A 56,786-nucleotide genomic window follows, 5' to 3' on the forward strand; every position below is an offset into this window, starting at 1 on the left:
GTCAAGCACCACCTCTGGGTGCTGTGGACCGACTACTTCAAGCCCCCGCACTTCGAGGCCTACCCCCAGCTCCACACCCTCGTCAACGAGGCCACCAAGCTCGCCGGCGCCTCCGGCACCAAGGGCACCCTCGACCTCGAGGTCGCCGACAAGCTCCTCGCCAAGATCGACGAGATCGCCGAGATCTTCTGGGCGACCAAGAAGGCCTGACTCACCTAGAACCGACGTGAAGAAGCCAGGTTCCGGCGGCCAGCCGGAACCTGGCTTCTTCTCGGTTCACCGCCTCGAGGGCATAGACGTATGACAAGTACGTCACTAGTGTGACAAGTGTCACCGTCCCCCTCGCGGCGGCCCCGCGCCGCCGTCGGAGCTCTCGAGGAGCCTGCATGCGTCACATCCGGAAGCGCGCGACACCCCTCCTGCTCGCCCTCGGTCTGGTCGGCTCGCTGACCGCGACCACACCCGCCCTCGCCGATCGACAGCCGGACCAGGGCGTACGCGGCCCGGATGCTGCCGCGATCGCGAAGATCGTCGACCGCATCGAGGAGCCTTCGATCCCCGACCGCGACTACGAGATCACCGACTTCGGTGCCGTCAGAGACGGCACGACCGACGCTCTGCCGGCGATCAGGGCCGCGATCGAGAAGGCGTCGGCCGACGGCGGCGGCAGGGTCGTACTCCCGGAGGGCACCTGGCTCTCCGAGGGTCCGGTGCACCTGGCGAGCAACATCGATCTCCACGTCTCCGACGGGGCGACGCTGCTGTTCGGGACCGACACGGACGACTACCTGCCCGTGGTGCGTACGCGCTGGGAGGGCACCGAGCTGGACGGCTACTCGCCGCTGATCTACGCCAACGACGTGCACGACGTCGCCATCACCGGGAAGGGCACGATCGACGGCAACGAGGACTCCAAGTTCCACGCCTGGAAGGAGAAGGAGAAGCCGGACCAGCTGCGGCTGCGCCAGATGGGCTTCGACGGCGTACCGGTCGAGGAGCGCGTCTTCGGGAAGGGCACGTTCCTGCGGCCCAGCGCCATCCAGTTCTTCGACGCCGAGCGGGTGCTGCTGGAGGACTACCGGGTCACCAACTCGCCGTTCTGGATCAATCACCTCGTCTACACCGACCAGGCGACCGTACGGGGGCTCGACGTCGACAGCCACCGGGCCAACAACGACGGCATCGACGTCGACTCCAGCACCAACGTCCTGATCGAGGAGAACCGCTTCCGGACCGGCGACGACTCCGTGGTCGTGAAGTCCGGACGCGACCTCGACGGACGCACCATCGCCCGCCCCAGCGAGAACGTCGTGATCCGCCGCAACGACATGGGCGGCGAGGACGGCATCGCGCTGGGCAGCGAGATGTCCGGTGGCATCAAGGGCGTCTACTTCACCGACAACGTGCTGCGCGACGGCGCCTCGGCGATCCGGTTCAAGGGCAACCTCGATCGCGGCGGCACGGTCGAGCACATCCGGGTGAGCAACATGGAGATCGGCAACTTCGAGACCTTCATCTGGTTCCAGCTCGACTACCCCGGCGAGCTCGGCGGCAACTACCCACCGGTCTACCGCGACATCGTCTTCTCCGACATCACCGTCGCCTCCGCCAAGACCGGGCTCGACATCCACGGGCCGGCCGACGCGCCGCTGAGCGACGTCACGCTGCGTGATGTCACGGTGGAGGAGGTCGAGACGCCGATGGTCCTGGAGAACGTCGAGGACCTGCGCTTCGACAACGTCCGGTTCGGCGACCAGTACGCCGACGGAGAGCTCGACTGGCTCTCCTGAACCGGTCCCCCATCCCCCGCAGTCTCGGAAGGAACAGCATGAACACAGTCCGACAGGTCAGCGCCTTCGTGGGGCGTTGGTTCGCCCTGATCGTCCTGGTCGCCGGCGCCATCGCACTGGCCACCCCCAGCACCTTCGACGGGTGGGCGGCCCAGGTACCGCTGCTGCTCCAGATCATCATGCTCGGGATGGGGATGACGCTGCGGCCCGCCGACTTCGCGATCATCGGTCGGCGGCCGTGGGCGCTGCTGCTGGGTGTCGCCACCCAGTTCACCGTGATGCCGTTGCTCGGCTGGGGCATCGCGAACGCGCTCAGCCTCTCCGCCGTGCTCACCGCGGGCATGATCCTGGTCGGCTGCGCGCCCGGCGGCACCGCCTCCAACGTCATGGTGTTCCTGGCCCGTGGCGACACCGCGCTGTCGGTGGCGATGACCTCCATGTCGACGCTGCTCGCGCCCGTCCTGACGCCCCTGCTGGTCCTCTTCCTGATCGGGGAGGACCTACCCGTCTCCGCGAGCGACCTGTTCGTCTCGATCGTGGAGATCGTGCTCGTCCCGGTTCTCCTCGGCCTGGTGCTCCGGCTGCTGCTGCCGCGTCTCATCGAGAAGGTCATCGATGTGCTTCCGCTGATCTCGGTCGCCGGCATCACCGGAGTCGTGCTCGCCGTCGTCGCCGGAAGTGCCGACACGCTGCTCTCGGTGGGCCTCCTGGTCGTCGTCGCAGTCGTCCTGCACAACGTCGCCGGCCTGGCCCTCGGGTACGCGGTCGGGCGAGTCTGCGGCATGCCGATCTCGAGCCGGCGCGCCATCAGCATCGAGGTGGGCATGCAGAACTCGGGACTGGCCGCCGCGCTCGCCACGGTCCATTTCTCGCCGGCCGCAGCGCTGCCTGCCGCGATCTTCTCGGTCTGGCACAACGTCTCCGGCTCGATCCTTGCGAGCTACTGGTCGAGGAGGCCCATCGAGGCCGCAGGGGCCACCGGCGACGGCGTCGTAGATCTCGCCGACGAGCACTTCGATGGCACGCGCCGAAAGTGATTCTGAAGACGTACGCATAGAGGTTATCCACGTCCACCTTTGCGAGGGTGTCAGAGGCTCCTCCACGATCCAAGGCGCATGGGCAAGAATTGCTCCCTGAATGAATTGATCCCCCAACCCGTATGGGTATTTTCAGTTCACAACGCGCCCACATCAACGACTGAAAAGGCTGATCGACAGCCAGGCGTTACGGGGGTGTTGCTGCCACCCCGATTCCCTGAACGCCAGCGTTAAGGCCATTTCACTCAGCGCTTTTATTTGTTACTAGCGCCATGCGCGATACGTAACTGCGGCGCAACCCGTCTGAGTTCAACTTTAAGTGCCGACTTTCGAGGCTGGCCACGGGCACATCGTGGTGCGCGTTCGCGAACACAGGATGGGTATTCGCCATGCAGAAGATCATTTCTTGCAGCACCACCGTCATCCCCATTCCGTTCATCGTCGTCACCCGAACCACGGCGATCACAGCCACTCTCGCGTCGGCACAGGCACGGGCGGCGAGAAGAACCCCACGTCGATTCAGGGGCACTGAGCCCCAAGAAGGCACGCGACACGTGGCCCTGCGCTCTTCTGCGCAGGTCCCGGTGCCGGCTGAGCCATGGACCACCCCTCGTTCGATGACTCTCGAAACTCACTAGGTGGAAGCAATGTCGAATGCTTCAACACGCGGATCGCAGCGCCTCGCCACGGCGTTGGCAGCAACGATCTTCGCGCTTTCGTTCTTAACCCCCACACTATTCACAGCAGCTCCGGCGTCCGCGCACGCCCACTTGGTCAAGAGCTTTCCGGATGCCGGCGCCGTGCTCGCCGCCAGCCCGCCGGAGGTGGTGCTCACGTTCGACCAGCCGATCCAAGCGTTTCCCGGCGCGAACGGCATCGTGGTGACCGGACCACAGAGCAGCCACTGGGCGTGTGGTCGTGCTCGCATCGACGGGAACACCTTGACCGCCTCGATGAGTGAGTTGGGGGCTCCGGGCCGCTACCGGATCGACTACCGGGTGCTCGGAGCGGACGGCCACCCGATCATCGGGTCCGTGCCGATCAACATCCGGCGGTCGGCGTCGACCGCATCCACCGCGTCCACCACCTCCGCCACGTCCATTGCTTCCACCGCGTCCGCTGCCACCGCGATGACGGCGTTCGACGTGGATCGGCCGCGTGGCCTGGCAGCGCTGCCCACGTGGCTGTGGATCGCGCTGCTGGCCGCGATCGCGGCGTGCGTGGGGGCCATCGGTCGCCAGACCGTACGCCGAACGGACGCGACATGAACGACCGCGCCCGGCTCCTGCAGGCGTCGGCGCTTGTCGGCGTGAGCCTCATCGCGCTTGCCTTCGGGATCCTGGCCACGCTGCCCAAGCCGGTCGTCGGCATTCCCGAGCCGTCGGTGGTGGTACGCACCGGGATCCCGCTGCTCCGCTGGATCGCCAACGTGTGCGCGATCGGTGCCGTGGGCTCCGTGCTGGTGCTGGTGCTTCTGGGTGAGGCCGGCCGCGACCGTGCTCCTGCCCTGGCCCGACGTACGTCAACGGCGACGGTGTGGGCCGCGGCAGTCTGGGCGGTCGCGGCGCTGCTGGGTCTCTGGTTCAACGCGGCGGAGATCTCTCAACGCCAGCTACGGGTGCCGGTCGGCGGTGTGCTCGGCTACGGCGGAAACGTCAGCCTGGGTCTCGCACTGCTGATCAGCGCCGGGTCGGCGGGAGCGTTGACCGCCTATTCGGTTGCCCGCTTGCGGCGGCCGTCATTGCCGCCGGACGTGGGCTTTCTGATCGCGCTGGCGGGCCTGACGGCCGTGTCGATGAGCGGGCACGCTTCGCAGGGTGAGCCGCCGTTGCTGCTGATGATGGCCAGCGCCCTCCACGTGACCGGAGCGGCACTCTGGGTGGGCGGACTGGCCATCACCTTTCTGATCGTCAGCGCCGACCGGCAGGCGCTGGCCATCGTTCTTCCCCGGTTCTCGCGGGTCGCCGAGGCGAGCTTCGCGCTGGTGGCGGTCAGCGGCCTGTTGTTGGCCGCGACCCGGCTGACCGGCGACGTGACGCCGCCCTTCGGAGATGTGGTCGACGCATTGACACAGACCGGTGCCGGCTGGCTGGTCATGGGCAAGCTCGCCTGCATGGCCCTGCTGGGCTGCTCGGGGGCGTACATCCGTACTGCCGTCGTCGACCGGGTGGCGCGCCAGCAGCCCACGCCACTCACCGTGTGGGCCGGACTCGAGCTCGCTGTGATGGCGGTCGCGGTCTCGCTGGCCACGGCGCTGGGGCGTCCCCTCTAGCTCGCTGGTCTCGCCACGACCCACCGGATCCCGCCGGCCGGTCGTGGCGAGACGCCTCAGACGGCGCTCACGCGTGCGCGACGCCGTCTCAGTGCATTCACGATGCCGTCGAGGAGGACGAACGCGACGAGGGTGACGCCGAAGACCGGCATCGCCCAGCCCAGTGCACCCGCCGCGACAAGCAGCACGACCAGCATCGGCACCGACAGGTTGCGCCACACCGGCGGCGGGGAGGAACGCCCGGACCGAGTGGGCCGGCGCTGCCACCACATCCGATACCCCAGCCCCAGGAGCACGAGCGATCCCAGGGCCAGCAGGGCCAGCAGGAGCTGGTTGGCCAGCCCGAACAGGGTGCCGCTGTGGGCATCGACACCGATGCTGGTGAGCTTGGCCATCAGGGGGTAGTCCTCCCAGCCCTGGCGGGCAGTGACCTGCTCGGTGTAGGGATCGATGGCGACGGCGGTCTTGCGGACCGGCAGCCCTTCGGACGACTCCTCGACGGTGAACGGCTCCTCGGCGGTATGCGGCGGTGTGAGAGTGAGTTCACCTTGCAGGCCTTCCGACCTGGCCACCTCGACAGCACGGTCGAAGCTGATCGGCTCAGCCGTGCCCACGGCCGCCACCTCCGGCAGGGAAAGCGACGGAGTCTTGCCGTTCACGGCAGTGATCGCGGCGTCGACGCGGCCACCGGCATACGTCGACCACGTCAGGCCGGTGATGCTGATGCCGAGCAGCCCGACCGCCAGCCAGAGACCCAGCACCCCGTGCCAGGACCGGCTGCGTGCACGTCCCTTCGCGGTGAAGGACGGAATCAGCACGGCCCGCAGGGACCGGCCACGGGCTCGCTTGCTGAGCCACAGCACCAGGCCGCCGAGCACGATGAAGGGCAGCCAGCTGGCAACGAACTCGGAATAGATCCGACCGAAGTCGCCCAGGTGCAGGTTGCCGTGGAGCTCGCGCACCCACACCTGCGCGGGGGGCCGGCCGGCCACCGTGACCAGCTCGCCAGCGACGCCACCGGTATACGGATCGACGTACACGGTCAGCGACTCCGAGGAGAAGTGGCTCCCGGTCTGGTGCAGGCCGTCGATGCCCATGAGCACGACCCGGGTGGTTCGGTCAGGGTCGTCCGCGGGAATGACCGAGGTGACGTGTGCGTCGGGATGGACGGCGAGTGCGGCCGCGACCTGCTCCGAGAGCGGTCGCGGTTGCCCTGTCTGCGCCTCGACGTGCAGTTCGTCGCCGTACAGCACATCGTTGATCTGGGGAGTGAAGGCATAGGCCAGACCGGTCAATGCCAGCACCGCGAGGAACGGTGCGACCAGAAGGCCCGCCATGAAGTGCACGCGTCGAGCGAGCAACCACAACGGGGCGCTGGAACGCCTTCGATCGGCCGCACCGGCACCAGCCCGGGGCCGTGAGGGGTCAGCGGGGATCGTGGTCATGGCAGCTCCATCGCTACGACGGCCTTGTTCACATTGATATCGGCAAGCACCTGGACCGTTCTTCCGGAGCTGCCCCGGTGAACGCAGGTAAGACTGGGCATGGGTTTCTCCTTCTTTACCTATTTCCTCCTTATACCCAGTTACCTTGGATGTTTCAGAGGCATGTTTTGGATGTTTCAGGTGTTCCCAGATAGACAATCTGGGGTCGGATATCCAGTAGGCCGATCAGGTATGACCGATTCGTCGCCGCAACGTAACGCACCAGTTAAAAGCGCACCATGCCTTCGCATTACATGTCCGACTGCGGAGATTTCCTAAACTCCCAGGGGTATTAAACTCCGAGGGGTATTTAAACTCCTGGGGGTATATATTGAGCGCGAAACTCGACGTCAGCCGTCGAATCTCCTCCCCGAAATGAACGCCTCGTGAGGCCGTGAGGTCCCATTAACGATGAGATTTCACCCAGGGTCGAGGGCCCTTAATGAGGGCAGTATTGAGTGATTACCACTCCTCGGGATTCCCCGAATTTTCACCTTGGAGATCGAATCAAATGCGCTAGAACAGAGAGGCATTCTTCATGTCTGTATCAGCTCCCCAAGGCTTCTTGGGGCTCAGGAATCGACGACGACGACTCGGCGCGGTGGCCGTGGCGGCGGTCTCGGCGATCACAGCGGCGAGCCTGACCACGATGCCGGCCGTAGGCCAGCAGCCGGTCGGGGTGGGCCCGCTCCCCATCACCTTCGACCTGACCGACGAGAACGGAGGATGGTTCGACTCCGGTCTCAACCTCTTCGGCAGCAAGTCCCTCGCGGTAGGCGTGCTCCCCCGGGTCGCCGTGCCTGCTGGCGGAGTGCCCTCTATCGGCGGCCCGCTGCTGCCGACTGACGCGTCGTTGGTGGAGAACCTCCTCGGCGGGCTCGGCACCGCCGGCGGCGCGAGCGCCACCGACCCGCTCGCCCTCGACTCGACCCTGGCCACGGTGAAGGGCATCGCGAAGTCCTCGCCGGAGGCGGCTGACAAAGCCGCCGAGGCCGAGGATCTGATCGGCGAGCTCGAGGCGACCGTCGCCGACATGCCGGCGGGCCAGCCGGTCGACCTGACCTCGCTGCCGGTCGGCGTGGACCTGGCGGGTGTCCTGGACTCCCTCCAGGAGTTCGCGGTCGAGGGGCCTCCGGTCACCGTCACGTTCAACGTGGACCCGGCCAAGTCGCAGGGAATCCGCAACCCGATCGGGCTGATCGCTCCCGAGGGGGCGGACGAGTTCCCGTACATGGACTCCAAGGGCGCCTTCTTCGGCGAGAAGACGATCCAGCTCACCGAGCCGGGGCTGTACGCCTTCACCGACTCGGTCGCGCCGTACATGCTCGGCGCGGTCGTGGTCGACGACCCGCTCACGTTGGGTCTCGACTTCGGCGAGAAGCTGGTGGTCAACGGCAAGCCCGAGCCCGTTCCGTCGAACGCCGACATCATCCAGCGGCTGGTGAACGCCTTCTTCACCATCACCAACCCGAACAACTGGCAGCAGTTCAGCGACTCCAAGGAGGTGTCCTGGAACCCGGTCCAGCCGCCGGCCCCGATCCTGCAGTACGACGCAGAGGGCAAGCCCGTGCTGATCCCGAACCTGGACGCGTACTACGACCAGAAGTTCGAGTACCCGAGGAAGCTGCCGGCGCTGAAGAAGCCGACCACCCCTGGCGTCGGTGAGGTCTGGATGGCTACTCAGATGGAGGACTTCGCAGGGAAGAAGAAGCACGGCTCCATCACCAAGATCAACGCCGAGGACTGGACGATCGATCGGAAGATCGCAGCCCCCGAGATCAACATGAACAACATCCACAACATGTGGGCGGACAAGACCTACAAGTACCTGTACGGGAACGAGTGGTTCGACAACGAGACCGACGTGTTCGACCGGGCGACCGGCAAGTTCGTACGGAGCCTCGAGGTCGGGCCCAACCCGGCGCACGTGATGACTCGTCCAGGCAACGACAACCTCACGATCGGCGTCAACGCCGGGACGGACATCGTCGAGGCGGCACCGGGCGCCACGAAGATCATCAAGCGCATCCACGCGGATCCGGAGAGCGGCATGGCCCCGCACCCGCACGCGCACTGGACCAGCCATGACGGCAAGACGGTCGTCGCGCCGAACACGATGACCGAGGAGGCCGTCATCGCCGACATGGACACCGGGAAGGTCAGGCACGAGCCCGTCGGGGCGTTCCCGATCGCCACGTCGATGACGCCGGACTCGAAGAAGGCGTACCTGTCCAACTTCCTGGGCATGAGCGTCTCGTGCGTGTCGCTGGAGGAGGACGCGTGTGCGACCCCCGACGGCGGTGTGGCCAAGAACTCCACGATCGACCTGTGGCAGAACTACGACTCGCAGACCGGTCCTGAGAAGGGCAAGTCGTGGGGCGGACTGACCATCCAGCTCCCGGTGAGCCCGGACGGCAAGGCGCTGCTGGCGGTCAACACCCTGTCCCAGACGGTCAACGTGATCGACCCGGACACACACAAGTTGATCAAGGATCTGCCGTGCAACGCCGGTTGCCACGGCGCCAACTTCGGCGCCAAGGAGGGTGGCGGCTACTACGCCTACGTCTCCAACAAGTTCTCCAACGCCATGCAGGTCATCGACGTCGACCCGAACAACGATGGCGACATCTCGGATGCCGCCATCGCCGGCCAGCTGACGCTGGGGCCGACGGCGGACACCAAGATGGACGACGAGCTCGTCGCCCACCCGGGTGTGGGCGGACAGGGCGTCCTGGCCCTCCCGCTGGTCTACAACGGCTGGTCGCAGGAGATCCCGGCGGCCTGGCGAAAGGGTCTGACCTGCGAGCAGATCAACCCGATCGACGAGTCGGCCTGCTGATCAGCATCAGCATCTGACACCACCGACGGTCCGGGGCTGGGCTGCGCTGCACAGCCCCGGACCGTCTCTGCCAGACCCGAAATTTCCCACGAGTTCCCGATCACGCAGGAGGCCGGCCGATGACGGCGCAGGATATTCGCCCACGGGCTGTGACAACCCCACCCCGCCCCAGGATCCGTCGGCGCGTGATCGGGCTGGTCGTGTTGGTCGCGGCCTGCTGGGGAGTATTGCTCACGGTGCTGCCGTCGACATCGGGTGACCCGGTGCTGGTCTCCGTGAGCCCTCAGGACGGTGAGACGGTCAGGTCCCCCGACGAGGTCCGGATCACGTTCGACCGGCCTGTCCCCGCGGAGCTCACGACGATCCAGATGACTGATCCCGCGGGCGAACGCATCGTGTCGACCCGGCCGTACAACCCGCCGGGGGCCGACGACGCGATCGCCGTGCCCATGCCGGAAGCCCGCTACGAGGGGATCTACACGGTCGTCTGGTCGGTGCCGTCCAGCACCCTCGAGCCGATGATCGGGTCGTCGACCTTCTCGGTGTACTCCGCGCAGAGGTTCACCGCGGTCCCCGGCCTCGTCGTCGACCGCGACCCGGTCGTCGTCGCGGTGTACACGGTGGCGGAAACACTCGCGACGGCCGCCCTGGTGCTCGGCGTCGGGACCGTGTTCGTGCTCGGAGTCGCCTGGCCCGAGGGCACCCGCCGTCCAGGGTCGCGCCGTCTACTCAAGTACACCTGGGCGACCGTGATGCTGGCGACGTTCGTGTCCCTGCTCTCGTTCGGCGGTTACGCCGCCCGGACCTCGCTCGGTGACGCGTTCGACCCGGCGCTCCTCGCCGGGACGGTCGAGTCGGACATCGGGGCGGCGCTCATGGCCAGGCTGCTCATCATGCTGCCGCTCACACTCGGTTTCTGGCAGCTCCTGCGGAGCACGCCCGCCCGGGCTTCGGTCGAGCGCTGGATGGCCGCGGCGACGGTGCTCGGTGCCGCCTCGGCATTGGCAGCGACCTGGATCTTCGCCCGCCCGCATGCACCGGCGGGGCCGGGGCCGCTCAGCGTGGTCGCGAGCACCACGCTCCTACTGGCGGCTGCGGTCGGCGTCGGCGCCGCGGTGATGCGGTGGACGGTCCTACGTCGAGCCGGTGGACAGGCGGCGCCCGCCGCGCGGCTGCTTGCCCGGATCATGCTGGAGGGCGGTGCGGTCGTGCTGCTCGCGGCGACCACGACCGGCGGCTGGCAGCTGGCGGCGTACGGCGTGCTGGCGGTGGTGGTCGCCGGCACGGGGGCGGCGCTCCTGCTCCAAGAGCGGCGCCGCAGATCCGACCCCGAGCAGAGCGACGGCCGGCGGGACAAGCCCGCTCGCCGCCGGCTGCGAGAGGTCGCCGCGGTGTCAGCCTCGGCCACCGTCGTGGCGCTCGCAGCGCTACCCGGTTCGGACCTCCTCGGTTAGGACCTGAGGGATACCCATGCCTACGTACCGCCGCCTTCTCTGGCGATTCAGCGCCACCATCGGTGTGACCTTCACGCTCGTCCTCGCGCCCGCTGCGTGCGGAGGCACCGACGAAGACACTGTCCCATCGGCCGAGCCGGCCGGCGAGCCGTCCTCCGTGATCCCCTCGGCTGCCGCATCGTCAGCAGCTCCGGTCAGCCCCACCGCCGAGTCGACCGATCCCGGTCCGCTTCTCACGGTGACGATCGACGGAGAGGAAGTGTCGCCCAACGCGGAGGAGATCGAGCTCAGCACCGGCGAGAAGCTCCACGTGAGGATCGACTCCGACCGGGCCGGCGAGCTGCACGTCCACTCCGCCCCTGAGCAGTCCGTCGAGTACGCCGAGGGGACCTCGAACAGCGAGATCGTCGTGAACACGCCTGGCACCGTCGAGGTGGAGGACCACGACACCGGCGCCGTCGTCGCGCTCATCGAGGTGCGCTGACGTTGTTCGCCCTGATCCTGCCCATGCATGGCTTGGGCGGAGGCGCAGACCTGCCCGTCCCTGCCCCTGTCGCGATCGCGGGCGGCACGGCCGCCCTCGTGCTGTCCTTCGTCGTTCTGCTCCTGGCGTGGCGTACGCCTCGGTTCGCGACGACTGGCGGCGAACGAGCTGTCCACGTGGGCCTCGCAGCGTTCCTGGACGGTCGCGGCTGGACCATGAGTGTCCGCGCACTCGGAATGACGTTCTTCTGCTTCATGCTCTGGCCCGCGCTGTTCGGGCCGGACCTGCTGAGCAACCCCACCTTCGGTGTGGTCTACGTCTGGCTCTGGGTCGGCATCGTCCCGGCTTCGCTGCTGTTCGGCCGCTTCTACCGTGCAGTCAGCCCGGCCCGTACCCTCCACCTGATCCTCGCGAAGGTCGCGGGGCGACCACCTGACGAAGGCATCCGCCGCTATCCGGCCCGCCTGGGGTACTGGCCCGCAGCAATCGGTCTGTTCGCTTTCGTCTGGCTCGAGCTCGTCTCACCCCAGGCGACCTACCTCGGCTCGGTTCGCGCGTGGTTCGCGTGCTACCTGGCAGCGATGTTGCTCGGCGGCGCGATCTTCGGTGAACCATGGCTCGAGCGGGCCGACCCGTTCGAGGTCTACTCCACCCTTCTGACCCACCTCTCACCGTGGGCCCGAAACGACGAAGGCGACCTCGTCTGGGTCAGTCCGCTGCGCCACCTCGCCCGGGTGCCGGGCGAAGCGGGACTGGTGGCCACGGTCGCGGTCCTCCTCGGCAGCACCGCCTACGACAGCTGGCGCGAGAGCGTGACCTGGATCCGGTTCGTCCAGTCCAGTGGCATCGATTCGATCGTGTTGGGAACGGCCGGGCTCCTGACGACGGTCACCGTCGTCGGAGTCGTCTTCGTGGCGGCGTCGATGGCAACAGGGGCCGAAGAGAGCGTCGATCGCAGGCAGATCCCGCGTCGCCTCGCTCACTCCATCGTCCCGATCGTCGTCGGCTACATGGTGGCGCACTACCTGAACTTCTTCGTCCAGGTCGGCTCACAGACTCTGATCCAGATCAGCGACCCCGCCGGAACCGGGGCGAATCTGTTCGGGACCGGGGACTGGGAGGTCAGCTACTGGTTCTCCGAGCATGCGACCTTCCTGGCCACGACCCAGGTGGTCGCCATCGTGACCGGGCACGTCTTGGGAGTCATCGCAGCTCACGACCGTGCCCTGGAGATCCTCCCTCGGCGTCACCAGGTCGCCGGTCAGCTGCCGCTGCTCATCGCGATGGTGCTCTACACCTACATGGGCCTCTACCTGCTGTTCGGAGCCTGACCCGGTAGCCGACAGCTCGCGGGCGATGTCGGTGCGGTCAGGTCTTGGGGTTCCGGTCGACGGCGGGAAGGCGCCAGGGCCGAGTCGGGATTCGGCGACCACGCGCGGAGCGAGCTGACTCCCCGCCAGACATTCTCCCGACGTTGCGGCGACGTGTCGGCCGTCGATCGTCCCGGCTATCGGCGGCCATCTCGGAGAAGTAGACGATGCCGGCGAACTGCTCGGCGAGCGATGGCGCATCAGGGACGGTGTCACCGCCCTCCGGACGGCCATCGAGCGAAGGAGGCAGGACATTGCCACTGAACTCATCGGCAGCCCGATCAGCAGTGCCGCTCGGTGCAAACGTCTGATCGAGGGCGACCTCGGTGTCCATAGGGCTACTCCTTGCGCGTGGGCGGCTCATCAGGATGAAAGTGGGACGCGAGCACCTTGATGCGGCGCTCGAGCTCTGCGTAGGCGGCGTCGAAAGCGTCAGGGCCTTTGTCCACCGGGTCGGGGATCGACCAGTGCAGCTCACCGGCGACCTTCGGGGTCTCATACGCGCGGTCACAGACGGTGACCACCAGATCGTCCGGGTCGAGCACGTCGTCGAGATGACGAGGATCGATGACGGGGAGCTCCAGATCATGGCGGGATGCGACATCGACCGCACCCGGGTTGATCTGCTCGGCGGGATGGGTGCCGGCCGAGGCGGCCGGGATCGTGCTGACCTGGCGCCACAGCGCCGCGGCCAGATGCGATCTGGCCGAGTTGCCGGTGCACACGAACAGGACACGCCTGGGCACCGCCACGGGGGACGCGGTGCCCAGGCTCTCGAGCGCGTCCTGCTCGAGGTGCAGGTACGTACGTCTCCCGTCGCCCTCGGAATGATGACGGGACACGACACCTGCGCTCACCAGGGTCTGCACGTGGTGAGCAAACAAGTTCGACGAGACATTCAGCATCCCGGCGAGCTCTGTGGGGGAGGCATCACTCATCTGGAGGCTGTCGACGATCCGAAGTCGCACCGGATCACCGAGCGCTGCGTGCATCTTCGCCCGGCGTTCCAGTTCGACCTGTCGCTCAACGTCCATTGACTCAATGGTTACTGAGCAATGATCCGAGAGTCAAGAGATCAGCAGTGAATACCGGTCAAGTGACCGGAATCACACCGTCGGAGGCAAGGGGTCAGCTCGGGCTCGGGGTGCTCAGCGTGGATGCGTACGTCTTGGGGCAGGTGCTGCCCGAGCAGGCCCGGTACTTCGCATCGAGTGCCTTCAGCTGGGCGACGACCTTGGCGTACCTCCGGTCCCCAGCCAGGTTGCGCGTCTCGTACGGGTCGACGGCGCGGTCGTAGAGGACGGGCACACCGCTGGCGGTGAGGGTGATGTAGGTGTAGCGCCCGTAGCGGATGCCGCGATACTTGCTGGTCGTCCCGCCCAGAGTCGGCCAGGCGGCGATCGGGATCGGCCGGTAGAGCGTCTTGCCCGCCTTCACGCTCGACGCGAGCACGCGCGTGATGTCGACGCCATCCTGTGCCCGCCCCGGCGTCGCCCGCCCGAGGGCGGCGACCGTGGTGGCGATGTCCGGGTTGCCGACCGCGGAGCCGACCTTGATGTTCTTCGGGATCCCGGGCCCGACCATGATCAGCGGGATCCGCATGGACTGCGACGACTCCCACAGCTTGCCCAGACGGTTGTGGTGCCCGGTGGTGTAGCCGTTGTCTCCGGAGAAGATGATGACGGTACGCCGGTACTGCCCGCTGTCCTTCAGGTGGGCGATGGTGCGGGCGACCGCCCGGTCGACCGACTGCGCCGCCTCGATGCGCTGTTGGTAGACGTAGCGCATGACCCGCTTCTGGGCTGCCGTGTAGGGCTTCCCAGCCGTCACCTGGCCCGGTCCGGCGTAGAACATGTCCGGAGTCGTGGGCAGCCCGAGCCCGCTGAAGCGTCCCTTGTCCGCACCCATCGGTCGGGTGTTCTCCAGCCACAGTGACGGCTGGTTCGGGTAGCGCTTCTTCGGGTCGCTGGCCTCGACCGGGCCACCCGCGTGTGGCGCCACGTAGTTGACCCACAGGAACCATGGCTTCGTGCCGCCGGCGTTGGTCCCGGCGTTCTTGATCATCTTGATCGACCGGTTCTGCAACGCGACCGAGCTGTAGAGACCGGGGCTCTGGATCGTGCCGTTGGCGTTGAACTTCGGACTCAGCAGGTGGTAGGTCGACGGATCGATCGTCGCCTGCCAGTTGTCCCATCCGGGCTCGCCGCTGGAGTAGCGCTCGGATCCCTTGCCGTAGCCGTTGAGGTACTTCCCGAGGAACATCGTGCGATAGCCGGCCTTGTCCATCCACACCGGAAGCGTGTTCCGCCGCCCCGTGAAGCCCGAGTAGCCGCCGTTGGTCCCGGAGATCGACCAGTTCCGATGGTTGTGGGCGTACTTGCCGGTCAACAGGCTCGCCCGTGCCGGGACGCACAACGGCGTCGGCGCCACCCCATCGGTGAACGTCGTCCCCTGCTGCACCAGCAGCCTCTGCACGTTCGGCATGTACTTGATGTCCGTCGCCGCCAGGTCATCGACGTTGATCATCAACACGCTGGGCCGCCCCGACTCCAGCCGTCCTGGCAGCGCCGCCGCCTCCGCCGACGACGTCGGCCCGCACAGGACCGCGACGGTGCTCGCCACCGCCAGGGTGGCGATCGTGGTCCGTCCACGCCGAAGCGCCTGGCTCAGGCCCATCCCGGAACTCATTCTTCAACCTGTCTCTTCATGACCTCTGCTCCGCAGAGATGGAACCAACCCGGACACGACGGCCTCGTCGGGCCATCAGCGCCCAAGGCGCGTCAACAGCGCGGAGATCACTCCCGGCCGCTGGCCGTGCGAATCACTGCTTCTCGGCTTCCGTCGGCACCGGGTCTCGCGTCGAGTTCAACGAGACTCCTGGCAAGAATCGGACAGCTGGAAGCGCGTCTCCGATCCCGAGCCGGCGAGCAACCCGAAATCTATCCCGCGGCGGATTTTCGCCGCAGTCGTTCAGGGCTCTGTTAATCAGTTGTACACATCGCGCCGTCCTCAGAAGAGGCCGAGACCGGTGGCGTGGCGACGTACCGCCTCGCTGTCGGCGACGAGCACGAGCGGCACCTCGTCGCCCATGGAGTCCCACACGCGCTCGACGCGGCCGTCGTGAGGATCGAGCCGCACCTCGCGGATGTAGACCGCGAGGATCCGCCCAGGATGGCGGCGGACGGCATCGGCGTAGATCTCCGGATCGTGCTCACCGGAGTCGCCCAGGAGGACGAACGGAAGGCTGGGGTGGAGCGCGAGGACCTCGTCGATGCGCCCGCTCTTCGGCTCCCGGCCGCCGGCGCTGCCGAGCAGATCGCGCAGCAGCAGCGGCCCGCGCGGGAAGTCGCGGTGGCGCACGAAGGCGTCCAGGAACGCATGCAGGTTCCACGGGCTGGAGGAGATGTAGAACACCGGGTTCGCGTGGGCGGCGAGGTCGCGGTAGAGCTCGGGCGCACCAGGGAACGGCGTACGCGTCAGCGCCGACCCGGTGAGGGTCTGACGCACCATCCGCCCGACGCGCTGCACCCCGGTCTCGAGGATCGTGTCGTCGATGTCGGAGATCACGCCGAACCGCGCCTCACCGACGGGCACGCTGACCTCCACCGCCGCCCGGTGGCCCCCGGCCAGACCGCGGTACTCGCCGGCCAGCTCGACGGCACCGCGCGTGAACGGAGCCTCCAGCGTCTCCGGGTCGGGCTGCAGCCGTGCCACGAAGTAGCCCTCGTCATCGGTGACCGCATCCACCGCGGCATCACCCACGGTGACCCGCAGCGGCACACCCGGCAGCTCGTCGGTCACGAAGTGGCGGATCATGCGGCGTACGGCAGCCCCCGCGCCCTCGCCCTCCACGGCCTCCGAGGGCGGTGGATCGTCGACGACCCGACCGCGAACGACGACCCCTTCTGCGCTCCCGTGCCCGCCGTAGCACTCGATCCGGAAGTCCTCCGGCACCCGCGATCCTGCCCGACGGAACCTCGCTGCATCCCACGCTCGCTCCAACCCGAGCATCCACTGACGTGCCGACATGGGCCACAGCCTAGATTCCGCCCCGCCTGGACGCCCCGCGGAGTCCTGGAACCGTCGCTGACGAGTGCGGATTGTCCGCCTGCACCGTTCGGGGGAACCTTCGCCGGAACAGCAGCCTTAGACACAAAGAACCCCGCCTGGCCCTCTGCGTTTCCACAGGTCAGACGGGGTTCTTATCTAGTGGAGCGGAGGGGATTCGAACCCCTGGCCTTCTCATTGCGAAGGCTTGTCGACCCAGCAACATGCGCTGACCAACGGCATCAGACGTTGCATCTGTTGCACCACATTCCGCCCTCGGGGGGAATCCGGGGGGAACGCATCGAACACCGGAGCAGCCGCGAGATGCGCGTTGGACCTGTAGGCAGGTTCACCCATCGACTCCCGAGCGATCTGCCGATGATCGCGTGCTGAGTGGACGATCGGCGGCACGGCGCGATCACCGATTTCAGGTGAGGGCTCTCGGGGCTTGGACAGTGAGGCTCGGTGTGGCGCGACGACTGACCCCGGCTGTTGCGGAGGTTCTGAGGAGAAGGCATTGAGCAATCCGATCCAGCGGCAGGTTCTCCCGATCCCTGACCGGGCCGAGAACGCTCCGGCGACGTACGACGCAAAAGACCCGGATACCGAGTTCCCACCGATCGAGCCTCTGCGCCCACCGAAGGACGCTCCGAACGTGCTGATCGTGCTCATCGATGACTGCGGTTTCGGTGCATCGAGCGCGTTCGGCGGGCCGGTGCACACACCCACGTTCGAGCGGCTCGCGGGCGAGGGGCTGCGCTACACCCGGTTTCACACGACCGCCTTGTGCTCACCGACCCGTGCGGCGTTGCTGGCGGGTCGCAACCACCACACGGTCGGGATGGGCGGCATCACCGAGATCGCGACGTCGGCGCCCGGGTACAGCTCGGTGCGGCCCAACGACTGCGCGCCACTGGCGGAGACGCTGAAGCTCAACGGCTACTCCACGGCACAGTTCGGCAAGTGTCACGAGGTCCCGGTCTGGCAGACCAGCCCGATGGGACCGTTCGACGCGTGGCCGTCCGGCGGCGGGGGGTTCGAGCACTTCTACGGGTTCCTCGGCGGCGAGACGAACCAGTACGCCCCCGCCCTCTACGAGAACTTCACCCCGGTCGACCCCGACCGGACACCTGAGGAGGGCTATCACCTCACCGAGGACCTGACCGACCATGCGATCTCGTGGGTTCGTCAGCAGAAGGCGCTGATGCCCGACAAGCCGTTCTTCGCCTACTTCGCGCCCGGCGCGACTCATGCGCCTCACCACGTCCCGGTCGAGTGGTCGGAGAAGTACCGAGGACACTTCGACCAGGGCTGGGACGCGCTGCGCGAGGAGACGTTCGCCCGCCAGAAGGATCTGGGTGTGGTCGGGGACTCGGCGATGCTGACCGAAAGGCACGAGCAGATTCCCGCCTGGGATGAGATGCCCGAGGACCTGAAGCCGGTGCTGGCTCGGCAGATGGAGGTGTACGCCGGGTTCCTGGAGCACACCGACCACCACGTCGGCCGGCTGATCGACGCCTTGGCCGACCTGGAGGTGCTGGACGACACGCTGGTGTACGTCATCGTCGGTGACAACGGTGCCTCGGCCGAGGGCGACGTCGAGGGTTGCTTCAACGAGCTGATCAACCTCAACGGCGCGGGCGCGCTGCAGACCGCGGAGTACATGGTCTCCCGCATCGAGGACTTCGGCACCCCGGCCGCCTACAACCACTACGCGGTCGGGTGGGCGCACGCGATGAACACGCCCTACCAGTGGACCAAGCAGGTCGCCTCCCACTACGGGGGCACCCGCACCGGCACCATCGTCCGCTGGCCGCACGGCATCGACGCGGCTGGCGAGACCCGCCACCAGTTCCACCACGTCATCGACGTCGCCCCCACCATCCTCGAGGCGGCCGGCCTGCCGGAGCCGACGTTCGTGCACGGCGTCCAGCAGAGGCCGTACGAAGGCGTCAGCATGGGCTACACCTTCGACCACGCGGACGCGGCCGACCGTCGCCGGACGCAATACTTCGAGATGTTCGTCAACCGCGGCATCTACCACCAGGGCTGGAGCGCGGTCACCCGGCACTCGATCCCCTGGGACCAGGGCAAACCGCTCCCGCCCATCGAGGACGACGTCTGGGAGCTCTACGGACCCGACGACTGGACCCAGGCCCACGACCTCGCCGCAGAGAACCCCGAGCAGCTCACGCACCTGCAGCAGAAGTTCCTCCTCGAAGCCTCGAAGTACAAGGTCTTCCCCCTCGACGACCGACGCATCGAACGCTTCAACTCCGACCTCGCTGGACGCCCGACGCTGATTCGTGGCCACAGCCAGGTGCTGTTCGAGGGCATGGGCCGGCTGACCGAGAACGTCGTGCTCAACGTGAAGAACAAGTCGCACGCAGTCACCGCCGACATCTCGGTGCCCGCCGACGGTGCAACCGGAGTCCTCATCGCCCAGGGCGGTGCGTTCGGCGGCTGGAGTATCTACCTGCACGAGGGTCGGCCCACCTACTGCTACAACCTGTTCGGCCTCAATCGGACCCATGTCCGCGCCGACCAGCCAGTGCCGGCCGGTGAGCACCAGGTGCGCTTGGAGGTCGCCTACGACGGCGGCGGTCTCGGCAAAGGAATCACCGCCGACCTCTACGTCGACGGAACCCAGGTCGCCACCGGCCGCATCGACGCCACCGTGCCCCTCGCCTTCTCCGGGGACGAGACCATGGACGTCGGCTCCGACACCGGCACCCCGGTCAGCAACGACTACACCAGCCGCGGCAGCCACTTCACCGGCCGCGTCCACCGCGTCCAGATCGACCTGGGCGACGACGCGCACGACAACGATCACCACATCACGGTCGAGGAACGGATGCGGATCATCACTACCCGCCAATAATGGCCACGCCGTGCGGGTCCGGAACCGATCGGCGATCGAGAAGCACGCCGTTGACGTGGACGGGGGGGAATCTTCACCGGAACGGCAGCACTAAGCACAAAGAACCCCGCCTGACCCGTGCGTTTCCGCAGGTCAGGCGGGGTTCTTATTGGTGGAGCTGAGGGGATTCGAACCCCTGGCCTTCTCATTGCGAACGAGACGCGCTACCAACTGCGCCACAGCCCCAAGCGATGAGAAACGTTAGCACCTCGTCGCGGGTGTTACCCAATCAGTATGGCCTCAGGAGCCCGTGGCGCGACCACGAGCCTCCTCGGCGGCCTCGGCCGCGGCGCGCTCGGCCTCCTCGGCCTGGCGGACGAGCTCGGAGTCGGCGGCGTTGCGGCCCGAGCTCCATACGCCGGTGGCGTCGAGGTCGATGGTGCGGACGGTGCGGCGCGGCGCGGCCTCCTTGGAGACGTACGTCGGCAGCGGTGTCTCCACCGGCTTCCAGGAACCCGCGGGGAGGTGCTCGCCGGTGTCGTCGTGCTCGACGACGGCCACCAGGTCGCCGGTGTCCTGGTCGACGTCGAAGGTGACACGGGGCGGGGCGACCGGCTCGGGCTCGGGGATGTCCTCGGGGAACGGGATCCGTGCCCAGACCTCACGCTGGTGGCGCACGCTGAGCCGGCAGGTGACCAGCCAGGCGACGACCAGGCCGGCCGGGATGGCGATCCACACCGGGCCGAAGACCCCGAAACCAGCGAGCGCGCCCACCACGGCCAAGCCGAAGACGAGCACGCCCAGGACGATCGAACGGCGCTTGGCCGCGGCGCGTGCCGCTCGGCGTCGTACGGCCATCGGTACGGGCCGAGGAGCAGGCTCCTCGACCTCCGCCTCAGGCTTCTTCGGCGACTTCTCGGTCACCAGGTCGGTCGAGTCCTTGCCGGTGGCTTCTCGCCGTGCGAGGATCCGGCGGGACTTGGAGATGGCGGCGCTGGCCCGGCTCTTGGTCCCGTCCTCGGCCGTCGCTGTCTGTTCGAGCGCTTTGGGCACCAAGTACACCGCCCACGCCACGGCGAGGGCGACGAAGATGAGTGCGCTCGGGTCCACGTTAAGAAGCGTAGGAGCCATTACCAGCCCGTAGGCGGACGTGCAGTGGTGTGTCGCGTGTGACTTGTGTGATTTCAGCAGGACACGCCGAGTCAATGCCTCATTCAGGTGACAAACCGAGCCTGGCCAGCATTCCTTGGTGACATTCTTCAACCGTTATCGCGAAGATACGGTGATCTCTCCAGGCACCGTCGATATGCAGAAATCGGGGCGCATATCCGATCTCGTTGATGCCCAGTTTCTCCACGACGCGGAGCGAGTTCGAGTTCTCCGGGCGGATGCAGATCTCGATCCGGTGCAGCCGCGCGGCGGTGAAACAGTGGTCGATGACCAGCGCCACCGCCAGCGGCATCACGCCGCGTCCGGCGAAGCGCTGGTCGATCCAGTAGCCGATCGAGGCGAACTGCGCAGAGCCACGCACGATGTTGTTGACCGTGACCTGACCAGCGAAAACACCGTCGACATCGATCGCGAACGGGTAGGTCACTCCGCGCTTGGCCTGACGCCGAAGACGACGTACGAGGCTCGCGAACGTCGTGGGCCGCGCGCTCGATCCCGGGGGAACGGTGGCGTCCCACTGGTGCAGCCAGGCCGCCGAGCGGCGGCGCGCCTCGGTCCATGCCTTGGCGTCGGTGCGGTCGAGCGGGCGTAGGGTCACCGCGCCGTGAGAGAGGACGGCGGGCCAGCCGGGATCGGTCACTGATGGTCGCTTCCCACACTCTGCTCCACGGCGTGGGGCAGCACCGGACGAAGGACCTCGATCGCATCCTTCACGCCACCCCGGGACCCGGGAAGGTTCACCACCACGCACGCTCCGATCTGACCGGCCAGACCGCGGGACAGTAGCGCCGTCGGGATCCCCTTGGCCACTCCGGCCGCCCGGATGCCCTCGGCGATGCCGGGGATCTCACGATCGAGCAGCGGGCGGGTGACCTCGGGGGTGCGGTCGGTGGGGGTCAGCCCCGTGCCGCCGGTGGTCAGGACGACCCGCGCCCCCTCCTCGGCCGCGCGGGCGATCGCCTCGCCGACCGGGTCTCCGTCACGTACGACCTCGGGAGGGCCAACGACGAAACCGAGCTCTTCCAGAAAGGTGACCAGGAGGGGGCCGGTGGTGTCCTCGTAGACACCCGCCGAGGCGCGGTTGGAGGCGACGACGACCGTCGCTTTGAGGCTCATCGCAGGAACGTACCCGACTTTCCACCGGTCTTCGTCTCGACGCGGATATCGGTGATGACCGCCCGCTTGTCGACGGCCTTGATCATGTCGACCACGGTGAGGCCGGCGACGGCGACCGCGGTCAGCGCCTCCATCTCGACCCCGGTGCGGTCGGTGGTCTTCACGGTCGCGGTGATCTCGACGGCGTCGTCGGCGACGCTCAGCTCGACCTTGACGCCCGAGACCGCCAGCGGGTGGCACAGCGGGATCAGGTCGGGGGTCTTCTTGGCACCCATGATCCCCGCGATGCGGGCGACGGCGAGCGCGTCGCCCTTGGGTACGCCCTCGCCGCGGAGCAGCTCGATGACCGCCGGTGCGACCAGCACGCGCCCGGACGCGGTCGCCGTACGAGCGGTGACCGCCTTCTCGGAGACGTCGACCATCCGAGCCGCGCCGGTCTCGTCGACGTGGGTCAACCTGTCAGCCATCAGAACTCCACATCCAGCTCGATCACGTCCACCTCGGCGTCCTTGTCCAGCGAGGTCGTCTCCGGCGGGATGACGATCAGGCAGTTGGCGCCGGCGAGGTCCCCGATCAGGTGGGACCCCGGGCCGCCGATGGGCGAGACGCCGGCGCGGGAGCCGTCGTACCAACCACGGAGGTACTGCTCCTTGCCCTTCGGGGAGCGCACCCCGTGGGTCAGGGCGGCGCGGCGTACGGGCCGGGCCTCGGGGGTCATGCCCATCAGCCGGCGCAGCGCCGGGAGCACGAAGAGCTCGAAGGAGACGAAGGAGGAGACCGGGTTGCCGGGGAGGCACAGGACCGGCACCCGCTCCTCACCGATCCGGCCGAACCCCTGGGGCTTGCCCGGCTGCATGCTCACGGGGCCGAACCAGACGCCCTCCGGCGTCAGCGCCTCCTTGACCACGTCGTAGTCGCCCATCGAGACGCCGCCGGAGGTGACCACCAGGTCGGCGCGGACGAGCTGGTCGGAGAGCGCGGTCATGAACGCCCGCGGCTCGTCGGGCACGATCCCGACGCGGTACGCGATCGCGCCTGCCTTGCGCGCAGCGGCGGCCAGCAGAAAGGAGTTGCCGTCGTAGATCGAGTCGTGGCCCAGGCTCTCACCGGGCTCGCGCAGCTCGGTGCCGGTCGAGAGCACCACGACCCGGGGCCGCGGACGCACCGCGACCTGCGCGCGGCCGACGGAGGCGATCAGGCCCAGGTGGCGCGGGCCGAGGACCGTACCCGCGGGGATGAGCAGGTCGCCCTTGGCGACGTCCTCCCCCGCGTAGCGGACGTGCTGCGCCTCTTCGGGGCTCTGCCGGATCTCGACCTCGGCGACGCCGCGGTCGGTCCACTCGTACGGCACGACCGTGTCGGCACCCGTCGGCAGCGGAGCGCCCGTCATGATCTTCGCCGCCGCCCCCGGCGGGAGCGCCAGCAGCGAGGCCTGCCCGGCACCGATCTCACCGAGCACCGGCAATCGCACCGGCGCCTCGGCGGAGGCCGTCGCGACATCGGCGTAGCGGACCGCGTACCCATCCATCGAGGAGTTGTCGAAGCCCGGCAGGGCGACCTCGGCATGGATGTCCTCCGCCACCGCCAGCCCGAGACAGTCCATCAGGGGCTGCGGGTAGGCCGGCATCGGCTCGAGGTCAGCCAGGATTCGGTTGCGGTACTCGGCGGGGGTCACACGACGAGCCTAGTCGTCACTCCCGATGGTCGAGCTGCTGGAGCCGCAAGGCGAAACCGTGTCGACCAGCAGTGTCAGTCGGAGAGGACGGTGGCGGGCGCGACGCGTTCGGCGTTGGCGCCGTCGAGCGAGACCGCGCCGATGACCTGGACGCCCTTGCCGAAGGTCCAGTCGCCGTTGACGGTGAGCGAGGACGCCTTGCGCAGCGACGGAGCACCCTCGGGGAAGCGCTCGTCGAAGTTCGCGACGTACTTGTAGTAGTCGCCGTCCAGGTCGATGAACGGAACCACGTCGGCGACCTGGTCGAGCACGAAGTTGTCGCCGATGTCGTAGACGTCGGAGCGGAGGACGAGGAGGTCGTTGGTCGTCTTGACCGGGACGAACCGGTCGCGGCCGACCTCGATCAGCTGCGAGCCCTCGAAGACCTCGATCGCGGCGCCCATGGCGGTCTCGATCTGGACGACCTTGGGGGTCTTCGGGTCGGCCGGGTCGACGGTCTTCTCGTTGCGGATCAGCGGCAGGCCGAGGATGCCGTCGCGCTCGGAGAGGACCTTCTTGAGCGCCTTGAGGTCGAACCAGATGTTGTTGGTCGAGCAGTACTTGTGGCGGTTGAGGTCCTGCAGCGCCAGCTTGTCCTCGTCGAGCGTCTGCGCGGTCTCACGGAGGATCAGGCGGCCATCGGACTTGCGGCGCGCGAAGTGGCCGCCCTTGCGGTCGCTCGGGGTGCGGCGTACGGCCTCGATGGCGAAGGGGGCACCGGACTTGGCGAACCAGCCGGCGACCTTCTCGTCGGGGACGGCGCCGAGGTTGTCTGAGTTGGAGACGAAGACCCGCTCGTAGCCCTGCTCGATGAGCAGGTCGAGGAGCCCGGTGTCGAGCAGGGCGGTGTAGATGTCGCCGTGGCCCGGTGGGCACCACTCGAGCTCGGGGTCCTTGGGCCACTCGACCGGGGTCAGGTCGTCGACGAGCAGGCGGGGCTCGCGGTTCTGCAGGAACTCCAGCGGCAGACCCTCGACCGGCAGGTCCTGGTAGCGCTCGAGCGCGGCCAGGCTGTCCTCGGAGGTGCGGAAGGAGTTCATCAGCAGCAGCGGGAGGCGTACGTCGTACTTCTCGCGCATGTGCAGGATCTGGCGGGCGATCACGTCCAGGAAGCTCAGGCCCTTGCGCACGCACAGCAGCGACTTCGCGCGGTCCATGCCCATCGAGGTGCCGAGGCCACCGTTGAGCTTGATCACCGCGGTGGTCGAGATGGCGGCGTGCGCCTCCTCGTCCGTGACCACGGCGTCGCTGATCGACGGGATGTCGACCGGCTCGATGGTCTCCTCCGGGATCATCCCGGTCTCACCGTGCTCGAGCTGGCGGTAGTAATGTGCGAATGTCTGCACCGCGACGTCATCTACGCCGGCATCGCGCATCTTCGCCATTGCCTTGGCCAAACCTGGGCTACCCATAGAGGAAAGCCTAGGCTGTCGTTGTGTCGGGTTCACACACCCCTCCGGGTTCTGATAGTCCAGCCCCCGCTGACTTCGTGGGGCGCAAGACTGCCTTACGCGACCAGTTGTTGACTACCCGGGGGCGCATCGGGCTCCCTCGGTTGGGCTCGCTCGCGCGTGCCCTGTCGCAGGTGGTCACTGATATTCCAGACGTACGCAGCGCCGGAACGGTTGCGCTCTACGTCTCGATCGGCACCGAACCGGGCACCGGACCTCTTATCGACGAGCTGGACGCGGCCGGGAAACGCATCCTGCTGCCCTGTCTTCTGCCGGACAACGACCTGGACTGGGCCGCCTACGACGGCGAGCTGGTCCGGGCGCCTCGGGGGCTGCTGGAGCCCGGCGGGGAGCGGTTGGGCGTCTCCGCGATCGCCAGTGCCGACGTCGTGCTCGTCCCCGGCCTTGCCGTCGACTCCCGCGGGCATCGGATGGGGCGTGGCGGCGGATCCTATGACCGCGTTCTGTCCCGGGTGCCGGCCGGAACCTTTACCTGCGTACTTCTCTATCCGTGGGAGATCGGCGTCGCGGTGCCGGTCGAGGCGCACGACCGGGCGGTCGGAGCGGCCGCGAGCGCGGAGGGAATGCAGCGCTTCTCCTAGGCGTTCGCTAATATTGGCAGTCGCGCCCGTCGAGTGCCAGATTCTGTTCTAGGAGAAACGTGCCCACCTATCAGTACGCCTGCACCGAGTGCGGCCACGCCTTCGACCAGTTCCAGAGCTTCAGCGACGCCTCGCTGACCGAGTGCCCCGAGTGCGGCGGCAAGCTGCGCAAGGTCTTCAGCGCTGCCGGCGTCGTCTTCAAGGGCTCCGGCTTCTACCGCACCGACTCCCGGTCCGGGTCCTCCTCGTCGACGTCCTCCACGTCCTCGACGACGTCGTCCTCGAGCACCTCCTCCCCGGCGCCGGCCGCCTCCAGCTCGTCGGACTGAGACCCGCCCGCCGCGGCGGGTTATCCAAAGGGTCATCCACAACCTGACCTGGGCTGTGGATAGCGAGATGCGGGAATCGCGAGTGCGACTTAGCGTGCCCGCATGTTCACTCGAATCACGTCCCTGTCCCGCCGCGTACGCCGCGGGATCCTCGCCCACCGACGCCTGCTGGCGTTCCTGCTGACCGCCTCCGCGGTCGCGATCGGCCTGTCGGCCACCAGGCCTGACCCACCCGACACCTCGATGATGGCGGTCGCCTCCCGAGATCTGCCGGTCGGCACGGTCCTCACCGCCGCCGACCTCACCGACGTCTCGACCGACCCCGCCAACGTGCCCGCCGACCTCGCCGAGGCGCCGCTCGGCGAGCGCCTGGCCGCGCCCCTGCGACGCGGCGAGCCCGTCACCGACGTACGTCTGGTGGGGCCGGAGCTGACCGAGGGACACCCCGACCTGGTGGCCGTCCCGGTCCGGCTCCCCGACGCCGAGATGGCCGGCCTGCTCCACGTCGGCGACACCGTCGACCTCTACGCCACCGACCCCGCCACCGCCGAGACCGCCCGGGTCACCACCGACACGCTGATCCTCAGCCTCCCTCAAGCCGCGGAGACGAGCCGCGATGATTCCATGGCACAGGGAAAGACCGAGGGGTTTGGCGTCACGAACACTTCGGCGGGGCGTCTGGTCATCGTCGGAGTCGCCGAGAACAGCGTCGAGGACGTCACATCGGCAGGGGTGGGTGGATACCTCACCTTTGCGTACTGACGGCCAACGCACGCCATATCCGGGGTCTCCTTCACCTCACACAATGAGCAACAGGAGAAAGCAAGACATGGACGGTTTCAAGAAGTTCCTGCTCCAGGGCGACCTGATCAAACTCGCGGTCGCCTTCATCATGGGTGCCGCGTTCGCCTCGGTGGTGACAGCCACCGTCACAGTGATCATGGACCTGATCGGCAAGCTCGGCGGCACACCTGACTTCTCCGGTTGGACGCCCGGCGGCGTCCACCTCGGCGACTGGTTCACCGCGGTTGTCGCCTTCGTCATCATGGCCGCGGTCGTCTACTTCATGATCGTGAAGCCCTACACCGCCGCCAAGGAGCGCTACTTCCCGGACCCCGACCCGGGCGAGACCGAGATCGACATCCTCAAGCAGATCCGCGACAGCATCGCCGTTCGCTGACGCATCCGCTTCCAGGTGCCGTCTCACCCACCGTGGTGAGGCGGCACCTGCGATTTCAGCCACCGGTCCGACGCCGACTCCTCGGACTCCGCGGACGACTCCCGCTCGTCGCTGGTCGTCTCGGGGAGTACGTCACCGAAGATCCGCGCCAGCCTCTGCTTGCGCTTCCACTCCGGCTCCTCCGGTTCGTCGGGCCGTTCCGTCTCGGGTGAGGTGTCCTCAGCCATCAGCAGAGCCCCGCACGCTCGCGCTCAGCCTTCGCCTGTTCGGCGATCTCGGCGAGCTCCTCCTCGGTCGCTCCACTGCTGGCGTTGCCCGACGCGTCTCCCGAAGAGTCGCCCGAGGGTGCATCGTCGGAGGGCTCCGAACCAGCGGTCTCGCCGTCGGTTCCGGTGCCTTCACCGGAGTCTCCGGACTTCTTCTTGTCCTTGGCGCCCGCGGCCTGCCCGGCATCAAGCGAGCCCGCCGCGATCTTCTTCGTCAACGGCTTGTCGTTCGCGATGGCCCGCCAGACGTTCTTGGCCTTCTCGTCATCGAGGACAACTCGGTTTTCGTTCTGCGGGTCCGTCGCCACCGGGATGGTGAGGAACTTGATGTTCTCCATGCCGATGCTCTGGAAGCCGGCGCCGATCTTGGCCATCGTGTCGAGGTTGTCCTTGAGGCCCTCGTCCATCGTCAGACCCTTGGTGGCCGCATTCAGGAAGCCGAGCACCTTCGTGGGGCTGGACAAGGTGTCACCGGAGAGCAGCTTCGCTGCCATCGAGCCGATGAACGCCTGCTGGCGCTTTGCTCGCAACAGGTCGCTTCCGTCACCGAAGACGTGACGCATGCGAACGTATTGAAGCGCTTCCTTGCCGTTCAGCGTCTGGGGGCCGGCCTTGAACTTCGCGCCTGTGTAGCTGTCCTCCACGGCCTCGGGCAGGCACACGTCGACGCCGTCGATGGCATCGACCATCCCCTTGAAGCTTCCGAAGTCCACGACGACGACATGGTTGATGGTGATGTCGCACTTCTCACCGCACATCTCAGAAGCCACCGACTCCACCTGTTCAACGGTGCACGTCGGGCCTCCGGCGGCGTATGCAGCGTTCCACTGCACGTAGTCAGCCGGGGCGGTCTTCCCGTCCTCCGTCTTGCACGAGGGTCGGTTGACCATCGTGTCGCGCGGGATCGAGACGCCGTAGGCGAACTTACGGTTCGCGGAGAGGTGCAACAGGATGGTGGTGTCCGATCCGCCACCGCTCTCGCCGTCCAGACCACATCCCTTGCAGTCGCGGCTGTCCGACCCCATCACGAGGATGTTGATCGGCTCCTTCGGGCCGACGTCAGCGGCCTTCTCGCCGAGGCTGACGGTGCTGATGTTCGACCGTAGGTCGCGGTAGGTGTAGACCACGAACAGCCCGACGATCAGCGCCAGCACGAGCAAGGTCGAGCTGAGCACCTGCCACACACTGACCCGCGGCTTGTCGCGGTCCTCGCGCTCGTCGTCGGGGTAGGGAGCGTACGGCTCCTGGTAGCCATCCTGAGGCGGATAGTCGTCATAGGGCTCGTCGTCGTAATTTGCCGCATACGCCGCGCCTCGGCGGCCCGGGGCGGGATAGGCCTCGTGGCGGGCCTCATGCAGCTCATCACGCGAAGAGGTACGCCCTCGGGGCCGGTCGGCCGGATCGGGGCGGGGCGCGACAGTGGTCGCGGCGGGATCGTTCCAGTCGAACTCGCGCGCGGCCGGCGGGGCGAGCTGCTGGTCGGGGACCTGGGGCGAGGGAGGGGCCGGGTGTGGATCCTGGCGATACCACTCCGGCGCCGGCGCGACCGCGGTCTCCTCAGCGGAGGGAGCGGGGGCGGGCGGCGGAGGTATCCGGCGCGCAGGACGCGAGGTCTCGCGCAGCGGTGGAGCTACGGCCGTCGCGTCCGGGGCGTTCCACTCCTGAGGGGCCGGAGGGGCAGGCGCCGGTGACGGTCGCGAGGTCTCTCGGCCCAATGCCTGATAGCGCTCAGCCCGGGTCGGCTCCCGCCGCACCGGTTCCACGCGCGGCGGCTCGACGACGGGAGGCTCAGCCTGAACCGGCTCCTGGCGGGTGGGACGCGCAGCCCGACGGCCACCGCCCGATGATCCCGGCCCGGGAGGCGGCGGCGACACGAAGTCAGACTGCGGCCGCGCGGCTCGCCGGCCACCGCCGGGCTCCACCGACGGCTGGTCGATCGGTACGTCCGCGACCCGGGCACCGCGGCCGGCATGAGTCCCCCCGGACTCGTTGCTCTCAGGCTCGTCGGCGCCGTACATCCACTCGAATCCGGACACGCCGGAGCCTGAATCCGCACCCCCACGTCGGGGAGGCATGGAGGCGTCAGGCATAGATCACCGTCACTCGTCGCTTGTCTTTGGGGGGATTCGGGTTGAGTCGACGGTGACTCAACCTACGCGAGGGCCCCAAGTTTGGCCCCTGATCGCATCGAACCCCAAACCGTAGTATCACCTGCCACCATGGCAAGATATTCGCGAATGCCCCAGTAGCTCAGTGGATAGAGCAGCCGCCTCCTAAGCGAAAGGTCGCAAGTTCGACTCTTGCCTGGGGCACCAATTCCAGATATTTCCCTATGACACCGCGACCTGTGACGCGTCGATGACCTCGAACTGGATCCCGGCAGCCTGCAGGCGATCCAGGAGCGCGTCGCCCATCGCGACCGCCGTGGTCACCGACCCGGAGGTCTCGGGCAGCGTGTCGAAGGCCAGGCAGAGCGCCGACTCGGCGAGCATCTTCGCCGTCTCGGTGTAGCCCGGGTCGCCTCCGGAGACCTTGGTGTGGATCTTGCGGCCGCCGGACTCGGCGACGAAGTCGACGGTGAACCACGACTTCTCGCGGCGGCCCTCGGAGGGTCCGGTGCCCTGCTTGACCCGCTCGCCCAGCTTGGCCCGCAGCGGCGGGACCTGCATCGCGAGGGCGAGGGCGCCGACGCCGACCACGCCGCCGACGGCGTACCTCAGTGTCTTGGTCCCGGCGAAGTGCGAGTAGGTGAAGGCGGGGCCGTAGGCCTCCAGCGCCCGCCCGGAGCGGGCGACGATGAACGGGTCGATGGTCGGCAGCGGCAGCAGCCAGTAGCCCAGCTCGCTGTCACGACCCAGACTCGGCTTCGCCGGTCGAGACGTACGCCCCTTCGGCCGCTCCTCGAGCGCACGGCGCTCGCGCGACGCGGCTGCCATCTCCCGGGGTCGCGACATCTGCCCCAGCGCGGAGTGGAAGGTGCCGCCGGAGAAGGTGGCGTTGGAGCGGACGACGCCCTTCATCGTCAGCGGCCCGGTGATCTCCCCGCCGGCGGCGAGCTCGCGCACCGTGAAGAAGGCCCCGAGGTCGTGCGGGATCGAGTCGAACCCGCAGGCGTGCACGATTCGGGCACCGTTGGCGCGGGCGGTGGCGTCGTACTTCACGAACATTCGGTCGACGAACTCGGGTTCTCCGGTCAGGTCGACGTAGTCGGTGCCGGCCTCGGCGCAGGCCTTGACGAGCGGCTCGCCGTACTCCAGGTAGGGCCCGACGGTGGTGATCACGACGCGAGCACGAGCCGCCAGCGCGGCCAGCGACGAGGAGTCGTGCACGTCTGCCTGGAGGAGCTCGACGCCAGCAGCGTCGAGGCCGTCGCGAACGGCCTCGAGCCGCGACAGGGAGCGGCCGGCGAGCGCCCATCGCAGTCCTTCGGGGGCGTTCTCGGCGAGATATCTGGCCACCAGACCGCCCGTGAATCCGGTCGCGCCGAACAGGACGATGTCGAGATCGCGAGGAGACGTCATGACCGCTACCTTTCCAGAAGCAACGAAATCCGAGACGGCACGGGTCTTTCAGTGATCAAATGTTGCATCAATAGGGGTACTCTTGAGCGGTTTCTTTCGGTGAATCAGCATTCGAGTGAGCGACCAGACACCATCCCCAACCACGAGATGAGTGAGACGAGCCTGTGGGCGACGCGGTGATCAGCGTTCTGCTGGCCGACGGTCACGACGTTGTGCGTGTCGGCGTGCGTACGGTCCTGCTGCCCGAACCGGACATCGAAGTCGTGGGTGAGGCCCGCACCGCCGCCGAGGCACGGCCGCTGATCGCGACGCTCCGTCCCGACGTACTCATCCTCGACGCCCACCTGCCCGACGCCTCCGGGGTGGCGCTCTGCCGCGAGGCGCTCGCGATGAAGAGCGACATCCGCTGCATGATCCTGGCCACCGACGCCGACGACGAGGTCATGAGCCAGGCGATCATGGCCGGGGCGGCCGGTTACGTGCTCAAGCAGATCGAGGCGACGAGCCTGGTCTCCGGCGTACGCCTGGTGGCCAGCGGCCACACCCTCTTCGACCCAGAGGCGGCCGCCAAGGTGGTCCACAACGTCGAGGAGCGCCGCCGGATGCACGAGGTGGTCGCCGACCTGACTCCGCAGCAGCGCCGGATCCTGGTCCTGCTCGCCGAGGGCATCTCCAACCGGCAGATCGCCGACCGTCTGGTGCTGGCGGAGAAGACCGTGAAGAACCACATCACCGGTCTGCTCGCCAAGCTCGGCGTCAGCCACCGCACCCAGGCCGCCCTGATGGCGAGCCAGCTGCTCGAGGACGGCGTCGTCCCGCGGCCGGCTCCCCCGGCCGACGACGTCAGGCAGGCCAAGGGCGCCGCGCCCAACGGCGGGCCGATACCGCCGCATCCGCGCGGCCAGTCCCCCTCCCACACCCCTGGCCGATCACGCTGACCGTCGCCTCGATCCAGGTACCGTGGATGGCATGTGCCGCAACATCCGCCCGCTCCACAACTTCGAGCCGCCCGCCACCAACGACGAGGTCACCGCTGCCGCCCTGCAGTTCGTACGCAAGGTGAGCGGCACGACCAAGCCTTCGGCCGCCAACCAGGAGGCCTTCGACCGCGCCGTCGCCGAGATCGCCCACATCACCCGGCATCTCCTCGACGATCTGGTCACCAACGCCCCCAAGAAGAACCGTGAGGTCGAGGCCGCGAAGCGCAAGGCTCGCGCCGAGGGCAGGTACGCCTCGTGACCCTCGCCCCGGAGGCGAGCAGCACCGACTCGTACGCAGAAGCCCTGGCCCTCCTGCAGGACCGCCGCCTCGTGGTGCTGACCGGGGCCGGCGTCTCGACCGACTCGGGCATCCCCGACTACCGCAGCCCCGGCAGCCCGTCACGGCAGCCGATGACCTTCCAGCAGTTCATCTCCGGCCCGCAGGAGCGGCAGCGCTACTGGGCGCGCAGCCACCTCGGCTGGCGGCGGATGGGCAGCGCGGTGCCGAACGCCGGCCATCGTGCCCTGGCCGCGATCGATCCCGAGCTGCTGATCACCCAGAACGTCGACGGTCTCCACGAGCAGGCGGCACCCGAGCTCGCCAGCAGCGGCCGGATCGTGACGCTCCACGGCCGGGTAGCCGATGTGATCTGCCTGTCCTGCCGCACCGTGAGCCCGCGTCGCGACCTCCAGGAGCGGATGGAGGCGCTCAATGCCGGATGGGCCGAGGCGCACGCGGACGTCGAGACCCGGCCGGACGGTGACGTCGCGCTCGAGGAGACGCAGGACTTCGTCGTGCCCGACTGCGAGATCTGCGGTGGCATCCTCAAGCCTGACGTGGTCTTCTTCGGCGAGAACGTCCCCAAGGACCGCGTCGCGCGGTGCATGGCGGCCGTCGACGCGCTGGCAGAACCAGGCCCCGGAGCTCAGGCCCGCGACGAGCGGCACGAGGGGAAGGGCGTGCTGCTCGTCGCGGGCTCGAGTCTGGCGGTGATGAGTGGCTATCGGTTCGTGCGCCGGGCGGCGAAGGCCGGGATCCCGGTCGTCATCGTCAACCGCGGCGCGACCAGGGGCGATGCGGAGGCTACGTACAAGCTGGAGGTCGGAACCAGCGAGTTCCTCACCACCTTGGCGTCACGCCGAGCGTGACTGGATCGGCAGGTCGGCCATGCGGCCGGCGGCCTCGTCGACGGAGAGTCTGGCACCGATGAAGAAGTGGTAGACCGGGCCTTCGTCGATCAGCAGCACCTTGGCGCTGTGGTAGTCACCGCCGAGGTCGGTGAGCACGATCTCCTCGCCGCGCTCGAGGTGACGGGTCAGGCCGGTGTCGGTGTGGTGGACGGCGACTGGGCGGAACGTCTCATCCAGCTCGCGACCGCGAGCGGGCAGATGAACGACCTCCATAGAGCTCTCCCCTCCGGAGACCCCCGCAAGTCTCGACATGACAACTGCTGAACGTCTCCCTCCAGCAGGCCTTGCACGTCAAACATAAGCATCGATGACGTAATCGGTCCAGAGTCATGTGCCAGAATCTGCCGACGTCGAGAGAATTTCACCCGCGGTTGCAAAATTGGGCCCGAAGTGGACACAGCGTTGCCACATCGAAGACGACTCGTGGAGCCGCCGAACGACGCGATGTATCGAGCTCGTCGAGATGGATCTGCGGGTCAGAGGGCCTTGACGAAGATATGGTCCGCGGCCTCGGGGATGATCTCCGCGGTCTCCCCGCCGGAGCCGAGCATGACCCCGTCGGGGGTCGCCTTGATCGCGACCGTCTGGTCCGGGGTCGCGCCGACCCGGCGCAGGGCGCTCATCAGCGACTCGTCCTTCTGCATCTCCTCGGAGATGCGGCGCACCAGGACGGTGGCACGCTCGGAGGTCGCCGCGGCCGTGAGCGACTGGACGCCGGCCATGAAGTCCTCGTCGGCAGGCTTGCCGCCGAGCTCGTCGAGACCCGGGATCGGGTTGCCGTAGGGCGACTCGGTCGGGTCGCCGAGCAGGTCGAGCAGTCGCTTCTCGACGGTGTCCGACATGACGTGCTCCCAGCGGCACGCCTCCTCGTGGACGAGCTCCCAGTCGAGCCCGATGACGTCGGTCAACAGCCGCTCGGCGAGGCGGTGCTTGCGCATCACCCGGGTGGCCAGGCGAAGGCCCTCGTCGGTCAGCTGCAGGTGGCGGTCGCCCTCGACGGTGAGCAACCCGTCGCGCTCCATCCGGGCGACGGTCTGAGAGACCGTCGGGCCGGACTGGTGCAGGCGCTCGGCGATGCGGGCGCGCAGCGGAACGATTCCCTCTTCGACCAGCTCGTAGATCGTGCGGAGGTACATCTCGGTGGTGTCGATGAGATCGCTCACGGGCTAATCCTACATCCTTGAATCAGTCAGAAAAACCGAACCCAGCAGGGTGTGTCCCGAACGACGTCGGCCTGCAGGAGAGATCAGCTCGGCGCGATCCCCTAAGAGCCCTGGCGTTCGAGGGCCTCGTTGTATCTGGACAGCATAGCGCTGAGCCGGTCGATCTCGTCGGGACTCCAGTCGGCCAGCCGGTCGTTGAAACGTACGCGACGCTCGCGGGCCACCCGCTCGAGCCCCTCGCGGGCCTCGGCGGTCACCGAGACCAGGCTGGCCCGCCCGTCCTCGGGGTCGGGATGGCGTTCGAGCAGGCCCAGGTCGATCATGGCCTGCACCATCCGGCTGACCGCTCCCTTGTCGATCCCGAGCCCGTCGACCAGCGCGGAGGCGCGCACCGGGCCACGTTCGGCGATCCAGGTCAGCATCATGTAGCCGCCGGGCGGCAGATCCGGGTGAAGCATCCGGCCGCGTGCCTTCATCGCCCGCTTGGCCCTCCACACGAGCACGCCGACCTCGGACTCGAGCCGGCTGAGCGACTCACCGCGAGGACCGTCCTCGAGCTGCTCGCCCTGAGCGGCGTCGTTCATGGCTGTCATCCCTGTCATCTCCGGCCCGCTCCCCCCGCCTCGAGCTCCGCGGCGACCTCAGGAGCGATCTCATCGTCGGCGAGGTCCTCGATCGTAGTCTTGAGCGGAACCTCCTTGATACCCAGGATCGCAACCAGCGCGATGACCGCGCACGGGATGGCCACCAGGAAGAGATCGGCGGTGGCGACGGCGAAGGCGTGCTCGTAGAGCGCCTGCACGGCACTCGGCATGCTCGCCGGGTCGGCGAGCCCGCCGCCCTGCAGGCTCTGGAGCTCCTCGGGGGTCACCTTTCCGCTGGCCACCAGCTCGGGGATGCCATCGGTGATGACGTCCTCGACCCGGTGGGAGAGCACGGCGCCGAGCGCGGCGATGCCCATCGAGCCACCCATCGACCGGAAGAACGCGACGACCGAGGACCCCGCACCCATGTCCCTGTTGTCGAGGTTGTTCTGCACCGCGAGGACGAGGTTCTGGTTGGTGGCACCGACACCGAGCCCGAGGATGGCCATGAAGGCGCCGACCAGGGCCAGGTTGGTGTGCTCGTCGATCGTGCTGAGCAGGAAGAGCCCGATCGGCAGCATGATGCCGCCGAAGATCAGGTAGCGCTTCCAGCGTCCGGTGGAGCTGATCAGGCGTCCGGTGACCATCCCGGCACCGGAGAGTCCGAGCACCATGCAGATCGACATCAGCCCGGCATGGGTCGGCGTCATCCCGCGGGCGGTCTGGAAGTACTGCTGCAGGTAGACCGTCGCCCCGAACATCCCGGCACCGACGAAGAACGAGGCGAGGGTGGAGAGGACCATCGTGCGGTCGCGGAAGAGCCGCAGCGGGATGATCGGCTCCTTGGCGAACCTGCCCTCGACCAGGATCGCGAGGGCCAGCACGACGACGCTGCCGGCGACCAGGGCGTACGACATCAGCGAGGTCCACGCGAAGGAGTCGCCACCCAGGGTGACCCAGATCAGCAGCGTGGAGACGCCGGCGACCAGCAGGAACGCACCGAGGTAGTCGATGCTGACCTCGCGGCGTACGTGCGGGAGGTGCAGGGTCTTCTGGAGCAGGATGAAGGCGACCACCGCGAACGGCACACCGACGTAGAAGACGCCGGGCCAGCCCAGCGGGGAGTCGACGATCACGCCGCCGACGAGCGGCCCGATGACGGTCGCCAGGGCGAAGACCGCGCCGATGTAGCCCGAGTAGCGGCCGCGCTCACGCGGGGAGACGATCATCGCGATGATCACCTGGATCAAGGCGATGATGCCGCCCATGCCGAGGCCGGCGATGACCCGGCCGGTGATGATCACCGGCATCGACGGCGCCAGACCACAGATCGCCGAGCCGACGATGAACAGGCCGAGGGCGGCCTGGACCAGCACCTTCTTGTTGTAGAGGTCGGCGAGCTTGCCCCAGATCGGCGTGGTCGCAGTCATCGCCAGCATGCTCGAGACGACGATCCAGGTGTAGCCGCTCTGGGTGCCACCGAGGTCGGTCACGATCCGCGGCAGTGCGTTGGCGACCGACGTGCTGGACAGCATGGCGACGAAGAGCGCCATCAGAAGGCCGGAGAGGACCTCCATGATCTGGCGGTGGGTCATCTGCGGCGCGGCGATGGCCTGCGAAGACTGCTGGGACTCTGACAAGTGGTGACTCGGCTTTCACGAGAATTGGTTGAACATCGACAACCAATGTACGTCCGAATAGTTGCTAAACGCAACTTGTCGCCGGTCACGGCTGATCCCGACACTACAGAAAACGGGGCGACCCGCAGGCGGGCCTGGTGGCCGACCCGGTGGATGAGTCCGGTACGCCTGCGGGTCGGGTGGCTGCTTGTGAATTGCCAGCCCCCATCCGTAGTTGGGGAAGCTGCTAGCGAGCAGCCACCTCACGCATCCAATCGTTCTTCATCTGATCGGATCACCTCCTTTCCCGTGTGGCTCAACGGTAGGCGCCGGGTCCTAGCGGGATCAAAGGGTTATTTCTCAAGTGTCACCGCTCAGGCGGGCTCCTCGACGAGGGCGTGGCTGAACTGCGACTGATAGAGCTCGGCGTACGCACCCTTCGCCTCGAGCAGCTCGGCATGGTTGCCCTGCTCGACGATCGCGCCGTCGCGCATGACCAGGATCAGGTCGGCGTCGCGGATCGTGGAGAGCCGGTGGGCGATCACGAAGGACGTACGGTCCGAGCGCAGCGCGGCCATGGCGTGCTGCAGGAGCAGCTCGGTGCGGGTGTCGACCGAGGAGGTCGCCTCGTCGAGAATCAGCAGCGACGGCTCGGCGAGGAACGCGCGGGCGATCGTGATCAGCTGCCGCTCGCCCGCCGAGAGGTTGCCGCCCTCGTCGGTGATCAGGGTGTCGTAGCCGTCCGGCAGCGAGTGCACGAACCTGTCGACGTACGTCGCCCGGGCCGCCTCGAGGAGCTCCTCCTCGGTCGCGTCCGGCCGGCCGTAGCGGATGTTGTCGCGGATCGTGCCTTCGAAGAGCCACGTGTCCTGGAGCACCATCCCGGTGCGTTCGCGCAGGTCGGAACGGGGAATCGAGGCGATGTCGACGCCGTCGAGGGTGATCTGTCCGGCGTCGAGCTCGTAGAACCTCATGATCAGGTTGACCAGGGTGGTCTTGCCCGCACCTGTGGGCCCGACGATCGCGACGGTCTGCCCGGGACGGGCCACCAGGGACAGGTCCTCGATGAGCGGCCTGTCCTTGTCGTAGGAGAAGCTCACGTGCTCGAACCGGACCTCGCCGGCACCCGCGTCGTTCCGGGGAGTGCCGACATCGGGCGTCTGCTCCTCGGCGTCGAGCAGCTCGAAGACCCGCTCGGCCGAGGCGACGCCCGACTGGAGCAGGTTCATCATCGAGGCGAGGGTGGTGATGGGCTGGGTGAACTGGCGCGAGTACTGGATGAAGGCCTGCAGCTCACCCAGGCTCAGCGCTCCGCTGGCGACCCGGAGCGACCCGACCACGCAGACCACCACGAACATCAGGTTGCCGACGAACATCATCAGCGGCATCAGGATCCCGCTGATGAACTGTGCCTTGAAGGATGCGGCGAAGAGCTTGTCGTTCTCCTCGGCGAAGGTCTTCTCGACCTCCTCCTGACGCCCGAAGACCTTGACCAGGTCGTGGCCGGAGAAGGTCTCCTCGATGTGGCCGTTGAGCTTGCCGGTGTGGCGCCACTGGGCCACGAACTGGCCCTGCGACCGCTTCATCACCGCGCTGGTCACCACCAGCGAGACCGGCACCGCGAGCAGCGCGATCAGGGCCAGGACCGGGCTGATCCAGAACATCATGAACAGCACCGTGACCAGCGTGAACAGAGCGGTCAGCACCTGGCTGAAGGTCTGCTGCAGCGTCTGGCTGATGTTGTCGATGTCGTTGGTGACCCGGCTGAGCAGCTCGCCTCGCGGCTGCTTGTCGAAGTAGGACAGCGGGACGCTGTGGACCTTCTTCTCGACGTCCTCGCGCAGGCCCTTCACGGTGCCCTGGACGACCGAGTTGAGGATCCAGCCCTGCACGAAGGAGAGCAGGGAGGCGACGAGATAGACGGCGAGCACGACCAGCAGTGCACTGCGCAGCGCGTCGAAGTCGACGCCCTGGCCCGGGGTGACGTACTCCATCCCGGAGAGCATGTCGGCGAGCTTGTCGTCGCCCTGGGCACGCAGACCCTCGACGGCCTCCTCCTGCGTCACCCCCGCGGGCAGCTCCCTGGAGAAGACGCCGCCGAAGATGATGTTGGTCGCCTTGCCCAGCAGCCACGGACCCAGCGACATCAGGGTCACGCTGACCGCGGCCAGGCCGATGGTGGCGTAGGCGTGGAGCTTGTAGGGCGCCATCCGGCGCAGCAACCGCTTGGCCGAGGGGACGAAGTTCATCGCCTTGTCCCCCACCGCGCCGCCCGCGCCCATCGGGCCGGGGCCGCCCTGGGGACGTACGATCCGCTCGGTCTTCTTCATCTGGCCGTTCGTCTGGTCGCTCATGCCGCGGCCTCCTCTGCGCTGAGCTGGGAGGAGACGATCTCCTGGTAGGTGGCGTTGCCGGCGAGGAGCTCGTCGTGGGTGCCCTCGCCGACGATGGCGCCGTCCTCGAGCACGAGGATCTTGTCGGCGTCGCGGATCGTGGAGACCCGCTGGGCGACAACGATGACCGTGGCGTTGCGGGTCTCGGGGGCGAGCGCCGCGCGGAGCCGGGCATCGGTGGCGACGTCGAGCGCGGAGAAGGAGTCGTCGAAGAGATAGATGTCGGGCCTCCTCACCAGCGCCCGGGCGATGGCCAGACGTTGCCGCTGACCACCGGAGACGTTGGTGCCGCCCTGGTCGATCTCGGCGTCGAGGCCGGTGCCGTCCTCGGGGGCCATCCGCTCCACGAAGTCACGCGCCTGGGCGACCTCGAGGGCATGCCAGAGCTCCTCGTCGGTGGCGTCCGGCTTGCCGTGGAGCAGGTTGGAGCGGACGGTGCCGGTGAAGAGGAAGGCCTTCTGCGGCACCAGCCCGAGGGAGCTGCGCAGGGTGGCCGGGTCGAGGTCGCGTACGTCGATCCCACCCACGCGGACGACACCGGCCGTCGCGTCGAAGAGCCGCGGGATGAGGCCGAGGAGGGTCGTCTTGCCGGCGCCGGTGGAGCCGATGATCGCGACGGTCTGGCCGGGCCTGGCCTCGAAGGTGAGGTCGTGGAGGACGGGGTGGTCGGCGCCGGGGTAGGTGAAGCCCGCGCCGGTCAGGTCGACGTGCCCGTGCCGGGAGATCTCCGTGACGCCCGCCGCCGGCGGGGTCACGCTGGTCTCGGTGTCGAGGACCTCGGCGATCCGGTCGGCGCAGACGGCGGCGCGCGGGACCTGCATGAGCATGAAGGTGCCCATCATGATCGACATCAGGATCTGCATCAGGTACTGCAGGAAGGCGGTCAGCGGGCCGACCTGCATCAACCCGTCGTCGACCCGGATGCCGCCGAACCAGATCACCGCGACGCTGGCGACGTTGATGACCAGCATCATCAGCGGGAACATCGTCGACATCCATCGCCCGGCCCGCAGCGCGACGTCGGTGAGCTCGTCGTTGGCCTTCGCGAAGCGCTCGGTCTCCTGACGCTCGCGTACGAACGCCCGGATCACCCGGATGCCGGTGATCTGCTCGCGCAGGATGCGGTTGACCGCGTCGATGCGCTCCTGCACCTTGCGGAAGTTGGGGACCATGCCGCGTACGACCACGGTCATGGAGATGAGCAGCGCGGGGATGACGACCGCGAGCAGCCAGGAGAGCCCGGCGTCCACCTGGATGGCCATCACGACGCCGCCGACCATCATCATCGGCACCATCACCGCGAGGGTGCAGGTGAGCACGGCGAGCATCTGGACCTGCTGGACGTCGTTCGTGGTCCGGGTGATCAGCGACGGGGCACCGAAGCGGCCGACCTCGCGAGCGCTGAAGGAGCCGACCTTCGCGAAGATCGCCGCCCGCAGGTCGCGGCCGAAGCTCATCGAGCTGCGGGCGGCGAAGTAGACGCTGGTGATCGAGGCAAGGATCTGCACCAGCGCCACGCCGAGCATGATCGCGCCGATCTCGAGGATATAGCGGGTGTCGCCCTCGGCCACGCCCTTGTCGATGATGTCGGCGTTCAGGCTGGGCAGCAGCATGAACGCCGAGGTCGACAAGAGCTGCAGGATCGCGATGACGACCAGGAATCTCTTGTACGGGAGCAGGTAGTCCCGCAGGAGTCGGAGAAGCATTCAGGAGGTCTCTCTGGTCAGGCTGTGCTCGATGAGAATGCCGCCGAGCAGCACGTCGATGACGTCCTCGCTGCTGAGCGGCTGGTTCGTTCGGTTCAGACCAGGGAGCCAGGCCCCGATCGTGAGGCTGCGCAGCACCAGCGCGGCCTTGCGCGGCGGCAGCCGCAGCTCGTTCACGTGCGGCTCGAAGACGAGCCTCGTCAGGTTGTCGATGAGGGCCTTGTTGGCCTCGATGAGGAACTTCGGAGGACCGGGTGGATGACGTACGCCCTCGGGATCCGGCTCCTCCGTCACGGCCGAGCGCACGGCCATCATGACGAGGAGGCCGCGCTGCGAGGTCGCGGCGAGCAGGTCGATCACGGCACGGAGCTTGTCCTCGATGTCGGCCTTGCCCTCCACCACCTCCGCCATCGACTGACCACCCCTGGTCGGGTCGAAGACGTTCTCGGCGACCGCCCGGTAGAGCTCCCGCTTGTCGCGGAAGTGCCGGAAGATCGTGCCTTCGGCGACTCCGGCCGCCTCGGCGATGAGCCTGGTCGTTGTCGCCGTGCCGTGCTCGATCAGCAGCGTCTCGGTCGCCGCGATGATCGCGGCGCGCCGGTCGGCGGCAGGAATCGGCTTGGCCCGCGTACGTCGTTCGTCCACATGGACCAGCGTAAGTGAGTGAGTACTCACTCACAAACCTAATTATGGGTGGGTGCTCCTCCCAAACCCTGTTCGACCGGATGCGGACTAGGGCATGCTGGGCCCCACTGTCGGGCCGACAAGGGCCATGACAGCGGTGGTCCCGACAATCTCGACCACCGAATCCAGGAATGGAGACAGCATGCGTAGGTTGTTGACAGGCGCGGCCGCAGTCGCGCTGGGGGTCACCGGCACCCTCGTCATGGCGAACTCGGGCAACGCCACCTCTGACCAGGAGGTCCGCTATGTCGTGGCATATGCCGAGGGATCCTCGGCCGCCAGCGCCCGTGCCGCGGTGAAGGCCGCGGGGGGCGAGATCATCTCTGAGAACAGTGCCATCGGAGTCGCGACGGTCACCGCAGGTGAGGGATTCGCCGAGGCGGCCAACGCCTCGGACGCCCTCGTCGGCGCGGCCCAGGACAGGATCGTGGGCGCCACGACTCCTGACGCGGCCAGCAAGGCCCGCAAGCAGGAGGTGTCGAAGGTCGAGACCGAGTTCCGGTCCGGCAAGGGCACCGCACCCAAGACCCCGAAGCCCAAGGGATCCACGGAGCCGCTCTCCGGTCTGCAGTGGGACATGAAGCAGATCGACGCCGCGGCGGCCAACAAGACCGAGCGCGGCAAGGGTGTCCGCGTCGGCATCCTGGACACCGGTGTCGACGGGTCGCACCCCGACATCGCGCCCAACTTCGACGCGCGGCTGAGCCGCAACTTCACCACCGACATCCCGGTCGACGCCAACGGCGCCACGGTCGACGGTCCGTGTGAGGACGAGCCCGACGCCTCCTGCAGCGACGCGGCCGACGTCGACGAGAACGGCCACGGCACGCACGTCGCCTCCACCATCGCCTCGCCGGTCAACGGCGTCGGCATCACCGGTGTCGCCCCGGAGGCCGACATCGTCAACCTGCGCGCCGGCCAGGACTCCGGCTACTTCTTCCTGCAGCCGTCGGTCGACGCGCTGACCTACGCCGGCCGCAACGGCATCGACGTGGTCAACATGAGCTACTACGTCGACCCGTGGCTGTTCAACTGCACCAACCACCCGGCCGACTCGGCCGCGGACCAGGCCGAGCAGGTCACGATCATCACCGCGATGCAGCGTGCCCTCGACTACGCCCGCGCCCGTGGCGTCACCCTCGTCGCGGCCGCCGGCAACCAGGCGATCGACTACACCAAGCCGCAGACCGACGCGAGCAGCCCCGACTACGCCAGCGAGCCCGGCGAGGCGGCCTACGTCCGTGACCTGCTCGACCCGGAGTCGTGCGTCTCGATGCCCACCGAGGGCAACGGGGTCATCGCGGTCAGCTCCACCGGTCCGTCCGAGCGCAAGTCCTACTACTCCAGCTACGGCGACGGCTTCGTCGACGTCGCGGCGCCTGGTGGGGATGCGTACGACACCGCGGACGGGACGCGCGACTACGCCGCCACCATCCTGGCCGCCTACCCGTACGACCTCGGTGTTGCCGAGGGCGCGATCGACCCGGCGACCGGCGAGGTCCTGGTGCCGTGGGCGGTCTCGGACTGCTCCAGCGGTGAGTGCTCCTACTACCAGTACCTGCAGGGCACCTCGATGGCCTCCCCGCACGCTGCTGGTGTAGCCGCGCTGATCGTCGGCGAGTACGGCAGCCGCGACTACTCCGGCAAGACCCTCTCGCCCAAGAAGGTCGAGAAGATCCTGCTCAAGTCGGCCACCGACAAGGCCTGCCCGGTCCCGGCGGACTTCACCTACGTACGCCACCTGCCCAACGGCACGACGGCGACCTCCACCCACACCTGTGAGGGCGGCGAGGCCCCGAACGGCTTCTACGGCAGCGGCATCGTCGACGCCAAGGCGGCGGTCAGCTACTGACAAGCTGCAGGTTTCACCGGTTAACCGGGGATTCCTACCGTCACCACGGGCCCGGATGCTCAACCCGAGCATCCGGGCCCTTCGCGTCCCATAGGGTTCGGCCATGCAGAGTTGGTGGGTGGCGCACTGGGTCGAGATCGCGGGGGTCGTCACCGGGGCGGCATGCGTGGTCCTGGCGGCGCGGCGGAGCATGTGGACGTATCCGATCGGGATCGCGAACACCGCGCTCTACCTGGTCGTCTTCGCCGAGAGTGCGCTCTACGCCGACGCGGCGCTGCAGGTCATGTTCATGGTGCTCTCGGTGACCGGCTGGGTCGACTGGGCCATGGCGCGGCGACGGGAGTCGGAGGCGCGGCTGCGCCGTGACGACGCGTTCGTCGGGGTCGCCTCGGCTCGCACGCTGCTGCTCCTGGCGCTGGGGTTCGTGGTGGCGCTGGCGGCGATCGCGTACGTCCTGTTCGCCTTCACCGACTCCACGACCGAGCTTCCCGACGCCACGGTGACCGCGGGCAGCGTGATCGCGCAGATCATGCTCAACCGCCGCTGGTGGCAGTGCTGGCTGGTCTGGCTGGCCGTCGACGTCGTCTCCGTCGGTCTGTACGCCTACAAGGGCCTGTGGCCGACCGCGGTGCTCTACCTCGGCTTCTGCGTGATCGTCCTGGTCGCGCTGCGGGACTGGCGCCGTGTGCTGGTCGCCGACCGCGAGCCGGAGGTCGCGGGTGTCTGAGAAGCGCTTCACGCACGGGTTGGTCCTCGGGAAGTTCTACCCGTTCCACGCCGGCCACCAGGCGCTCATCCGTGCGGCCCTGCGGGCATGTGACCAGGTCACCGTCGAGCTCCTCGGCTCGCAGGTGGAGACCATCCCGCTCGAGGTGCGGGCGGAGTGGCTGCGGGAGGAGCACCCGACCGCCCACGTGGTCGCCGCGATGGACGAGGCCCGGGTCGACTTCGACGACCCGGCCGCCTGGGACGAGCACATGGTAGTCATCTCCGAGCTGCTCCCCGGCCCGGTCGACGCGGTCTTCTCCTCCGACGCCTACGGCGAGGAGCTCGCCCGGCGGCTGGATGCGACGTGGGTCCAGGTCGATCCCGGGCGGGTGTTCAATCCCGTCTCCGGCACCGCCGTACGCCCTGACCTGACCGAGCACTGGGCCGAGCTGCCGGCTCCGGTCCGCGCCTGGCTCACCGAGCGGGTCGTGGTGCTCGGCGCGGAGTCGACCGGGACCACCACACTGGCCGAGAGGCTGGCCGCTGACCTGGGAACACACTGCGTCCCTGAATATGGCCGGCTCTGGTCGGAGATCCGTCCCGGCGGCCTGTTCACGCCCTGGCGCAGCGACGAGTTCGACCTGATCGTGGACCGGCAGATCGGCTGGGAGCACGCCGCCCGGCGCCGGGTGCCGAAGCCGGTCCTGGTCTGCGACACCGACGTGCTGGCGACGACGCTGTGGCACGAGCGCTACGTCGGCCCGACACCACCTCACCTGGTCGAGCGCGCGGCCGCGCACCGGCCGGTCGCCTATGTCCTGACCGGGGACGAGATCCCGTTCGTGCAGGATGGGATGCGCGACGGCGAGCACGTCCGGCACGGGATGCAGGAGCGGTTCCGCGAGACGCTGGCCGAGCAGCCGGTGCCGTGGATCGAGGTCCGCGGCAGCGTGGCCGAGCGCCTCGCCGCGACCAACGAGTTCCTCGAGCCGCTGCTCGGGCGAAGCAACCGGATCGGCCCGTCATTGGAGGAGCTGGGTAGATGAGTGATCGCTGGCAGAAGACGTCGGCATCGCCGACCGTGCCGCACGTCCAGCACGGCGGGCCGCGCGACGGGCTCACCGCCGCCGACCTCTTCAGGTCCCCCGACGAGACCGTCGAGCTGGACGAGAAGCTGCGGCGTACGTATTTCTGGCTGGTCAACAAGGCGGTGATCTCGCCGTTCTACGACGTCGAGTTCGATGCCGCGAAGGCCAACCGGTTCCCGCTCGGCGATGCCGGCGCGGAGATCACGCTGCCCACGCAGCCGGCCTACTCCTCCAACGTGCTGCTGCCGCTGCTCACGTTCGCGGTCGGCGGGAAGTGCCTGATGATCGGCGGGCCCGGCCGTGGCAAGACGACGCTCGCGGTGCTGATGGGAGTGCTGTCCGGGGCGACTCCGGAGGACGTACGCCGCCACCTGCAGCAGGGGCAGCCGCAGCTGACCGTGTCGGACCTGGTCGGGTTGCCGCTGCCGCGCGACCTCGTCGCCGCGGGTTCGCTGGCGGAGATCACGATCGCCTGGAAGTCGTGGCTCACCCAGAAGGTCAAGATCGTCGACGAGTACAACCGCATCCCCACCAAGACCCAGTCGGCGCTGCTCACCATGGTCGCCGAGGGCTACGTGGAGAGCCACGACCAGCTGCGCCGCACCGCCCCCGACGAGGGTGTCGAGAGCTGGTTCTTCACCGCCAACGACGACTCCGGCGGCGGCACCTTCCAGGTCATCCAGGCCCTCAAGGATCGGCTCGACGTCACCGTGCAGGCGTTCGGCTTCAACGGCCGCTTCTTCGACGAGCTGGTCACCCGGGTCGAGGCCGGTGAGCGACCGGAGGAGCACGTGCCGTCCTCCCTGGTCTTCTCCTCCGACGAGCAGTCGACGATGCTCGCCGCCATCCGGGCGGTGCCGCTGCCCGCAGACGTACGCCGGAAGCTGGAGTACTTCACCGGGCAGTTCGAGTTCGTGCAGCACGGCGGGCGGCGGTTCGAGTACCGCACCAAGGACGTCGTCGCGACCGCAGGCGGGGACGTGAGCGCGGTCATCGACGCCAACTCCGGCGCCGACCTGGTGGTCGACCTCGGCGCGCAGACCCTGAACGGACTCTCCGTGCGGGCGCTGCAGACCCTGATCCTGTACGCCAAGGCGTCGGCATGGTTCCGCGGCGCCTCGTCCGTCGGGCTCGACGACGTGCGCGCCATGGTGCCGTTCGTGCTCCGCGGGAAGCTGCTGCCCAACCCGCAGCACCCACGGTTCGAGGCCGGCGACAAGGAGCTCGCCCACGACCCGGCCTCCTGGCTCGTCGACCTCTTCGACACCGCGATGAAGCAGTTCGTCGCGCTCAGCCTCGAGGCCTCCGATCCCGTCGGGGATCTGCTCGCCGAGCTCGGCGGCGGCCTGGACGGGCTCGACCGGCTGACCGTCTCGCAGCGGCTGACCCGGATCGAGTCCGAGGTCGGCCGGATCTCCAAGGTCGGCAAGATCTACGGCCGCGACTACGACGACCTGGTCGCGCTGAAGTATCTCCACCAGCGCTACTCCAACTACCTCCACTGGCTGGAGGGTTCATGATCCGGCGTCCTGGGCACTCCGTGAACGCCTCGGTGGCTCGGCAACCGGGCGGGTTGCCTGCTGTCACCGGGCTCGACCTGGAGCTCGCCGAAGCCAACGTCGCCCGTTGGGGCGGCGACACCGGGCTCTTCCGTACGTCGCTGGCAGCCGCGCTGTCGTCCGGGCCCCTGCCCGAGGCCGCGGCGATCCAGGATCTCGCCGCCGTGGCCGCCTGGCGCGCGGGAGTCATCGGGCTCCGCAAGGACGCCCTCCGCGCGGCGTCGTCCTGTCTCGATGCGGGGCTCGGGGACATGGTCGGCGCGACGCTCGGGATGCCGGGGGCCGACGTGGCCGGATTCGTCGAGGGGCAGCGTACGGACCGGTTCTTCTGGCCCGCCTGGCAGCAGCTGGGCCGGGCCTATCTGATCGCCCGGATCGGGGGCTTCGCGGGGCTCGGCGGACCGTGGCTGGCGCACCCGGGCGACGTCATCGCGGCCGGCGAGGGACGATGGCTGGTGGAGGTCGGCGAGGAGCTGTGGGCGGTCGACGCCGACCTGTTCGGTCACTCCGTCTCACTTGCGGGCGACGACCCGGCGGACACCGGCGACACCGGCACCGCCGGCGTACGGGTGGTCAGTGTGCCCACGTCCTACCTGCTCGAGGTCGTGCGGGAGGCCGGGTGAGAGCGCCGACCGCGGCGGAGCGCGAGGCCTGGGAGGCGGCCCTCGACCTGTGGGGTGTGGACCTCCATGACCCGGTCGTGCACACCCGCTCCGACCAGGGCAGCTTCGCCTGGTTCGGGTTTCCGCCGGAGGTCAACGTCGACCCCGGCGAGCTCGCCCGCCACGGCGGAGAAGGGCATCTGACCAGCGTCTTCGCTCACGAGATCGGCCATCACGTGCTCTCCCCGAGCACCCGGGTCGACTCGCTGAAGATCCGTCAGCAGATGGCGCGGGTGATCGACCTCTACGACCGGCAGCACCGCCTCGACCTGGTCGCCGCGAGCGGGTTCTGCGCCAACCTGTGGTCCGACATGCTGATCAACGACCGGGTGATGCAGCTGCAGCGCGCCCGGCTCGCCCCGGACGAGACCCCCGACATGGTGCGGCTCACCCAGGCCCTCGCGGCGCCTGCTCTGGCCAAGGGACTGCGCGGCGCGGAGGACAACGAGCTGTGGTGGGTGGTGCAGCGGGCGTACGAGCTTCTCTGGCGGATTCCCGAGGGTTCCCTCGCCTGGCCCGAGCCGCCGACGCGGTGGAAGACGGACTACGAGCAACAGCTCCGCAGTGCCCGGCGCCGCCTGCACGGCTCGAAGTCGAAGCAGCGCCACGAGGCCTACCAGGCCAAACGGGAGGTCGCCGAGCTCGAGTACGACCCGCGCGCGGGCCTCGACCCGGCTCACGACGCGACGACGGTGGCCGACGTGGTGCGTACGCTCGCCACCGACCCGGTCAGCGGCGCGGTGCCCTGGGCGATGGTGATGGCGCCCTACCTGCTGCTCGGCTTCACGAGCAGCGGGTGCCACGAGGAGTCGCCGGGTGCCCCCAGCGCGGCCGAGCTCGCCGGCGCGATCGGCGACCCACGGCTGCAGACGCCCCTGGTGCACCCCGACGACGCCGAGGTCGTCCTCGCCGACGGCGACGCCGCCGCGGCCGCCTCCGACGGCAGCGGGCAGGCGCTCGGGCTGGCCAGGACGCTCGAGCTGATGGCCGGCGCCGACCCCAACGCGGTGATGGCCGCCTGGTACGAGGCCGAGGCCCGCCCGCACGTCGCGCCCCTGGTGCAGCGCGGGCTCGCTCCCGCCGGCCCCGCGATCCCCGGGCCCGTGGAGGAGTGGGAGCTCGGCGACGACCTGGCCGAGCTGGACTGGCCGGCGACGCTGACCACAGGTGCGGTCTTCGTGCCGGGAGTGACCACTCGGCGGCGTACGTTCATCGCGGACGAGCCCGAGCCGGCGTACGAGCCGGTTCTGCTCGACCTCTACCTCGACTCCTCGGGATCGATGACGAACCCGCAGCGCGGTTCGGCCGCGATCGTCGCCGGGACGATCCTCTCGCTCTCGGTGCTGCGCGGCGGCGGGCGGGTGCGGGTCACCTCGTGGAGCTCGGCCGGCCAGGTCGCCGGCGACAGCACCTACACCCGCGACCGGGTCGAGATCATGCGACAGCTGACCACCTTCTTCGGCGGCGGCACGACCTTCCCGCTGGACCTGCTGCGCGCCCGCTATCCCGAGTCTCAGCGGCCGCAGGACGGGCAGCGCCACCTCGTGGTGCTCTCCGACGCCGGGCTGGACACGTTCCTGGGCCGGGGCCAGGAGGAGTACGCCGACGTCGCCCCCGCCGTGCGGCGCGTGATCGACACCGGGTCCCTGATGATCATCGGACACTGGCGCGGGCAGGCCCGCGAGCAGGCCGAGCGGCTCGGCTACGACGTCGCCGAGATCCCGGACGTGATGCAGGCGCCCGAGGCGTGCGCGGCGCTCGCCGCGCGGATCGCCGCCTACACCCCGGAAGGAGCAGCCCGTGGCTGACGAGGACCTGTTCGAGACCTGGCTCGACGAGGAGCTCGATCTCGACGCCGCCTGGGAGGGGTTGACGCCCGGCCCGTCGGTCGACGAGGTGATGGCCCGGATCTCGACCACGCCGTCGTGGTTCCTCGACGACGCCGTCGACATCGTGGCGCTGGCCGGGGACGTGCTCGACACCTCCGGCGGGCCGTTCATCGCGGCTGCCCGGAGGGTGGCCTCGACCGGGAAGCCGGTCGCGCGCCAGGGAGCCGGAGTGGTCCTGTGGCTGATCGCCTCGCAGGAGCTGGCGGGACCGTTCTCGGCCGCGCTGCGCGAGGACCGGTTCGACCGGGCGCTGGTGACGCTCTCACTGCGCCTGGCCGCGGTCGTCGAACCGCAACGCTGGGTCGAGGAGTCCGAGCGCCGCGACGAGGCGGCGCGGACCTTCCTGCTGTGGAACGGGCAGCTGCCGGCCCGCGAGGACGAGCGCAACGCCCGCGCCCTGTTGTCGCGCCTCGACTCCGCCGCCCGCGCCGAGGCGCTCGAACGGGCCCGGCGCGACCGCGAGCACCGCTCCGAGATCCGGCGGCGCCTGGAGGACGCGCGCGCACGTGAGGCCGCCAGCCGCTACAGCCCGGAGTGACCGTGAGCGAGACACAGGACCCGCTTGACCTGGCCGAATACACCCCGATGGCATCGGCCGCCCTCACCGACGGCGAACGCTGGCCGGGGCTCTCGGCTGCCGGGGAGGCTCGCCTGGCCGCCGCGGATGACCATCCCGCCGCACCGGTCTGGCGACACCGGGTCGGCCACCGCCTCACTCCGGCCGAGCAAGAGGCGGCCCGGTCGCAGCTCCCGCTCGAGGGCTGGCTGGAGCAGCACCTGGCGGTGGCACGGTCACTGCCTGCGTACCGTCGGCATCAGGGGCCGCTCGACACCCTCGGTGAGTTTCCGCTGATCAGCCGGCAGAACCTGGTCGACGACATCGGTGGGTTCGTGCCGCTGGACGCCGACTACGGGCGGATGCTGCACGGCACCTCCTCGGGGAGCACCGGCGCGGCCCTGGTCATGCCGGACGACCCCGACGAGCTGGCCCGTGGCTTCCACTGGCTGCGCGGTCTGGTCGCCGGACTGACCGGCGGGTGGGCGCCGGATCCGGCTCGTTTCGCCGTGGTGCAGGTCGTGTGGCAGCGGCAGGCGTTCACGTACGTCTCGGTCGCTCCCGGCTTCGGCGAGAGCCTCGTCGCGCGAGTGAACCTGCACCCTGGCGAGTGGCCTCTCGAGAGCCAGCGGGCGTTCCTCCGCGACGCCGACCCGCAGGTGATCTCCGGGCACCCCACGTCGCTGGAGCATCTCCTCGACCTCCGCGACGTCGTACGCCCGATCGCGATCATCTCCTCCGCGATGGCGTTCAGCGCGACGCTGCGCGCCGATCTGGAGCGGGCCTTCGAGTGCCCGGTGATCGACGTCTACGGCCTGCACGAGACCCGGCCGGTGGCGGTCAGCACCGACGGCGGCCCGTTCGTCGTCGCCGACCGCCGGGTGCACGTCGAGATCATCGGTCCCGACGGCTCCGCACTCCCCGAGGGCGAGATCGGCGAGATCGTCGTCACCGCAGGTGAGAACCTCTTTCTGCCGCTCGTCCGCTACCGCACCGGCGACACCGGCCGCCTGATTCGCGTCGACGGCAGGCTCGCGATCGATGCCCTCGAAGGGCGCGAGGCCACTGTCTTCGTCACCCCGGCCGGCGCCCTGGTCCCTTGCGTCGACCTCACCCAGCATCTCCAGGACGCGGGCGCGCGCGGCTGGTCCGTCGAGCAGGCCGCCGACGGCACCGTCGTCGCGACCATCGCCGGCGGCGACGCGTCCGTGGTGGCGGCACGCATCGGCGCCATGCTCGGCTTGGACGTCACTGTCCGTCGCGTCGCGACCCTCGCCGACCTGGGCGAGGGCAAGCCCCGCCGCTACCGATCCCTTCGTCAAGGTATGTAGAGGAAGGCGCACATCCCTCGCGGACCTCCGCCCGGGATGTGTTCCTTCACCTGCATACCTTGACGAAGGAACACCCTCACCCCTCGCGGATGACCGCGACCTGACCCGCGCGGACCAGGTGCGGGCCGCCCTCGTTGCCCGAGAGCAGGTCGGCGCCGCGGACGGGGACGATGACCGGCTCGCGGGTGTGGTTGATGACGAAGACGTACGTCCCCTGCTCGCCGACCCGCCGGATCGCCTCGACGCCCTCGGGAAGGCCTCCGACGACCGGCTTGGTCGTGGTGAAGATCTGGGTGGCCAGGGTGTCGAGGGCGTCGGGGGTGAGCTCGGTGCCGACGTACCAGGCAGTGCCCTTGCCGACGCGTCGGCGCGTGACGGCCGGATCGCCGGCACAGTCGCCGGTGGCGTACGCAGCGACGACGTCGGCCCCGACGGCGCGGCCGCGCTCGCTCCAGATCGCGCCGGATCCGTAGGCGGTCAGCGGGATCTCGTCGCCCTCGGGAAGCGGGCAGAACTCCTCGATCCGCACGCCGAGGAGATCGGACAGGGCGCCCGGGTAGCCGCCCAGCCGGATGTGGTCGTGCTCGTCGACGATCCCGGTGAAGTAGGTGGCGACCAGAGTGCCGCCGGCCTCGACGAAGGCGGTGAGCCGGTCGACGGTCTCGTCGGCGAGCAGGTACTGGACGGGCAGAACGACGACGTCGTAGTCCTTGAGCGGGTCGGTCACACCCACGACGTCGACGCCGAGGTTGCGGGCCCAGCAGGCCTTGTGCCAGGCCCGGGCGGTCGCCATCGGGTCGACGTCGACCGACGGGTGCGAGTCGAAGGTCGCCGCCCACCACGAGTCCCAGTCGAAGACGATCGCGACGCCGGCCTGCTCCACGCGGGTGCCGGCGACCTCCGCGATCGCGGAGAGATCCGCGCCGAGGCGTACGACATCTCGCCAGAGCCGGCTCTCGGTGCCGGCGTGCGGAACCATCGCGGAGTGGAACTTCTCCGCTCCACCACGCGAGGCACGCCACTGGAAGAACAGGGCGCCGTCCGCGCCGCGCGCGATGTGCTGGAAGGAGTTGCGGCGCATCTCGCCGGCCGTCTTGGCGATGTTGCGCGGCTGCCAGTTGACCGCGGAGGTGGAGTGCTCCATCAACAGCCACGGTGCACCATGGGCCAGCGAGCGGGTCAGGTCGGCGGTCATGGCGAGCTGCGGGGTGCGGTCCTCGTCGGCGGCGTCGAGGTAGTGGTCGTTGGAGACGAGGTCCCCGACGTCGACCCAGCTCCGGTAGTCGAGCGACTTGCGGAAGCCCATGAAGTTGGTGGTCAGGGGCTTGTCCGAGTGTGCCCGCACCGCCGTCGCCTCGACCCGGTAGATATCGCGGATCTCGTCGGAGCAGAACCGCCACCAGTCCAGCTGCTGACCGGGGTTGGCGAAGTTGCCGTAGGAGACCTGTCGCGGCGGCCCGATCTGGTCCCAGCTGGTGTAGCGCTGGCTCCAGAAGGCGGTCGCCCAGGCCTCGTTGAGCTCGTCCACGACGCCGTAGCGACGCTGCAGCCAGCGCCGGAAGGCCACCGCGCTGGCGTCGCAGAAACAGTGGTCGTTGTGGCAGCCGTACTCGTTGTTGACATGCCACATCACCACCGCCGGGTGGTCGTCGTACCGCTTGACCAGCTCGGTGATCAGCGTCGTGGCGGCCTCGCGGTAGGCGGTCGACGAGGGACAGTACGCCTGGCGCGCGCCGAACGCGCGCGGGTTGCCGATCTGGTCGACGAGCGTCGCCTCCGGATGACGCTCGAGGAACCACGGCGGCGGGCTCGTGGTCGCGGTCGCCAGGTCCACGGCGATCCCGCTGGCGTGGAGCTTGTCGAGCACCCGGTCGAGCCAGCCGAAGTCATAGCTGCCCGGCTCCGGTTCCAGCAGCGCCCAGGAGAAGATCCCCACGCTGACCAGGTTGACCCCTGCCTCCCGCATGAGGCGTACGTCCTCGTCCCAGACCTCCTCCGGCCACTGCTCCGGGTTGTAGTCGGCGCCGTAGGCGATCCGCCCACCCAGGGCCCGGGTGACCTGCTCCATCCCGCTCATGGCGCCAGTCGCTCGGTGCGCCACTTCTCGCCCTCACGCCGGTAGACGAGCCGGTCGTGCATCCGCCCCGGGCGCCCCTGCCAGAACTCCACCGCCTCCGGTTCGACCCGGTAGCCGCCCCACTCCTCCGGCACCGGAACCGGCTGGCCGTCGAACTGCGCCTCGATCCGCTCGTACGCCGCCTCCAGCTCCTCGCGCCCGGCGACGACCCGGCTCTGGTGGGAGGCGTGCGCACCGAGCTGGGAGCCGCGCGGGCGCTGGGAGAAGTAGGCCTCGACGTCCTCTCGGGAGAGCTCGCGGGCGAGCCCGTCGATGCGTACCTGCCTCTCCAGCGGATGCCACGGGAAGAGCACCGCGCAGCGCGGGTTGTGCGCGAGGTCGGAGCCCTTGCGGGAGGCGGTGTTGGTGAAGAACGTGAAGCCCTCGGTCGAGAAGCCCTTCAGCAGCACGGTGCGCGACGAGGGCGCGCCGTCCGGCGAGACGGTCGAGACCACCATCGCGTTGGGCTCGACGATGCCCGCGTCCCGCGCCTCGGCGTACCACCTCTCGAACTGCTCGAACGGGTCGTCCGCGAGGTCACCCTCGGTCAGACCACTGCGGGTGTACGACTCGCGCGCTGCGGCCAGCTCGGCTGAGAGATCCATGGTCTCAACCTACGACCCTACGCACGGACTCAGCCCATGCGGAGTCAGCCCATGAAGCCTTTGACCTGGGTGCCCGACTCGTCGAGCTTGTCACCCAGCTGCTCCAGCGCCGAGCCGACCTTCGCCAGAAGCTCCGCGATCGTCTCCAGCGACCCGGAGAGGTCGTCGAGCGCCGAGCCGGCGCCGCCGATCTCCTTCGCCGCGCTCGCGATCGACTTGGCCGGACCGTCTGCCATCGGTACGCGGCCGAGGCCCTCGGCGACATCGGCGAGCCGGTCGACGCCCTTGGAGATCGCAGCCGAGATCCCACCCAGCGAGGTGGCCACGTCGCCCAGCGTCCCCTTGACGCCGCCGGCACCGTCCCCGACCAGCACGGAGCCGGCCTCTCGGGCGCGCCCGCCGGCCTCCGCGAGGCCCTCACCGAAGGTGTCGAACAGCTTGGGCAGCCGCTCGATCGACGCCAGCACGTCCTTGTTCTCGGTGATCAGCGTGATCACCTTGTCGATGTCCTTGGCGTTGAGGCCACCGACGAGCTTCCCGAGGTCCATGGGGCGACAGTAGCGGCGCGCTCCCTACCGTGGCCGCTCCCCACGCCCGGGTCGAAGCCAGGATGCGGCACAATGCCCGTGACAGCAGAGGAACGGAGAAGGCAGTGAGCCAGGTACAGCACGGTCTCGAGGGCGTCGTGGCCTTCGAGACTCAGATCGCGGAGCCCGACAAAGAGGGTTCGGCCCTCCGCTACCGCGGGGTCGACATCGAGGACATCGTCGGGCGGGTGCCGTTCGAGAACGTCTGGGGCCTGCTGATCGACGGCTCATACGGCCCCGGCCTGCCGCCCGCAGAGGCCTACAACCTGCCGGTGCACACCGGTGACGTACGCGTCGACGTCCAGGCCGCCATCCCCATGCTCGCGCCCGCCTTCGGGTTCGGCCAGACCTACGACATCTCCGACGAGCAGGCCCGTGAGGACCTCGCCCGCGTGGCCGTGATGGTCCTTTCGTACGCCGGCCAGTCGGCCCGCGACATCCACCTGCCGATCGTGCCGCAGCGCGAGGTCGACAAGGGCAAGACCCTGGCCGAGCGCTTCCTGATCCGCTGGCGTGGCGAGGCCGACCCCGCCCACGCCCACGCGATCGACGCCTACTGGTCCTCGGCCGCCGAGCACGGCATGAACGCCTCCACCTTCACCGCCCGGGTGATCACCTCCACCGGCGCCGACGTGGCCGCGGCCTTCTCCGGCGCGATCGGCGCGATGAGCGGGCCCCTGCACGGTGGCGCGCCCTCACGCGTGCTCGGCATGATCGAGGACGTCGAGAAGTCGGGCGACGCCTCCGGCTATGTGAAGGGCCTGCTCGACTCCGGCGAGCGGCTGATGGGCTTCGGCCACCGTGTCTACCGCGCCGAGGACCCGCGTGCGCGCGTCCTGCGCCGCACCGCCCGCGAGCTCAACGCGCCTCGCTACGAGGTCGCCGAGGCCCTGGAGAAGGCGGCGCTCGAGGAGCTCCGCGCCCGGCGCCCCGACCGCGTCCTGGAGACCAACGTCGAGTTCTGGGCGGCCATCGTCCTCGACTTCGCCCAGATACCGGCCAACATGTTCACCTCGATGTTCACCTGCGCCCGCACCGGTGGCTGGTCCGCCCACATCCTGGAGCAGAAGAAGACCGGGCGCCTGATCCGCCCGAGCGCCATCTACACCGGCCCCGCGCCCCGCCCCGCCGACGCGGTCGAGGGCTGGAACGCCGACTGGGCGAAGTAGACGCCTGATACTCGAGGAACCGACCGGCTTCAGCCGGTCGGTTCCTGCGTTGTGGGGTCGGTAGCGGGTCAGCCGTCGAGGCGCTTGGCCATGCAGACCACGAGGTCGTCGTCCTTGTAGAAGCCGAAGGGCTCGACGTCGACATAGCCGTTGGCAGCGTAGAGACCGATGGCCTCGTGCTGGAGGCCGCCGGTGGTGAGGACCATGGCCTCGAAGCCGGCACTGCGGGCTGATGCCTCGACATGCGCGAGCATCCGCTTGGCGAGCCCCTGACCCTGGGCCTCGGGCACGACGTACATCCGCTTGATCTCGGCGGTCACCACGGTCCCGAGGGCGGGCTCGCCGGAGCGCCGCCAGGCGCCGGAGGCGACCGGGACGTCGTCGAGGTAGCCCAGGAAGTACGCGCCCGCGGGCGGCTCGAACATCTCCGGCACGGTCGGGTCGTGGTCGGGTTCGCCGTAGCGTTCGACGTAGAACTCCTGGACCCGGTCGACCAGTTTCTGAGCATCAGGGTGGTCGTACGCGACCCGGCGAATCTCAACAGACACGTCGGTATTCTGGCCGATGCCCGCGACTTGCGAGAATGGGTTTATGACGCTGCAGATCCCCGCCGACCTCCTGCCCGCCGACGGACGTTTCGGGTCCGGGCCGTCCAAGGTGCCGGCCGGCCGCCTGGAGGCGCTCGCCGCGACCGGAGTGTCGGTGATGGGGACCTCTCACCGGCAGCAGCCGGTGAAGGATCTCGTCCGCCGCGTGCAGACCGGGCTGGCCGATCTGTTCTCCCTGCCGGAGGGCTACGAGGTCGTCATCGGCAACGGTGGCTCGGTGGCGTTCTTCGACCTGGTGACGTACGCCCTGGTGCGCGAGCGCAGCCAGCACGCCGTCTTCGGGGCGTTCGGCAAGAAGTTCCTCTCCGCGGCCAAGGCGGCGCCGTGGCTGGCCGACCCGTCGGTGATCTCGGCCGAGCCGGGGTCGCTGGCCGCGCCGGCATACGAGTACGACGTCGATGTCTACGCCTGGACACACAACGAGACCTCGACGGGCGTGATGGCTCCGGTCGTACGTCCGGCCGGCGCGGGCGCGGACCAGCTCACCGTCGTCGACGCGACCTCGGCCGCCGGTGGGCTGCCGCTCGAGGTGACCCAGAGCGACGTCTACTACTTCGCGCCGCAGAAGTCGTTCGCCTCCGACGGCGGTCTGTGGCTGGCCCTGCTCTCCCCCGCCGCGATCGCGCGGGCCGAGGAGATCGCGGCGAGCGGCCGGCACATCCCGTCGTTCTTCTCGCTGACCGAGGCGATCAAGCAGTCCCGCAGCGCGCAGACCGTCAACACCCCCGCGGTCGCGACGCTCTTCCTGAT

At 68.6% G+C, this 56,786-nt stretch carries 53 protein-coding genes and 2 tRNA genes (1 of these 55 running past the window's edge); 28 read left to right on the top strand and 27 right to left on the bottom strand.

What is annotated here, in order from left to right; genetic code table 11:
• The 3 genes from ABTX24_RS00005 to ABTX24_RS00015 all read left to right on the top strand — a co-directional run.
• On the top strand, window positions 1-210 hold a 210-nt coding region (locus ABTX24_RS00005), incomplete at its 5' end, for a superoxide dismutase [Ni] (RefSeq protein ID WP_350836515.1).
• Between the two features lie 176 nt (window positions 211-386).
• On the top strand, window positions 387-1,790 hold the full coding sequence (locus ABTX24_RS00010; protein WP_350836517.1) for a glycoside hydrolase family 28 protein: 1,404 nt from the start codon (window positions 387-389) through the stop codon (window positions 1,788-1,790).
• 38 nt (window positions 1,791-1,828) lie between these two features.
• Entirely contained in the window at window positions 1,829-2,827 is a 999-nt protein-coding gene (locus ABTX24_RS00015) for a bile acid:sodium symporter family protein (protein ID WP_350836518.1), read from the top strand.
• A 241-nt stretch (window positions 2,828-3,068) separates the two neighbouring features.
• On the opposite strand, the gene ABTX24_RS00020 is transcribed toward ABTX24_RS00015, so the two are convergent.
• Complete coding sequence (locus tag ABTX24_RS00020) at window positions 3,069-3,299, bottom strand: hypothetical protein (protein ID WP_350836520.1); 231 nt, start codon at window positions 3,297-3,299, stop codon at window positions 3,069-3,071.
• Between the two features lie 175 nt (window positions 3,300-3,474).
• Between ABTX24_RS00020 and ABTX24_RS00025 the strand changes: the two genes are divergently transcribed.
• Both ABTX24_RS00025 and ABTX24_RS00030 read left to right on the top strand, forming a co-directional pair.
• Window positions 3,475-4,095: a copper resistance CopC family protein gene (locus tag ABTX24_RS00025; RefSeq protein WP_350836522.1), complete on the top strand. Its 621-nt coding sequence runs from the start codon at window positions 3,475-3,477 to the stop codon at window positions 4,093-4,095.
• Complete coding sequence (locus ABTX24_RS00030; protein ID WP_160025491.1) at window positions 4,092-5,099, top strand: CopD family protein; 1,008 nt, start codon at window positions 4,092-4,094, stop codon at window positions 5,097-5,099. Before ABTX24_RS00025 ends, ABTX24_RS00030 begins: the two co-directional genes overlap by 4 nt.
• Window positions 5,100-5,155: 56 nt before the next feature.
• On the opposite strand, the gene ABTX24_RS00035 is transcribed toward ABTX24_RS00030, so the two are convergent.
• Window positions 5,156-6,544: a PepSY-associated TM helix domain-containing protein gene (locus ABTX24_RS00035; protein ID WP_350836524.1), complete on the bottom strand. Its 1,389-nt coding sequence runs from the start codon at window positions 6,542-6,544 to the stop codon at window positions 5,156-5,158.
• A gap of 577 nt (window positions 6,545-7,121) precedes the next feature.
• Here ABTX24_RS00035 and ABTX24_RS00040 point away from each other — a divergent pair.
• The 4 genes from ABTX24_RS00040 to ABTX24_RS00055 all read left to right on the top strand — a co-directional run bounded on the left by ABTX24_RS00040 (window position 7,122) and on the right by ABTX24_RS00055 (window position 12,691).
• Window positions 7,122-9,422 carry a YncE family protein gene (locus ABTX24_RS00040; RefSeq protein ID WP_350836526.1) on the top strand — a complete coding sequence of 767 codons (2,301 nt, stop codon included), beginning with the start codon at window positions 7,122-7,124 and terminating at the stop codon, window positions 9,420-9,422.
• Window positions 9,423-9,607: 185 nt separating this feature from the next.
• Window positions 9,608-10,876: a copper resistance CopC family protein gene (locus ABTX24_RS00045; protein WP_350836528.1), complete on the top strand. Its 1,269-nt coding sequence runs from the start codon at window positions 9,608-9,610 to the stop codon at window positions 10,874-10,876.
• A gap of 16 nt (window positions 10,877-10,892) precedes the next feature.
• Window positions 10,893-11,360 carry a hypothetical protein gene (locus ABTX24_RS00050; protein WP_350836530.1) on the top strand — a complete coding sequence of 156 codons (468 nt, stop codon included), beginning with the start codon at window positions 10,893-10,895 and terminating at the stop codon, window positions 11,358-11,360.
• Window positions 11,361-11,362: 2 nt separating this feature from the next.
• Window positions 11,363-12,691, top strand: a complete 1,329-nt coding sequence (locus tag ABTX24_RS00055) for a hypothetical protein (RefSeq protein ID WP_350836532.1) — start codon at window positions 11,363-11,365, stop codon at window positions 12,689-12,691.
• Window positions 12,692-12,728: 37 nt separating this feature from the next.
• Here the strand turns inward: ABTX24_RS00055 and ABTX24_RS00060 are convergent, their stop codons facing one another.
• From ABTX24_RS00060 to ABTX24_RS00075, 4 genes are all read right to left on the bottom strand, one after another.
• A complete protein-coding gene (locus tag ABTX24_RS00060) occupies window positions 12,729-13,064 on the bottom strand; it encodes a hypothetical protein (RefSeq protein ID WP_160025495.1) in 336 nt (111 codons plus the stop codon).
• Between the two features lie 4 nt (window positions 13,065-13,068).
• On the bottom strand, window positions 13,069-13,764 hold the full coding sequence (locus ABTX24_RS00065) for an arsenate reductase/protein-tyrosine-phosphatase family protein (protein WP_160025496.1): 696 nt from the start codon (window positions 13,762-13,764) through the stop codon (window positions 13,069-13,071).
• 94 nt (window positions 13,765-13,858) lie between these two features.
• The gene (locus ABTX24_RS00070; RefSeq protein WP_350836534.1) at window positions 13,859-15,418 is read right to left on the bottom strand and encodes a sulfatase-like hydrolase/transferase; all 1,560 of its coding nucleotides are present in this window, start codon (window positions 15,416-15,418) and stop codon (window positions 13,859-13,861) included.
• Between the two features lie 321 nt (window positions 15,419-15,739).
• A complete protein-coding gene (locus tag ABTX24_RS00075; RefSeq protein ID WP_350836536.1) occupies window positions 15,740-16,759 on the bottom strand; it encodes a phosphatase domain-containing protein in 1,020 nt (339 codons plus the stop codon).
• A 535-nt stretch (window positions 16,760-17,294) separates the two neighbouring features.
• On the opposite strand from ABTX24_RS00075, the gene ABTX24_RS00080 reads away from it, so the two are divergent.
• Window positions 17,295-19,658: an arylsulfatase gene (locus tag ABTX24_RS00080; protein ID WP_350836538.1), complete on the top strand. Its 2,364-nt coding sequence runs from the start codon at window positions 17,295-17,297 to the stop codon at window positions 19,656-19,658.
• A 149-nt stretch (window positions 19,659-19,807) separates the two neighbouring features.
• Here ABTX24_RS00080 and ABTX24_RS00085 read toward each other — a convergent pair.
• The 7 genes from ABTX24_RS00085 to ABTX24_RS00115 form a co-directional block, all read right to left on the bottom strand.
• Window positions 19,808-19,883, bottom strand: a tRNA-Ala gene (locus ABTX24_RS00085).
• Window positions 19,884-19,937: 54 nt separating this feature from the next.
• Window positions 19,938-20,747, bottom strand: coding sequence for a divisome protein SepX/GlpR (gene sepX / locus ABTX24_RS00090; RefSeq protein WP_350836539.1), 810 nt, complete (start codon window positions 20,745-20,747; stop codon window positions 19,938-19,940).
• Between the two features lie 100 nt (window positions 20,748-20,847).
• Window positions 20,848-21,447, bottom strand: coding sequence for a GNAT family N-acetyltransferase (locus ABTX24_RS00095; protein WP_350836541.1), 600 nt, complete (start codon window positions 21,445-21,447; stop codon window positions 20,848-20,850).
• Window positions 21,444-21,923 (bottom strand): MogA/MoaB family molybdenum cofactor biosynthesis protein, encoded by a 480-nt coding sequence (locus ABTX24_RS00100; protein WP_160025522.1) that lies wholly within the window; start codon window positions 21,921-21,923, stop codon window positions 21,444-21,446. Before ABTX24_RS00100 ends, ABTX24_RS00095 begins: the two co-directional genes overlap by 4 nt.
• A complete protein-coding gene (moaC, locus tag ABTX24_RS00105) occupies window positions 21,920-22,390 on the bottom strand; it encodes a cyclic pyranopterin monophosphate synthase MoaC (RefSeq protein WP_350836543.1) in 471 nt (156 codons plus the stop codon). The genes ABTX24_RS00100 and moaC overlap by 4 nt, the downstream gene beginning before the upstream one ends.
• The gene (glp, locus tag ABTX24_RS00110; RefSeq protein WP_350836545.1) at window positions 22,390-23,598 is read right to left on the bottom strand and encodes a molybdotransferase-like divisome protein Glp; all 1,209 of its coding nucleotides are present in this window, start codon (window positions 23,596-23,598) and stop codon (window positions 22,390-22,392) included. The genes moaC and glp overlap by 1 nt, the downstream gene beginning before the upstream one ends.
• Window positions 23,599-23,672: 74 nt before the next feature.
• Window positions 23,673-25,049, bottom strand: coding sequence for a UTP--glucose-1-phosphate uridylyltransferase (locus tag ABTX24_RS00115; RefSeq protein ID WP_350836547.1), 1,377 nt, complete (start codon window positions 25,047-25,049; stop codon window positions 23,673-23,675).
• A 77-nt stretch (window positions 25,050-25,126) separates the two neighbouring features.
• On the opposite strand from ABTX24_RS00115, the gene ABTX24_RS00120 reads away from it, so the two are divergent.
• The 4 genes from ABTX24_RS00120 (at window position 25,127) to ABTX24_RS00135 (ending at window position 27,199) form a co-directional block, all read left to right on the top strand.
• Window positions 25,127-25,690 (top strand): 5-formyltetrahydrofolate cyclo-ligase, encoded by a 564-nt coding sequence (locus ABTX24_RS00120; RefSeq protein WP_350836549.1) that lies wholly within the window; start codon window positions 25,127-25,129, stop codon window positions 25,688-25,690.
• Window positions 25,691-25,749: 59 nt separating this feature from the next.
• Window positions 25,750-26,019, top strand: coding sequence for an FmdB family zinc ribbon protein (locus tag ABTX24_RS00125; protein ID WP_160025529.1), 270 nt, complete (start codon window positions 25,750-25,752; stop codon window positions 26,017-26,019).
• Between the two features lie 102 nt (window positions 26,020-26,121).
• Window positions 26,122-26,781, top strand: coding sequence for an SAF domain-containing protein (locus ABTX24_RS00130; protein ID WP_350836551.1), 660 nt, complete (start codon window positions 26,122-26,124; stop codon window positions 26,779-26,781).
• 67 nt (window positions 26,782-26,848) lie between these two features.
• Complete coding sequence (locus tag ABTX24_RS00135; RefSeq protein WP_350836552.1) at window positions 26,849-27,199, top strand: MscL family protein; 351 nt, start codon at window positions 26,849-26,851, stop codon at window positions 27,197-27,199.
• 23 nt (window positions 27,200-27,222) lie between these two features.
• Here the strand turns inward: ABTX24_RS00135 and ABTX24_RS00140 are convergent, their stop codons facing one another.
• Both ABTX24_RS00140 and ABTX24_RS00145 read right to left on the bottom strand, forming a co-directional pair.
• Window positions 27,223-27,426 carry a hypothetical protein gene (locus ABTX24_RS00140; protein WP_350713315.1) on the bottom strand — a complete coding sequence of 68 codons (204 nt, stop codon included), beginning with the start codon at window positions 27,424-27,426 and terminating at the stop codon, window positions 27,223-27,225.
• A complete protein-coding gene (locus ABTX24_RS00145) occupies window positions 27,426-29,501 on the bottom strand; it encodes an LCP family protein (RefSeq protein WP_350836554.1) in 2,076 nt (691 codons plus the stop codon). The genes ABTX24_RS00140 and ABTX24_RS00145 overlap by 1 nt, the downstream gene beginning before the upstream one ends.
• Window positions 29,502-29,704: 203 nt before the next feature.
• On the opposite strand from ABTX24_RS00145, the gene ABTX24_RS00150 reads away from it, so the two are divergent.
• Window positions 29,705-29,780 (top strand) — tRNA-Arg (locus ABTX24_RS00150).
• A 15-nt stretch (window positions 29,781-29,795) separates the two neighbouring features.
• Here ABTX24_RS00150 and ABTX24_RS00155 read toward each other — a convergent pair.
• Window positions 29,796-30,986, bottom strand: a complete 1,191-nt coding sequence (locus tag ABTX24_RS00155; protein WP_160025536.1) for a saccharopine dehydrogenase family protein — start codon at window positions 30,984-30,986, stop codon at window positions 29,796-29,798.
• 176 nt (window positions 30,987-31,162) lie between these two features.
• Between ABTX24_RS00155 and ABTX24_RS00160 the strand changes: the two genes are divergently transcribed.
• From ABTX24_RS00160 to ABTX24_RS00170, 3 genes are read left to right on the top strand one after another with little or no spacing between them, the layout of a single operon-like run.
• The gene (locus ABTX24_RS00160) at window positions 31,163-31,924 is read left to right on the top strand and encodes a LuxR C-terminal-related transcriptional regulator (protein ID WP_160025538.1); all 762 of its coding nucleotides are present in this window, start codon (window positions 31,163-31,165) and stop codon (window positions 31,922-31,924) included.
• A gap of 31 nt (window positions 31,925-31,955) precedes the next feature.
• Window positions 31,956-32,225 carry a DUF2277 domain-containing protein gene (locus ABTX24_RS00165; protein WP_160025540.1) on the top strand — a complete coding sequence of 90 codons (270 nt, stop codon included), beginning with the start codon at window positions 31,956-31,958 and terminating at the stop codon, window positions 32,223-32,225.
• On the top strand, window positions 32,222-33,115 hold the full coding sequence (locus tag ABTX24_RS00170; protein ID WP_350836557.1) for a Sir2 family NAD-dependent protein deacetylase: 894 nt from the start codon (window positions 32,222-32,224) through the stop codon (window positions 33,113-33,115). Before ABTX24_RS00165 ends, ABTX24_RS00170 begins: the two co-directional genes overlap by 4 nt.
• Here ABTX24_RS00170 and ABTX24_RS00175 read toward each other — a convergent pair.
• The 7 genes from ABTX24_RS00175 to ABTX24_RS00205 all read right to left on the bottom strand — a co-directional run bounded on the left by ABTX24_RS00175 (window position 33,101) and on the right by ABTX24_RS00205 (window position 41,297).
• Window positions 33,101-33,370, bottom strand: a complete 270-nt coding sequence (locus ABTX24_RS00175) for a hypothetical protein (protein WP_160025542.1) — start codon at window positions 33,368-33,370, stop codon at window positions 33,101-33,103. The two genes, ABTX24_RS00170 and ABTX24_RS00175, sit on opposite strands and share 15 nt — an antisense overlap.
• A 263-nt stretch (window positions 33,371-33,633) precedes the next feature.
• A complete protein-coding gene (locus tag ABTX24_RS00180; protein ID WP_160025543.1) occupies window positions 33,634-34,320 on the bottom strand; it encodes an iron-dependent transcriptional repressor DtxR in 687 nt (228 codons plus the stop codon).
• Between the two features lie 101 nt (window positions 34,321-34,421).
• Window positions 34,422-34,904 (bottom strand): MarR family winged helix-turn-helix transcriptional regulator, encoded by a 483-nt coding sequence (locus ABTX24_RS00185; protein ID WP_160025544.1) that lies wholly within the window; start codon window positions 34,902-34,904, stop codon window positions 34,422-34,424.
• A 14-nt stretch (window positions 34,905-34,918) separates the two neighbouring features.
• A complete protein-coding gene (locus ABTX24_RS00190; RefSeq protein ID WP_160025545.1) occupies window positions 34,919-36,544 on the bottom strand; it encodes an MDR family MFS transporter in 1,626 nt (541 codons plus the stop codon).
• Window positions 36,545-36,897: 353 nt separating this feature from the next.
• Window positions 36,898-38,877, bottom strand: coding sequence for an ABC transporter ATP-binding protein (locus ABTX24_RS00195; protein ID WP_350836559.1), 1,980 nt, complete (start codon window positions 38,875-38,877; stop codon window positions 36,898-36,900).
• Window positions 38,874-40,622, bottom strand: a complete 1,749-nt coding sequence (locus ABTX24_RS00200; RefSeq protein ID WP_350836561.1) for an ABC transporter ATP-binding protein — start codon at window positions 40,620-40,622, stop codon at window positions 38,874-38,876. Before ABTX24_RS00200 ends, ABTX24_RS00195 begins: the two co-directional genes overlap by 4 nt.
• On the bottom strand, window positions 40,623-41,297 hold the full coding sequence (locus ABTX24_RS00205) for a TetR/AcrR family transcriptional regulator (protein WP_350836563.1): 675 nt from the start codon (window positions 41,295-41,297) through the stop codon (window positions 40,623-40,625).
• Between the two features lie 151 nt (window positions 41,298-41,448).
• On the opposite strand from ABTX24_RS00205, the gene ABTX24_RS00210 reads away from it, so the two are divergent.
• The 8 genes from ABTX24_RS00210 (at window position 41,449) to ABTX24_RS00245 (ending at window position 50,951) form a co-directional block, all read left to right on the top strand.
• Complete coding sequence (locus ABTX24_RS00210; RefSeq protein ID WP_350836565.1) at window positions 41,449-43,158, top strand: S8 family peptidase; 1,710 nt, start codon at window positions 41,449-41,451, stop codon at window positions 43,156-43,158.
• Between the two features lie 103 nt (window positions 43,159-43,261).
• Window positions 43,262-43,885, top strand: a complete 624-nt coding sequence (gene pnuC, locus ABTX24_RS00215) for a nicotinamide riboside transporter PnuC (protein ID WP_350836567.1) — start codon at window positions 43,262-43,264, stop codon at window positions 43,883-43,885.
• Window positions 43,878-44,912, top strand: a complete 1,035-nt coding sequence (locus tag ABTX24_RS00220; RefSeq protein ID WP_350836569.1) for an AAA family ATPase — start codon at window positions 43,878-43,880, stop codon at window positions 44,910-44,912. The genes pnuC and ABTX24_RS00220 overlap by 8 nt, the downstream gene beginning before the upstream one ends.
• A complete protein-coding gene (locus ABTX24_RS00225) occupies window positions 44,909-46,474 on the top strand; it encodes a MoxR family ATPase (RefSeq protein WP_350836571.1) in 1,566 nt (521 codons plus the stop codon). Before ABTX24_RS00220 ends, ABTX24_RS00225 begins: the two co-directional genes overlap by 4 nt.
• Window positions 46,471-47,136 carry a hypothetical protein gene (locus ABTX24_RS00230; protein WP_350836573.1) on the top strand — a complete coding sequence of 222 codons (666 nt, stop codon included), beginning with the start codon at window positions 46,471-46,473 and terminating at the stop codon, window positions 47,134-47,136. The genes ABTX24_RS00225 and ABTX24_RS00230 overlap by 4 nt, the downstream gene beginning before the upstream one ends.
• Window positions 47,133-48,983, top strand: a complete 1,851-nt coding sequence (locus ABTX24_RS00235) for a hypothetical protein (RefSeq protein ID WP_350836575.1) — start codon at window positions 47,133-47,135, stop codon at window positions 48,981-48,983. The genes ABTX24_RS00230 and ABTX24_RS00235 overlap by 4 nt, the downstream gene beginning before the upstream one ends.
• On the top strand, window positions 48,976-49,602 hold the full coding sequence (locus ABTX24_RS00240; RefSeq protein ID WP_350836577.1) for a hypothetical protein: 627 nt from the start codon (window positions 48,976-48,978) through the stop codon (window positions 49,600-49,602). The genes ABTX24_RS00235 and ABTX24_RS00240 overlap by 8 nt, the downstream gene beginning before the upstream one ends.
• A gap of 2 nt (window positions 49,603-49,604) precedes the next feature.
• On the top strand, window positions 49,605-50,951 hold the full coding sequence (locus ABTX24_RS00245) for a phenylacetate--CoA ligase family protein (protein ID WP_350836579.1): 1,347 nt from the start codon (window positions 49,605-49,607) through the stop codon (window positions 50,949-50,951).
• 76 nt (window positions 50,952-51,027) lie between these two features.
• Here ABTX24_RS00245 and ABTX24_RS00250 read toward each other — a convergent pair whose 3' ends face one another.
• Genes ABTX24_RS00250 through ABTX24_RS00260 form a run of 3 tightly spaced genes read right to left on the bottom strand, consistent with a single transcriptional unit; the run spans window position 51,028 to window position 54,220 of the window.
• Entirely contained in the window at window positions 51,028-53,028 is a 2,001-nt protein-coding gene (locus ABTX24_RS00250; protein WP_350836581.1) for a beta-galactosidase, read from the bottom strand.
• Complete coding sequence (gene pdxH / locus ABTX24_RS00255; RefSeq protein WP_350836583.1) at window positions 53,025-53,672, bottom strand: pyridoxamine 5'-phosphate oxidase; 648 nt, start codon at window positions 53,670-53,672, stop codon at window positions 53,025-53,027. The genes ABTX24_RS00250 and pdxH overlap by 4 nt, the downstream gene beginning before the upstream one ends.
• 44 nt (window positions 53,673-53,716) lie before the next feature.
• Window positions 53,717-54,220: a hypothetical protein gene (locus ABTX24_RS00260; protein WP_160025559.1), complete on the bottom strand. Its 504-nt coding sequence runs from the start codon at window positions 54,218-54,220 to the stop codon at window positions 53,717-53,719.
• A 104-nt stretch (window positions 54,221-54,324) separates the two neighbouring features.
• Here ABTX24_RS00260 and ABTX24_RS00265 point away from each other — a divergent pair, with 104 nt between their 5' ends.
• Window positions 54,325-55,428 (top strand): citrate synthase 2, encoded by a 1,104-nt coding sequence (locus ABTX24_RS00265; protein WP_457165679.1) that lies wholly within the window; start codon window positions 54,325-54,327, stop codon window positions 55,426-55,428.
• Window positions 55,429-55,496: 68 nt separating this feature from the next.
• On the opposite strand, the gene ABTX24_RS00270 is transcribed toward ABTX24_RS00265, so the two are convergent.
• The gene (locus ABTX24_RS00270) at window positions 55,497-55,976 is read right to left on the bottom strand and encodes a GNAT family N-acetyltransferase (RefSeq protein WP_350836585.1); all 480 of its coding nucleotides are present in this window, start codon (window positions 55,974-55,976) and stop codon (window positions 55,497-55,499) included.
• A gap of 43 nt (window positions 55,977-56,019) precedes the next feature.
• On the opposite strand from ABTX24_RS00270, the gene serC reads away from it, so the two are divergent.
• Window positions 56,020-56,786: the 5' portion of a phosphoserine transaminase gene (gene serC / locus ABTX24_RS00275; protein WP_350836587.1), read on the top strand. The gene runs 349 nt beyond the window's last position; only the first 767 of its 1,116 coding nucleotides appear in the window; the start codon lies at window positions 56,020-56,022; its stop codon lies off the right edge, out of view.

This window comes from Nocardioides sp. NPDC127514 (assembly GCF_040302125.1).
Lineage (GTDB): Bacteria > Actinomycetota > Actinomycetes > Propionibacteriales > Nocardioidaceae > Nocardioides.

Excerpts from the sequence above, each read along its gene's own strand:
- ABTX24_RS00010 (WP_350836517.1), top strand. The coding sequence starts at position 387 with ATGCGTCACATCCGGAAGCGCGCGACACCCCTCCTGCTCGCCCTCGGT.
- ABTX24_RS00015 (WP_350836518.1), top strand. The coding sequence starts at position 1,829 with ATGAACACAGTCCGACAGGTCAGCGCCTTCGTGGGGCGTTGGTTCGCC.
- ABTX24_RS00025 (WP_350836522.1), top strand. The coding sequence starts at position 3,475 with ATGTCGAATGCTTCAACACGCGGATCGCAGCGCCTCGCCACGGCGTTG.
- ABTX24_RS00030 (WP_160025491.1), top strand. The coding sequence starts at position 4,092 with ATGAACGACCGCGCCCGGCTCCTGCAGGCGTCGGCGCTTGTCGGCGTG.
- ABTX24_RS00035 (WP_350836524.1), bottom strand. The coding sequence starts at position 6,544 with ATGACCACGATCCCCGCTGACCCCTCACGGCCCCGGGCTGGTGCCGGT.
- ABTX24_RS00040 (WP_350836526.1), top strand. The coding sequence starts at position 7,122 with ATGTCTGTATCAGCTCCCCAAGGCTTCTTGGGGCTCAGGAATCGACGA.
- ABTX24_RS00050 (WP_350836530.1), top strand. The coding sequence starts at position 10,893 with ATGCCTACGTACCGCCGCCTTCTCTGGCGATTCAGCGCCACCATCGGT.
- ABTX24_RS00060 (WP_160025495.1), bottom strand. The coding sequence starts at position 13,064 with ATGGACACCGAGGTCGCCCTCGATCAGACGTTTGCACCGAGCGGCACT.
- ABTX24_RS00065 (WP_160025496.1), bottom strand. The coding sequence starts at position 13,764 with ATGGACGTTGAGCGACAGGTCGAACTGGAACGCCGGGCGAAGATGCAC.
- ABTX24_RS00070 (WP_350836534.1), bottom strand. The coding sequence starts at position 15,418 with ATGAGTTCCGGGATGGGCCTGAGCCAGGCGCTTCGGCGTGGACGGACC.
- ABTX24_RS00075 (WP_350836536.1), bottom strand. The coding sequence starts at position 16,759 with ATGTCGGCACGTCAGTGGATGCTCGGGTTGGAGCGAGCGTGGGATGCA.
- ABTX24_RS00100 (WP_160025522.1), bottom strand. The coding sequence starts at position 21,923 with ATGAGCCTCAAAGCGACGGTCGTCGTCGCCTCCAACCGCGCCTCGGCG.
- moaC (WP_350836543.1), bottom strand. The coding sequence starts at position 22,390 with ATGGCTGACAGGTTGACCCACGTCGACGAGACCGGCGCGGCTCGGATG.
- ABTX24_RS00115 (WP_350836547.1), bottom strand. The coding sequence starts at position 25,049 with ATGGGTAGCCCAGGTTTGGCCAAGGCAATGGCGAAGATGCGCGATGCC.
- ABTX24_RS00130 (WP_350836551.1), top strand. The coding sequence starts at position 26,122 with ATGTTCACTCGAATCACGTCCCTGTCCCGCCGCGTACGCCGCGGGATC.
- ABTX24_RS00135 (WP_350836552.1), top strand. The coding sequence starts at position 26,849 with ATGGACGGTTTCAAGAAGTTCCTGCTCCAGGGCGACCTGATCAAACTC.
- ABTX24_RS00140 (WP_350713315.1), bottom strand. The coding sequence starts at position 27,426 with ATGGCTGAGGACACCTCACCCGAGACGGAACGGCCCGACGAACCGGAG.
- ABTX24_RS00155 (WP_160025536.1), bottom strand. The coding sequence starts at position 30,986 with ATGACGTCTCCTCGCGATCTCGACATCGTCCTGTTCGGCGCGACCGGA.
- ABTX24_RS00165 (WP_160025540.1), top strand. The coding sequence starts at position 31,956 with ATGTGCCGCAACATCCGCCCGCTCCACAACTTCGAGCCGCCCGCCACC.
- ABTX24_RS00175 (WP_160025542.1), bottom strand. The coding sequence starts at position 33,370 with ATGGAGGTCGTTCATCTGCCCGCTCGCGGTCGCGAGCTGGATGAGACG.
- ABTX24_RS00185 (WP_160025544.1), bottom strand. The coding sequence starts at position 34,904 with ATGAACGACGCCGCTCAGGGCGAGCAGCTCGAGGACGGTCCTCGCGGT.
- ABTX24_RS00195 (WP_350836559.1), bottom strand. The coding sequence starts at position 38,877 with ATGAGCGACCAGACGAACGGCCAGATGAAGAAGACCGAGCGGATCGTA.
- ABTX24_RS00200 (WP_350836561.1), bottom strand. The coding sequence starts at position 40,622 with ATGCTTCTCCGACTCCTGCGGGACTACCTGCTCCCGTACAAGAGATTC.
- ABTX24_RS00210 (WP_350836565.1), top strand. The coding sequence starts at position 41,449 with ATGCGTAGGTTGTTGACAGGCGCGGCCGCAGTCGCGCTGGGGGTCACC.
- pnuC (WP_350836567.1), top strand. The coding sequence starts at position 43,262 with ATGCAGAGTTGGTGGGTGGCGCACTGGGTCGAGATCGCGGGGGTCGTC.
- ABTX24_RS00225 (WP_350836571.1), top strand. The coding sequence starts at position 44,909 with ATGAGTGATCGCTGGCAGAAGACGTCGGCATCGCCGACCGTGCCGCAC.
- ABTX24_RS00230 (WP_350836573.1), top strand. The coding sequence starts at position 46,471 with ATGATCCGGCGTCCTGGGCACTCCGTGAACGCCTCGGTGGCTCGGCAA.
- ABTX24_RS00250 (WP_350836581.1), bottom strand. The coding sequence starts at position 53,028 with ATGAGCGGGATGGAGCAGGTCACCCGGGCCCTGGGTGGGCGGATCGCC.
- pdxH (WP_350836583.1), bottom strand. The coding sequence starts at position 53,672 with ATGGATCTCTCAGCCGAGCTGGCCGCAGCGCGCGAGTCGTACACCCGC.
- ABTX24_RS00260 (WP_160025559.1), bottom strand. The coding sequence starts at position 54,220 with ATGGACCTCGGGAAGCTCGTCGGTGGCCTCAACGCCAAGGACATCGAC.